The organism is Cytobacillus pseudoceanisediminis (genome assembly GCF_023516215.1).
GTDB lineage: Bacteria > Bacillota > Bacilli > Bacillales > Cytobacillaceae > Cytobacillus > Cytobacillus pseudoceanisediminis.
The window spans coordinates 519,044-576,714 of sequence record NZ_CP097349.1; the positions used below are offsets into that span (position 1 = coordinate 519,044).

The window sequence follows — 57,671 nt, forward strand, 5'->3', positions numbered from 1 at the left end:
TATCTTTGTTTATGAACTTTCTCAATGAAATTGAGGAGCTTGAATTGAGCAAAGAGGCATTGGGGACATTTGCAGCTTTAATGGCTGATCACATGTACCGTGAAGAATGCTATTACCTGTCAAAGCTTGCTGAGTCCACTCAGTCTGAAAAACCGAAATGTGATCCGGCAAAGCCGAGGCTTAAAGAATAAATTCAATGCTGCCAATTTGGCAGTTTTTTTGCATTAAGAACATGCGTCAGTGTTTTCTGGGTAAAAAGAGTATAAAAAGGCTGATATCATGAAACTGGTAAGATGGAGTTACATGCGGAGAAATCAGGTAAAGGGATTGTTTGACTGTTATCCTGAAGCGGTCATCATTTTTAAAAGAATAAAGAATTATTATTTTATCCACAGTGCTGAATGGACAGGCAGTCCGCAGTTAATTGCTAAGCAGCAGATGGAGGAAATGGAGTATTTGCTTAATAAAGAAATGGGTTTTCTTCGTGGATATCTACAAAGGAAATCTGCAGGCGATAAAGATAGTGAAACTTGAAAAAATAGGAAAGAAGAATCAATTTTCCTAAAATAGAACACATGTTCGACCTAATGGACAAGGTTGTGTTATAATAAAGAAGCAATGGGAGTTTCTCAAGGGTGGTCGGCTAGCCCCGTATGAAAGGGGTGATGCCTTTTGACAGTTTTCGAATCGATCATGATGATGATTTCCTTTTCTAGTCTGATCATTGCTGTCATGACTTTTAACCATAAAAAATAGACCTCCCTTGATCTGACAATTGAGGGAGAGGTCTATGTCTTTGACAGGCCGATCCCCTAAGGGAACGACTATTGCGAATGACCGTGGGTGCGGCAACACCTGCGGTCGTTTTTTTTATTCATATTCTTAATTCAAGAATATCATATACGGTTCAGAAAGTCACGGAAATAAGCATAATCGCATGATTACTTATAGTATATGCAGATTCCAGCTGAAAATCCATAATGATTCGAATCCTAATGTGCCATACTATAATGGCAGTACTTTAAAGGAGGATTAACATGACAAAACGCAATATTAAGACTAAATCTGGATTGCAGAGCACAAACAAGAGCATAAACGATATGGAGTTCTCAAAAGAGCTTGATCAGCAAAGCAAAAAAGCTAAGAAGACAAGACCTAACTGATGTTGGAAATAAAGAATTGACCGAGATGGGGCAGACTAAAACTGTCCCATTTTTATATGGAACAGGAGGCTTTTGAGCCATCTATGTTTTGTGAATGGAAAGGACGATTCTTGTGCCAGCATGTATTTATGAGGATACAAAGATATTTTATGAAACGATGGGAAAAGGGGTACCGATAATCTTTATACATCCGCCTGCCATGGGGAGAAAGGTATTTTATTATCAAGGCCTGCTGGCTGAGCATTTTCAGGTTGTTTTTCCTGATTTAAGCGGGAATGGAGATACCATCGGTCCCGAGAAAACAGTAACCATTCAGGGCTATGCAGAAGAGGTTAAAGCTGTATTAGACCACTTGGAAATTGAAAAAGCCGTTATCCTGGGTTATTCCTCTGGAGGCATAATTGCTCAGGAATTTGCTCTTTCTTTTCCTGAAAGGACACTTGGAGTCATACTGTCTGGCGGATTTCCAGAGGTTTTATCAGAAACTTTCAAATATGAGCATATAATGGGAATGTATTTCGTGAAACATTTTCCGGGTTTTCTGCGGTATGTAATAGCAGCAAGTCACACAAATGATCCAAAAGTCAGAAAAGATATTCTGGAACACATGAAAAAGGCGAATCATACTATGTGGTTTCAATTTTACGATAGGTCGCTCCACTACTCATGCACGGATCGCCTGAGGAACTTGAGTGTCCCCCTTCTCCTGATATATGGATCAAGAGATTTTGTTAATCAGCATATTAGGAGCTATAGGAGATATGTCAGCTTTCAGGCGGCAATAATCAAAGGTGTTTCCCACCAGGCGCCAACCAAAAAGTGGCAGCTTTTCAACCAGGTTGTAACTGGTTTTGTACAGCAGCATTTTAAATAAAAAAATCCGTATCGTCATTGCACGATACGGATTTTTTTAGCCCTCATTTGCGTCAGGTTTGATTGCTATAATGGCTGCTAGGGCAGCAAGAATGGTTATCCCGCTTAATATATAAAAAAGCCCTTGATCAGAATGCTTCATCAGAATGGCAATGGCCGGCGGCCTCCGGCAACGCCTATAAACCTCATTGAACTGTATAAAGAAGTAATGGTTCCACGTTCTTCTTTTGCAATTCCTTCGGTAATCAGTGCATCCAACGAAGGCAATGCAACGCCTATGCCAATTCCGGCAAACAGGAACATGCTGATCATAAACCACATGTTGTTTGAAAAGCTTAAGATTGCAGTGGCAGCTGCCACAAGCACTGAGCCTAAAAATATGATCCACTTCATCAGTATTTTATTTTCTTTTATTTTTTTCCTGTCAGATAGGAGGAAAGGCATAGTGCGCCAAGCGGGACAGCTAGGAGAAGCCCTTTTTTAACATCTTTAATATCGTATGTCTTTTCAAGCACATCAGATAAATAAAAAAGTATCCCAAAAAGCACAAACATAAGAATGGCACCTATTAAGAAAATAGCATATAGCCATTTTCCGTTGTTTTTAAAGGTATCCTTGATATTGCTCCAAAATTTCTTTAGAGGAAGCGGCTCTTCTCTTTTATTTGGCGTTTTTACAAGAAAGAAAACCAGCAGGATTGAAATCGTACAAAAAACCGGAAACGAAAAAAACGGTAAAAACCATATAAACCCTGCAAGAAATGCTCCAAGTATAGGCGATAGAACTTTTCCAAAAGTATTGGAAGTTTCAATAAGTCCAAGGGAACTGCTGACATCATCATCATTTTTAAACATATCCCCTACTAAAGGCATAACAATTGGTGCCGCACCAGCTGCCCCAACACCCTGCAATGCCCTCCCAGCTAATATGATCCAATAAGCATCCGCCATTTTCCATGCCGCCCATCCGGAGATCAGCCCGCCAATTCCTGCAATGAACAGACTTGGTATAATGACTTTTTTACGGCCGATATGATCCGATAAAAAGCCTGCGATTGGAATCAAAATAATGGCTACAATACTATAAACGGTAATAATCATGCTGGATTGGAATGCAGAAATATTTAGTTTATTTTCCATCGCCGGCAGTACAGGAATCAGCATGGAATTCCCAAGTGTCATAACGAGAGGAATTGAAGAAAGTGAAAGAATGGCCCATTTTTGGTTATGAACATCATCACCTGACTTCTTTTTAGCTTTGGAATTTACAGATTGTAAATTTTCAACATGCTCCATATTTCTGACCTTCCTTTTCGTTAATCAAACTAGTCTTAATATGAGCTAATTGCAGGAAAACTAACTAGAAAAACCTCTGTCTTTTTATGGGAAAATTCAAATTCTGGAAAAATATGTTTCGATTTACTAAAAGGAAAGCGTTAAAATATATAGAAAAGCGAATCTGGCGAGGGGATAAATGTGAAAGAAATTATTAGTTTAAGCATAGGGAAACCGAAAAAGCACAGCTGGAAAAACCGTGAGGAAATATCGGGAATAGGCAAAGAAAAAATTGAAAGTGCGTTCTTAACGAAGGATGGTTTCCTGGGGGATGGAGTGGCAAACACTGATTTTCATGGCGGCCCCGACCGGGCAGTTTGCCTATACCCGTTCGAACATTACGGGATGTGGGAAAAAGAATTTAAAAAGACATTCTGTCCCCCGGCATTTGGTGAAAATATTTGTGCGGGTAATATGCTGGAAAAGGATGTTTTTATAGGTGATACCTTTTCGCTTGGTGAATCTGTTATCCAAATAACACAGGGCCGCATTCCATGTTCAACCATATCAAAGCATAACGAAGAAGATCGGCTTTTAAGCAGAATTGTTGAAACATGCTTTACAGGCTACTTTTTCAGAGTGCTGAAGGAAGGAACTGTAACAGCAGGCAGCGTTCTTAAGCTCGAAGAAAGAAAGCAGGAAAAGGTATCGGTTCTGCAAGGAAATTTTATCATGTTCCATGACCGCAAAAATCGTAAAGCAATTGAAGAACTCCTGCAGATTGAGTCACTTGCAGCTGTCTGGAGAGAAAAGCTGGAAAAAGCTCTATTATAAAAAAATGAAAAATATCCTTGACATTTTTCATTTATCGGAATAGTATAATAAGCAATATATCGATCGGCAATGACAAAGAGTAGTAGCTGCAGTGGAAGCTAAAGAGAGCTGATGGTTGGTGCAAATCAGTGTGGAAACAGCAGTGAATGGACTTTCGAGCCTCCAAACCGAACCTTTTTAAGCAGTAGGCTTTGGCGAACGGTCTCATCGTTACAAGGGACAGATATTCAAACGGTTTTTCGTTTTGATATCTGTTAAGTGAGCTGATGTATCAGCTAATGAAGGTGGCACCACGGGTCTCTCGTCCTTTTTAGACGGGAGGCCCTTTTTTATTTAGTTCAGAAAAAATATAGAATTTTTGAACTTAAATAACTGTCTAGCGCAAGCAGCCTACCCCCTCGAGTTCACAAGCCAATCCCCTAAAAAGGCAAAGAACGCCTTTCCGGGAGGCTCGTCTTGTGCTTGTCGGGGGTGGCAAGGCGCTTCCGCTTTTCTTTAACTTTATTACTTTAAATCGCTGAGCAAGAGGAGTAGATTGATGGAGTCCGTTCAAGAGAGCCGGGGTAAGGTGAGAGCCCGGTACGGTAAGTCATTCGAATGGACTTGCGAGAGGCTTCCTGAAAGATAGTAGGGAAGCACGGATTTCCACCGTTAAAAGGATAGGGTATCGATATGTTTCCGTACCCGAAAAAGGGAGCAGCATGCTGCTCTAAAAAGAGGTGGCACCACGTTCACAAGACACGTCCTCTATACCCGCAGATTCTGTCTGTGTGTATAGGGGACTTTTTTATTTATAGTTAAGTAAAAATTCTGAAGTCAGATACCTGTCTGGCTCCATCGCCTGCTCCCTCAAAGTGTCAGGGGTGATCAGGGCGCTTGCGCTTATCTGAATCCGAAAGAACTGGAGGAGAAATATATTGAAAACGATTTTGGATGGTCCTTATATCATCGAAGAGCTTGAGGGGGACACATTAACACCTATTTTGATCTACCAGAGAATGAGCGGGAGAAAAAATTTCTGCTTGAAAGCTCGCTAAAGCATGAAAAGTCGGGAAGGTATTCCTTTATTGGGGCGGACCCGGTGATGGAACTAAAAGGGGAAGCATCTCGGACGGCTGTTACTGCGGAGGGGAAAATAGAAGTTTTTAATGAAAAGCCGCTTGATGTATTAAGAAGGCTGATGCCCGAGGAAAAGGCTCACCCCATTGAACAGTTCCCATTTTGTGGAGGAGCTGTTGGATATGCAGGCTATGATGTCATCAGGCAATACGAAGATATCGGGGTGATCCCTCATGATGAGCTGAATGTACCAGATGTTCACCTTATGTTTTTTGAGGAAGTGGCCGTTTTTGATCATCTGGAGCAAAAGGTATTTCTGGTAGCCATGTCTTTATTGGCAGCAACCGATGAATCTCAGCTACGTGAAAGATTGCAGAAAAGAAAGGCCGAAATCCAAAAGGGGCTGCGGCATCCCAATCGGAAGAAGCATCGCTGTCGGCTTTCAAAGCTTCCATATCTAAAGAAGACTTCGTTGAAAAAGTAAAAAGGGCCAAGGCCTATATTGAAGAGGGAGACATTTTTCAGGTAGTGCTTTCTCAGCGGTTAAAAGCAGAATTGACTGGAGATCCTTTCGCATTTTACCGGAAGTTAAGAGTGCAAAATCCCTCCCCATACATGTACTATCTTGATTTTGAAGAATATGCGGTTGCAGGGGCATCGCCTGAAAGTCTTATAAAAGCAACTGGAAACAAAGTAATTACTAACCCTATTGCAGGAACAAGGCCAAGAGGCAAGACAGAAGAGGAAGACTTACAGCTTGAAAGGGACCTGATAGAAGATGAAAAGGAGCTTGCCGAACACAGGATGCTGCTCGATCTAGGCAGAAATGATCTCGGCCGTGTATGCGAATTTGGATCGGTAACTATAGAAAAAAACATGGTCATTGAGAGATATAAGCATGTCATGCACCTTGTATCCGAAGTGGGCGGCAAGCTGAAAAGTCCTCACAAAGCGATTGATGCCTTAATAGCGTGTCTCCCTGCCGGAACGGTTTCAGGTGCACCCAAAATTAGAGCAATGGAAATCATCAATGAACTGGAAGCAGTGAAAAGAGGAATTTACTCAGGGGCAGTCGGCTATTTTTCCGGAAACGGCAATATGGATTTCGCCCTGGCAATCAGAACCATGGTAATAAAAGATGGATTCGCTTATATACAAGCTGGGGCAGGCATCGTGCATGATTCGATTCCAGAAAAAGAGTACGACGAAACACTTCATAAATTAAAAGCATTTTTGGAGGACAAAAAATGATTCTGCTGATTGATAATTATGATTCATTTACATTTAACCTTTATCAGTATCTGGGTGAACTGGGACAAGAAATTAAAGTTGTAAGGAATGATCAAATAACAATCGAAGATATTGAAAAATTAAATCCTGAAGCCATTGTTCTATCACCTGGACCGGGACGGCCTGAACAAGCTGGAGTTATTGTTGATGTTATTCAGCAATTTTACAGGAAGCTCCCTATCCTGGGCATTTGCCTTGGCCATCAGGCAATCGGCTATGCCTTTGGGGCAAAGATTGAAAAAGCCAAGAGAATTATGCATGGCAAGGTGTCTAATCTGAAGCATAACGGATCACAGCTTTTTCAATACATGCCGCAGCCGATCCATATCATGCGTTATCATTCCTTAATAATTAAGTCGGGAACTTTGCCTGGCAGTTTTAAGGTTTTGGCAAGATCAATGGATGATAATGAAATAATGGCAATCAAGCATGAAGATTATCCTTTATACGGTTTGCAATTCCATCCGGAGTCTGTAGGAACAGGCCTTGGAAAAAAGATTTTGGAAAACTTTTTACAAACTATCGGGAGGGAGAAAAACGATGAAAACTATACTGCAGAGGTTATCTGATCGCGAGTCATTAACAGAGGCAGAAATGAAGGAAGCGATGGACAATTTATTTGCCAATGATGTGACGGACAGTGAGATTGCGGCATTTATGGTGAGCCTTAAAACAAAAGGGGAAACAGTTGAAGAAATTGCAGGCATCGTAAAAGCAATGCGGGATAAATCCCTTACATTTAGCAAGAAAATTCCTAATGTTTTGGATAATTGCGGTACAGGAGGAGATGGTTCAAGCAGCTTTAATATCAGTTCTACTTCGGCCTTTGTGATTGCAGGAGCAGGAATTTCTGTTGCCAAGCATGGCAATAGAAGTGTATCCAGCAAAACAGGCAGTGCCGATGTACTGGAACATTTGGGAATAAACTTGGATCACTCGCCTGAGCGCACGGAGGAAATTCTGGAGGAAATTGGGATAGCCTTTCTATTCGCACCTCATGTCCATCCGAATATTAAAAGAATCATGAAAGTACGCAGGGACCTGAGAATACCTACAACTTTCAATTTAATAGGACCTTTAACCAATCCGGTTGAACTTGATCATCAGCTTCTCGGGATCTACCGGAGAGATTATATTGAAATGTTTGCAGAGGTGTTAAAAGCTTTGGGAAGAAAACGGGCAGTTGTTTTAAATGGTGCAGGGTTTATGGATGAAGCATCCTTACAGGGGGAAAATCACCTGGCCATTCTTAATAACGGCAAGGTAACGAAAAAGGTTCTTCATCCAGAGGAAGTTGGCCTATCGGTTAGCAGCAATGATGCGATCAGAGGCGGAGATTCCAGGGAAAATGCTGAAATACTCCTAAGTGTCCTAAAGGGGGAGAAGGGAGCAAGAAGAGACACGGTCCTTCTTAACGCCGGGATTGGCATCTTTACAGGAGGCAAGGCAGAAACAATTCATGGCGGGATAAATTTAGCCAAAGAAAGCATAGATTCAGGTGCTGCATTAGAAAAACTGCATAGGTTAATTGAAGCAAGTAAAAGCGTCCATAAAGAGGTGATATAAGATGGGAACAATTCTAGATCAAATACTGGCTGAAAAAAGAAAAGAAGTCATCGTACTGCAGAAGGAAAAGGAATATTTTCAAATAGGAGAAACCATGTATAAACGCTCCTTTATTAACAAGCTTGCATCAGGCAGTGAACTGGCTGTGATTGCGGAATTCAAAAGAGCCTCACCTTCAAAAGGTGATATAAATACCGGACAAAATCCGAAAGATCAGGCATTATTTTATAAAAAGTATGGTGCCGATGCCATTTCCGTTTTAACAGACAATAGGTTTTTTAAAGGCAGCTTCGCTGATCTGTCAGCTGTCAGAGAGACAGTCGACCTGCCTATCCTTTGCAAAGACTTCATTATAGACGAGGTGCAAGTATTAAAAGCAAAAGCATCAGGGGCAAACCTAATTTTACTCATTGCTGCTGCGATGGAAGCTGAACGGCTTCAAGAGCTTTTCGATTTTGCTGAAAGTGAAGGCCTTGAGGTATTAATGGAGGTTCATAATGAAGAAGAACTGGAAATAGCTCTAAGAACCGGTGCACAGCTGATCGGAGTCAACAACCGAAATTTAAAAACTTTCGAAGTAGACCTTGGTGTAACAGAAAAACTTGCCCCGCTAATAAAGAATGCGGGAAAATTCCTGATCAGTGAAAGCGGGATTAAGTCGGAAGACGATGTGCGGCGTGTAATTGCAGCAGGAGCAAACGCCATTCTTGTCGGAGAAGCATTCATGAAAGCAGATAATCTGGAAGGGCTTTTGAAGGCCATGAAGATTCCTTTGCAGGGGGCTGTCAGACAATGAAGGTGAAGATTTGCGGAATCAGGGATATCAGCACGGCACTTTTTGCTATTGAAAACGGGGCTGATGCCCTGGGATTTGTTTTTGCAGAAAGCAAAAGAAAAATTAATCCTGAGGCAGCAGGGGAGATAATCAGAGAGCTTCCCGGAGAAGTTTTAAAAGTCGGAGTGTTTGTAAATGAAACGAAAGCGACCATTGAAGAAATAGCAAATGTTTCAGGGATCAATGTCATTCAGCTGCACGGAGATGAAACGCCGGAATTTTGCAGCTCATTTTCTCTTCCGGTTATAAAAGCTTTGAGTGTAGGTTCACCAGATGATTTATCTCAATTAGACGAATTTTCATGCGAATACATTCTTCTTGATAGTCCGAAAGGAAAATATCGGGGGGCAACGGGGTATCTTTTGATTGGTCGATTTTAAATAAACCATTGCAGGACAAAAAAATGATCCTTGCTGGGGGGCTCAATCCTGAAAATGTGGGGGAAGGAATTAAAGCAGCCAATCCTTATATGGTTGATGTAAGCAGCGGGGTTGAGACTGAAGGGAAGAAAGATCCGGAGAAAATAAAAAGATTCATAGAAAACGCTAAATGTGTGGAGAGGGAGGAAGTAAAATGAACACAGCTTATACATTGCCTGATGAACGAGGTCATTTCGGGGATTTTGGAGGAAGGTATGTGCCGGAGACACTTATGCAGGCCATTCTTGAATTGGAAGAGGAGTATAAGAAAGCTCAAGCCGATGAAAGTTTTCAGAAAGAACTGAAGGCTTTGCTGAAAGACTATGTCGGACGGGAAACTCCTCTTTATTTTGCTGAGAACCTCACAAATTATGCCGGCGGTGCGAAGGTCTATCTTAAGAGAGAAGATTTGAATCATACAGGTGCCCATAAAATAAACAACTCACTGGGCCAGGCTCTATTGGCGCTGCGAATGGGAAAAAGAAAAATAGTAGCTGAAACGGGTGCAGGGCAGCATGGAGTCGCAACAGCAACTGCATGTGCGCTTTTAAATCTTGAATGCATTATTTTTATGGGTGAAGAGGACATCAGGAGACAGCAGCTGAACGTATTCAGAATGGAACTGCTTGGAGCGAAGGTTGTAGGGGTACAATCGGGAAGTGCCACCTTAAAAGATGCAGTCAACGAAGCACTCCGCTACTGGGTGACAAATGTCGAGGATACACATTACATCCTTGGTTCTGTGATGGGACCACATCCTTTTCCTATGATTGTACGGGATTTTCAGAGTGTTATCGGAAATGAGACGAAGAAGCAATACCTTGAAAAAGAAGGTAAACTCCCTGATGCAGTTGTGGCTTGCATTGGAGGCGGAAGCAATTCAATGGGCATGTTTTATCCTTTCATTAAAGATGATACGGTCCGCATGGTTGGGGTTGAAGCAGCTGGTTTGGGTACAGATACAGATAAGCACGCTGCTTCTTTAACAAAAGGAACTCCTGGAGTTCTTCATGGAGCATTAATGTATTTGCTGCAGGATGAACACGGTCAAATTCAGGAGGCTCATTCCATCTCAGCTGGCCTTGATTATCCAGGAGTTGGGCCGGAACACAGCTATCTGAAAGACAGCGGAAGAGCCGAGTATGAATCCATTACAGACGATGAGGCGCTTGATGCATTAAAGCTTTTATGCAAACTGGAAGGCATTATCCCTGCGCTGGAAAGCTCCCATGCCGTAGCCTATGCATTAAAGCTTGCACCGCAAATGAAAAAAGACGAAGGCCTTGTCATCTGTTTATCTGGCAGAGGCGATAAAGATGTAGAAACTGTAAGAGCAAGATTAGGAGGGAAAGGACAATGAACCGGGTTGAAAAAGTTTTTCAGAGCCTTAAGCAAAACAAAGAAAAAGCATTTGTGCCATATATAATGGCTGGGGACGGAGGCTTAGAGACACTGGCCGAGAAAATCACATTCCTTGAAAAAGCGGGAGCAACAGCCATTGAAATTGGGATTCCGTTTTCGGATCCGGTTGCAGATGGCCCAGTCATCCAGCAGGCTGGCATTCGAGCATTAGAAGCCGGAACAACCCTTAGAGGGGTCTTAGCTAAAATTGCGGAAATCCGGCCTATTGTTCACATCCCGCTGATCTTTATGACATACATGAATCCGATCATGGCCTATGGCATTGGCAACTTTATTTCTGATGCCTCCAGGTCAGGGGTAGACGGCTTAATATTACCTGATCTTCCTGCAGAGGAAGAGGAGATCATTGCACCAATTGCAGAAAGATCTGGAATCGAAATTATCCGCCTTGTGACCTTAACCAGTCCATTGGAGCGCATAGAGGCGATTGCAGCTAAAGGGAAAGGCTTCCTATACGCTGTAACGGTTAATGGCATCACTGGGGCAAGAAAAGAATTTAAAGATGAGCTTGGAAAGCATTTGGAGAAGGTTAGAGATGTAAGTCCGATACCAGTATTGGCCGGCTTCGGAATTTCTGAACCAGAGCATGTAAAAGAAATGAATCAGCATTGTGACGGGGTAATCGTTGGAAGCAAGATCATAGAGCTTTTTCAAAGCGGTGAGTTAGCAAAGGTTGAAGAGCTGATCGCTTCATCTAAAATAGAAGAAATTAAATTGTGAAACAATAGCTTTCTCCTTGATGGAGGAGGCTTTTTATTTGATTAAGCCCAATTTTAAAAATATTTATTGTAATGGTTGACATGCAAGGTGAATACTTTATAATTACAAGTAATCCGAGTAAATTAATGAGATTTATAGGAATAGGTGATTTTTAAAATGTTCATTGAGATAAGCGATGTGAATAAACAATATAGCGATAAAGAAAATCGTCCTGTTGACGTCTTGAAAGATATTAATTTATCCATTGAGAAAGGCCAGTTTGTTTCAATTTTAGGCCCTTCAGGATGCGGAAAGTCAACACTTCTTTCAATCGTCGCAGGGCTGACTAAAACAACTTCAGGCCACATTCAAATCGATGGCAAAGCCATAACAAAGCCCGGAAAAGACAGGGGAATGGTGTTCCAGCAGGCAGCCTTATTCCCTTGGCTGACAGTCATGGAAAATGTCACGTTTCCGCTGAAAAAAGAAATGAAGAAGAAAGATGCAGAGGAAACAGCACTTAAGTATCTGCAAATGGTTCAGCTGGGAAAATATATATCCCATTATCCTCATGAACTTTCTGGAGGCATGCAGCAGAGGGTGGCAATCGCGAGAGCACTTGCGATGAACCCGGAAACACTCTTAATGGATGAACCATTCGGAGCTCTTGATGAACAGACCCGTTCGCGTCTGCACGGACAGCTGGAAAACATTTGGACTGAGACGAAGAAAACCATTCTTTTTGTTACTCATAGCATCTCAGAATCTATTAAACTGTCAGATCGAATCATTGTTATGGGAACAAAGCCGGGAATCATTTTACAGGATATAACGGTTGATATACCCAGACCCCGTGAAGAACACAAAAAAGAAATGCTCGAGATTGAAGACCACATTATGAAATACCTGAAGAAGGAAATTGATAAAGTTGTAAGTGAGGAACTCCAATATGCAAACAGCCATTAAAAGGATTATATTTTTTGCAGCCATCATTGCATTTTGGGAGATTGGGTCACGGCTTGAACTTTGGCATCCTCTGATTTTCCCTTCCCTTTCCAGTGTATTCAGTGCTCTTGTTGAAGGGTTTCGGGATAAAACTCTCATTTATGATTTAATCGCCAGTTTTAAGAGGCTCGCAGTCGGTCTGGCTATCAGCCTTGTCATTGGCACATTGATTGGCATTCTCCTTGGAAAATCCAAAACAGCTGATGAAACACTGGGTGCAGTCATCCTTGCCTTGCAAAGTGTTCCCAGTATCGTATGGCTGCCGATCGCGATTATGTGGTTTGGATTAAATGAAAAGGCTGTTATTTTTGTAACCATACTTGGCGGTACATTTGTAATGGCTCTGAACATGCGAACAGGCATAAAAAATGTTTCACCATTATATATCAAGGCAGCTCAGACTATGGGAGCGAATGGAATTGACTTATTCACAAGAGTCATCTTTCCGGCATCCATTCCATACGTTGTCACTGGTTCACGACTTGCCTGGGCATTTGCCTGGCGTGCATTGATGGCGGGTGAGCTTTTAAGCACAGGACCAGGATTGGGCTACACACTTCGATATGCTTCAGACTTTGGAAGAATGGACATCGTAATCGGTGTCATGATTATTATTGGAGCTATCGGAATGATTGTTGACCAATTTATATTCCAGCGCATTGAAAAATCAGTCATAAAAAAATGGGGACTTGAGTCTTAATTTTGGAGGGGTATAAATGAAAAAGGCTATTTTATGGGTTGCTATATTATTTACTTTCACCGGGCTGCTTGCCGGATGCGGATCATCTGAGAAGAGCAGCGGAGGAGAAGACAAGATTGTCATCGGCTATTTCCCGAATATCAATCATGTGCCAGCAATGGTTGCGAAAGATCACGGCTATTTTGAGAAACAGCTTGGCGATGGTACTAAGGTAGAATATAAGACGTTTGCTGAAGGCGGTTCATTCATGACTGCCCTGAAAACAGGCGATATTGATGCAGGACTAGTAGGACCCGGACCAGCAATGAACAACTTCTCAACCGGAGCTGATGTTAAAATTATCGCCGGTGCCTCAACTGGCGGAACAGTTGTCCTTGCCAGAGAAGGAGTAAAAATTAACTCACTTGAAGACTTCCAGGGAAAAACGTTTATTACACCTGGCGTGGGCTGTACACATGATGTCCAGTATGAGACATATCTTGAAGATGCCGGCATCACTTCAGCTCGCATTGGCGGTACCATGAAGCATTTGACAGGCAACCCTGCACAATATGCAAGTATGCTGAAAACAGGTAAAGTCGATATTGCAGTTGCTCCCGAACCATGGGCAGCAGTCATTGAACAGGAAACAAACGCTGAAGTCGTAATTGGCTGGGATGAAGTATCCTTCGGTGAAACACTTCCGGCATCAGTATTGGTTGCTACTGGTGATGCTGTGAAGAACAGCCCGGAAAAAGTACAGAAAATCGTTGATGCACATAAAGATGCAGTTAAATTTATCGAAGAAAATCCTGAAGAAGCAAAAGCAATTACTATCAAAGACATTAAAGAAGTGACTGGCCAGGAACTGGAAAAAGAAGTCGTAGACCGCGCCTGGGAAAGAATCGGGTTCACTTACGATGTTGATGCAGACACCATCCAGGAATTTGCAGATTCATCCTACACTTTAAAATTCCTGAAAGATAAACCTGAATTCAGCGAACTGATTGCGAACAATTTTATTAAATAATCATACTTGAACCGGGGCCCGGATGGGTTCCGGGTTTTTGTTGTATTATAAGGATTGTTTGGCGCAACTGTGATAAGGAGGCAGCGCGAAAAAGAGACACGGAGGCTCGAATAACCTGCTGGATGACGCGATTATGGGAAGTTAGACGCATTAACGTTGTGATAGCGCAAAAAATTAAAAGATCAGTGCAATAACCTGTCCTGTAGACGCAATATAAGTCAGACATGAAGCAATAATGATAGATAATTACGCGATTACTCTTGATATTGTAAAAAGTCATATGCACGAAACCTACAAGAATTCGCGCTTTAAAGTAGTATATCCGCCCGAACCTGAAGCCTGCCACGATTAAAACGTGCCCCCGCGCAGAAAGAGCCTGGCCGCGCGTAAATCATCCAAATCCGCGCACAAAAGTAATAATCCCGCGCAAAACAGAAGCCAGCCCGCGCAAAAAAACGTGCCCCCGCGCAGAAAAGGAGCCCGCCCGCGCGTAAATCATCCAAATCCGCGCACAAAAGTAATAATCCCGCGCAAAACAGAAGCCAGCCCGCGCAAAAAAACGTGCCCCCCGGGCAGAAGGAGCCCGGTCGCGCGTAAATCATCCAAATCCGCGCACAAAAGTAATAATCCCGCGCCAAACAAAAGGAAGCCCGCGCAAAAAAACGTGCCCCCCGGGCAGAAGGAGCCCGGCCGCGCGTAAATCATTCAAATCCGCGCACAAAAGTAATAATCCCGCGCAAAACAAAAGGAAGCCCGCGCAAAAAAACGTGCCCCCGCGCAGAAAGAGCCCTGCCGCGCGTAAATCATCCAAATCCGCGCACAAAAGTAATAATTCCGCGCAAAACAGAAGGAAGCTCGCGCAAAAAAACGTGCCCCACGCAGAAGGAGCCCGCCCGCGCGTAAATCATCCAAATCCGCGCGAGCTTAACAACATCAGCAAACCAATCTCCAGGTTTAACTTTCACCCCAAAAAGGAAAAATACCATGCAAGTGACAAAACAACTTAGAAACAGGAGTGACGCAAATGAAAAAAGGTATGGGAGTTTTAATTGCCGTTATTGCGGCAGTAGTCATAGCAGGCATGATGCTGATGTCCAGTTATAACAGGTTTGTAAGTGCTGAGGAAAATGTGGATCAGGCTTATTCTCAAATTGAGAACCAGCTGCAGAGAAGGCTGGATTTGATTCCTAATCTGGTAAATACAGTAAAGGGATATGCTGCTCACGAGAAGGAGACAATTCAGGCTATATCAGATGCTCGTGCGAGATTGGCGGGAGCGGGGTCCCCTGAAGAGGAAGCAGCTGCAAACGCCGAGCTGTCAAGCGCTTTGAGCCGTCTGCTTGTAGTGGTGGAGAACTATCCAAATTTAAAAGCGGATAAGCAGTTTACCCAATTAATGGACGAGCTTGCGGGCACAGAAAATCGGATTTCGGTTGCCCGAAAGGATTATAACGACCAGGTTGCCGTATATAACAAACAAGTAAAAAGGTTCCCGGGTGCAATTGTTGCAGGGATAACCGGCTTTGATGAAAAAGAGTATTTTAGGGCGGATCCGCTGGCGAACGAAGCACCTGATGTTGACTTTGGAGGCAATGGGGAATGATCATCCGCTGGGTCTCTTTGGCCCTTCTTTTCGCAAATTTAATAATGGGGGCAATCCCAGTCCATGCAGATGAATCCATACCGCAGCCTGCTGGAGATATTTATGTCCAGGATTTTGCGGAGGTTCTGAATGACCAGGAAAAAACTGAATTGAATAACCTGGGGAGGCAATTGGAAGATCAGACATCTGCACAGGTTGCAGTGTTAACTGTTGGAACTACTGGAGACAGACCGATTGAAGAATATGCTAATGAAGCTTTCCGGTCTTATGGCATAGGCAGTGCCGCAGAGAATAATGGTGTCCTCTTGGTTGTGGCCATGGAGGATCGGAAGGTGCGGATTGAGGTTGGTTATGGGCTTGAAGGCCAAATTCCCGATGGAAAAGCAGGCAGGATTCTGGATGACGTCACCCTTCCATATCTCCAGGATGGCCAGCCTAACAGAGCTGTAATTGAAACCTATAAGGTGCTTGTACAGGAAGCTGCCGGGGAAGAAGTGAATTTAGGCGGCGATTATGCTGATGCCGGAACACAGGATAGAGGCATTGGCATACCGTCCTGGCTGATAATTTTAATTGTTGTTGGATTATTATTTCTGGACATTAAATTTTTTGGAGGAGCCTTTTCTTACGCCATCCTTTCCATTCTCTCAAGAGGTGGAAGTGGCGGTGGCGGTCCCCGGGGAGGGGGAGGCGGTTCTTCCGGCGGAGGAGGAGCCAGCCGAGGCTGGTGATAAATTGAAAAAGAGCGGGAGCTGCAATCTCCCGCTCTTTTTTATTATTATTTAATTGCAGTTACACAAACGGTTAATACGGGGCGGGCTTCTTTATAAGAAATGGAAATAGAATGGAAACCTGCCGCTTCCATATCAGTTTTGATCACCTGTCCGAGATTTTTGGCAATGGTGTCATCTGCTCCTTCTTCTCTTGGCTGGACGGTGATGGCAATTATTCCGTCTTCCTCAAGCATCCCATAGAGATACTGAAGAGACTCTCTTGGTTTTGTCCATAAAGGATAATTGTTTACTGAAAATATCTTATTATACGTTTTATCAGGGAAGTAATCGTGTATATCTTTTACGAACAATCTGACCTTTCCCTGACGGATATACTCATCATTCCGTTTGGCTGCTGAAGCCTTCATATCTTCGGATACATCAACTCCATCCGTTTCTGCATGGCGGAAGTGATCCATTATATGCCTGATGCTGTAGCCAGGGCCAAAGCCTACTTCTAAAATAGAGTCCCTGCGATTAATCTTTAATTGCTGTATTGTCCATTTGTTAATCTTGCGGTTCTCAAAATACATGATTTTTCCAGCAAGCTTCCCAAGTAATCCTGCGGGTTTCTGAAATTGTTTTGCTAATATATCGAACATGTCCCTCACCTCGTTGCTTAATACTTATATTTAGTCCCTTTAAAGCGGTCCTAAACCTATTCCGTAAAATGGATAAATAATTTTTAACTGGAAAAGGTACTAATATGAATTAAGATTGGAGGAAGTCCGGTGATTTATGGCGAAGATCAATACCGAAAAGATTTAAACCGGTATATTGACAATATCGACAGTCAGATTCATTCTATTTCCAAAACGCTAGAGGACTTCAGCTGCTGTATTTTATCTGATTTCGAGAACTTGCAGAGGGCGGTAACGGAGGCTCACACAATTGCTTCGACATATTATCTTCAGTCATATTTATCGCCGTATACCAAGGAATATTCGAGCTTATCATTGGCCGCCCAGCATTTATCGGAAAAAAGGCATGGCGGGCTTATTGTTGTGGAGAGAAGGCTGCCTATAGGCGATTACCTTCATAATGGGACTCCTATTGGAGCAAAAGTAAGCAGCACTTTGCTCGAAACCATTTTTTATCCTGGAAACCCATTGCATGACGGGGGTATTCTAATAAAAGAAGATACCATTATTTCTGCAGGCAACATCCTGCCTCTTGCCAATAAAACCATTGAGGGGAAAAAATTTGGGACAAGGCATAGAGCGGCAATGGGACTTACGGAAAAATCAGATGCTGTTGCTATTGTAGTTTCAGAGGAAACAGGCCGTATTTCTTTTGCAGTGGAAGGACAGCTGTATACAATCAGGACATGAAAATCCCCCTAAAATGGGGGATTTGTCATTATGACTTCTTATTAATTTGCTTTCCGCTTTTTTTCTGGCTTTGAGATTTATCATTTCCTGCCTGAAACTCGCTTCCCAGTTCAACATCGTTTCGTTTATCCTGTTTTTCAATTTGGGCTCTCGTTTGATTTGCATTTTGTCTGCCTTGTTTTGTCATATTTCATTCCTCCCTGTAAAAATAGCTGACAGTTTTAATATGCGCTATATCCGGGAATAGATGAACATTATATTGCTATTGACTTAAAAGAGGTGATTATATTGTGCGGCCGGTTTACACTAACAGAAACCATCGAAAAACTTCAGCTGCTGTTTGAATTTGAATATGCAGAGGGAGAGGTTTTACCCAGATATAATATCGCGCCAAGCCAGAATATCTTAACCATCATTGGAGATGGTAAACAGCGGATCGGCAGACAGATGAAATGGGGACTGGTCCCCTACAGGGCTAAAGACGAAAAAATTGCTTACAAAATGATAAACGCAAGAGCGGAAGGCATCGACTCGAAACCCAGCTTTAAAGCTCCTTTTAAAAGCAAAAGGTGCTTAATCCTTGCAGATGGCTTTTATGAATGGAAGAAAACCGAAGAAGGTAAACAGCCGTACCGGTTCATTATGAAAGATGATAAGCCGTTTGCCTTTGCAGGCATTTGGGATTCATGGCATAAAGGAGAAAATCCTCTAACGAGCTGTACAATTATTACAACGGGGCCAAATGAAGTAACCGAAGATGTTCATGACCGAATGCCGGTGATATTAAAGGAAAGCGATTTTGAGGACTGGCTTAATCCTCGTTTTAATGACACTGAATACCTGAAGTCATTGCTTGAACCTTATCCGGCTGAAAAAATGGATAAGTATCCGGTATCAAATAAAGTGAATTCACCAAAAAATGAGCTGGCAGAATTAATTTCTCCCCTTAATAGTTTTTAAAACGGACGCGGCGACGCGTCCGTTTTTTCAAAATGATAAGAAATTATAACTTTTAACTTTGAGTACTGTCTAGCTCCAGCGCCTACCTTCTCGAGGAGTCGGGGGTGAGCGCCAAGGGAAAGCTTCCTTGGATGTTCTTCGCAGTAACAAGCGCTTTGGCTTGTTTCGAAGGCGCTTCCGCTTTTCTTATCATCTGCTCACAAACATCGGAAGCTCCGTATGGCCCATTTCACGTACGTAGACAAACAAATTTCCTTTATGATGAATTTCATGATCCATTGCAAGCTGCAGCAGCTGGATGCCGGTAAATTCCATTCCAAATATCCGTGACATATCAATCGTTCTTTCTAACTCATCATTTGTTAATGATGAAATGATCTCAATGGTTTTTTCTGTGTAGTTTTCAGCGGCTTCAGAAAGGTTTGGGGCAATTTCTTCGAATTTCTCGCCAAACACTGCAGGGCTGCCTTCTTTTACTGTTTTGGAAAACATATAAAAAGAAGTAAGCATATGTGTTACAAGCTTGCCGGCCGCCATGCTTGTTTCAGTTGGTTTGTAGTCATAGTTATTTTCATCAATCTTCTTGATTAACTCATTAGTCACCTTTCTGTGAGATAAAAAATAGTTCAGAAATTTTTGTGCTCTTTCCATATTAAAGACCTCCTAAAAAAATTATCAGATTAACATTTCCACTTAACCTCTTTAAATACCTTTATATTTCAAAATATGTTTTGGACTGGCAGGGATTTTACAAAAACCGTGGAATTATTTAACAGGGGAAGATTTGGAAGAATCTCTATTATACAGACATAATGTTCATAAGGGGGAGATTCGTACATGGGGAAAAAGAAGAAAAAGAAAAGCCATGTGCCTTTTAGGGTTAATTTATTGTTTTTTGCTGTTTTTGTTTTGTTTTCAGTACTAATCTTAAGACTTGGCGTTGTCCAGATTGTAAATGGTGAGACATACAAAAAAGAAGTGGACAGGACGGAAGATGTCATCGTAGCTAATCCGGTTCCAAGGGGAAGGATGCTTGACAGGAACCATCAGGTTATTGTGGATAATATTCCAAAGAGTGCGATTACGTATACAAATCGGAATGCCAAACAGAAAGAAATGCTTCAGGTGGCAGAGCGGCTGGCCATTCTGATTGATAAAAAGACGGATAAAGTGACGGAACGAGATAAGAAGGATCATTGGATTCTAAAAAATCCTGATGCTGTCCGGGATAAAATAACTGATAAGGAATGGAAGCTGTTTAAAGAGAACAAATTGGATGATAAGCAAATTTATGAGATGCAGCTTAAGAGAATTACAGACGAAGATCTGAAACAGCTGAGCAAGCAGGATCTGGAAGTGCGGGCAATCTTCCGGGAATTTACGAGCGGTTATGCCATGACGCCGCAAATAGTCAAAAATGAGGATGTATCAAGTAAAGAATATGCTGCGGTAAGCGAGAACCTTCAATATCTTCCAGGGGTCAATACAACTACTGACTGGGATCGAACTTATGCTTTTGACAGTACGCTCCAGACAGTCCTGGGGAAGGTTACAGATACAAACGAAGGGCTGCCGCAGGAAAGGCTGGATTATTTTCTGGCCAGGGACTACAGCAGAAATGAACGCGTAGGTAAGAGCTATCTCGAAATGCAATATGAGGATGTTCTGCATGGCCAAAAATCAAAGGAAAAGCTTATTACTAAAAAAGGAGAAATTCTCGGAAGTGAACTGGTTTCTCAGGGCCAAAGAGGCAAGGATCTTGTTCTGACGATTGATATGGATCTGCAGAAGGCTGTGGAAAAAATATTGGAAGAGGAAATTTGGGCTGCAAAAAGGACTCGGGGAACATATTTAATGGATCGTGCGTTTGTCGTCCTAATGAATCCGCATACTGGTGAAGTTCTGACGATGGCAGGGAAAATGATAGACAAAGATGATGATGGCAAAACGGTTCTGCAGGATTATGCGCTGGGTACGATTGCCTCTTCTTATAATGTGGGATCCTCTGTAAAAGGGGCAACCGTTTTAACAGGATATAAAACCGGTGCAATTTCACCCGGGACTGCATTTTTAGATGCACCAATGAAAATTGCAGGTACACCACAGGTGAAAAAATCGTGGTTTAACTTTCAGGCAATCATGAACGAAACAAGGGCTTTGCGTATATCCTCAAACGTATATATGTTCAAAACAGCAATTGAAATTGCGGATGCGCGGTATGCATATGATCAGCCTCTGGGATTTAAAAACCCTAATGCATTTGAAGACATGAGAGAGTCATTCGGCCAATTTGGCCTCGGAGTCAGAACTGGCATCGATTTGCCGAATGAGGCGATAGGCTATGAAGGACCGCTTCGCTTGCCGGGATTTCTATTAGACCTTGCAATCGGACAGTATGATACCTACACTCCGATGCAAATGGCGCAATATATATCAACGATTGCAAATGGCGGCTATCGTATCCAGCCGCGCCTTGTAAAAGAAATCCGTGAGCCCGCCACAGAGCAGGAGGAGCTTGGCCGGATCTGGAAGGATATCCAGCCAACTGTCTTAAATACGATAGATGTAAGTGATAGAGAACTAAACACTGTCAAAGAAGGATTAAGACAGGTGATGCAGCATCCTGAAGGGACTGCATATCGAAGGTTCGCAGATGCGCCATATTCTCCAGCAGGAAAAACAGGTACAGCGGAAGCATTTTATGATGGCCCTCTCAAAAAAAGGGAGATGCATTAATAGATGTTATGAACTTGAGCCTTGTTGCCTATGCACCCCATAATAATCCAGAAATCGCCATGTCTGTCATTGTTCCATGGGCATACCAGGGAAGAAGCGGACATACAGCCAATTATGAAATTGGCAGAAAAGTATTAGATGCCTATTTTGAGCTGAAAAAGAAGCGGATGTCCGGACAGGAACAGTCGGCAGAAGAAGATTCTGAAACAGAAGAATCTAATTAAATATGAGTTTTAGCGGCCAATACTTGCTGGACAAAAAAGCCTTTCCTTATTGGGAATGGCTTTTTTTATACTTGAATTTATTTTTTAAGTGATGCAGTTTTTGTTTAATTAAAACCGGTTTGCCGCTTTTTCCGAAGACCTTACGATTCACCGCAAATTGAATCGTTTCTTCCAAAATAGCGAGGATAATAATAGGGATGAAGATTACCAGAATCCAGAACCACATGCCTCTGCTCCTTTCGTCTGATCGGCATACAATTTATTTATATTCAGGATTGAAACGATAATGATATTTATGGGAAAATCAGCCATGTATTTTTTGGACCGAACAATGTCCTGGTTATTTTCTTAAATAACCTATTATTTCTGAAATAAACTTCTGCTTTTTTAAAGGTTCTGTGTAGTTTAATGAAAAGGCATTCGGGAAAATAGCTTAAAAAGGAGGTCCTGACATGAAAACAATAAATGTAGAGCTTCAGTATGATGATCAGGAAATGAATAATACTCAGACAAAGGTATTTGATCAATTGAAGAACCAGCTCGAAGGAACAGGATTTAAAGTGGTAACGATTATGGAAAATGATCAATATCTAAAGGAGCACTCAGGTCTACCCAATCAAAAGAAAAACAAAGTGCTGCCATCTCAGCCTGAAGGAGCAGAACCTGATATCAATTCCAGCGGTGCCGGCGGTATGGTCTCCCCTGATTCCAGTGAAAGCAAATACTCTGAGTAAGTTACATGAGCCTTAGTCACATTCCGGACTAAGGTTTTTTTATTTTTAAAAAGGAATTAATACGCGTTTGGATAGAATTTACAAAAATAGAGAATTTGTTTGGAGGAGGGGCATTTATGAGTCAAAAGCTCTTAAGAGTGGGAATAGTCACATACCTGTCAGAAATGTAATGGATTCTTTAAACTGGTACACAGAGAATCTTGGAGCAGCAAAAAGTTTTAGGGATGAAAAGGGAAAAATGGCCATAATCAATATGGCAAGCCAAAGCTTTTTCCTTTTGGAAACACCTCAAAGAGGAAAGTCTTAATTTTAAGGGTTCTGACGGAAGATTGCGATTTTGTTTAACCTTTGAACTCAATGGAATAACAGAGCTCGAAAACTTGCATCGGGAACTTTTTGAGAAGGAAGTAAATACAGGAGCTATCGAAAATCGCGGGCATCCTGGCAGGAATTTTGTATCTTCTGACCCGGACGGCATCTTGTTTGATGTATGGAGTGAACTGAGCCCAAGTTTTAAGAAATAACCTTTAGGAAAGAGAGCAGACAATGGACTCTGCTCTCTTTTTACATATGGACATCTCTCCAGCAAATCCTTAGCAATTATCCGATTTGTGAAGATGTAGCGGCGGAGGAATAAGCCAGCCTTTTTCTTTATTCATTCGAAGAACCTTAACACCTAAAGCTGCTTTCTGAGTATGAAATTGGCCAAACATGCCTGCGATATCTTCACGGATACATTGGCCCATGATTGTACTGCAGCCAACCAATCCTGCTGCCAGGTCTCCTGCTAACTTTGCAGCTACTTCAGGATCCATGAATCGGGCACCTGGAGGGATATCATTTACACAAGCATCAGGTCTATCAGGTGGTGCGGGGGAAGACCGATCCCGTTTTCCTTTAACATCGCCTCAATTTGTTCCTCTTCCTGCTTGCAGAGGCGGATGGCTTCTTCAAGCATTTTCTTCAAGTCCCCATCCCCAGAGTGGCTAAGCATCGTTTGGTAGGCAGAGGTCATTCCCTTTCCTGCCAGCAAGTAGGACCATGTGCTATAAACCTCGCCATAATGCAAAGGCTCGTCCTTTGGATTTCCGCTTAAAATACCCATTGTATACCTCCTGAAAAGATTCATTTTTTGTGCCACCTTCCTTATAATGCACAGCTATATCATGCCCAACTAGCGTCTTAAAATGTCATTGAATATTAAATGGTTAAACTTCCTCAGTATGTGGTAAATATCGTATAAAAGATAGAGGAGATGAAAAACATGGACCAAACAAAAAAAACATATTATATAGATATTGAAAATGCGCAGATTTACACAGAACCAGTTGAAGCAGCCGAATGGCAGTTTAAAATTTTTGCAACAGATGAAGAATTAGCTCAGTTAAATGATTATATTAATGAGAATTATGATGCAGATCTTAAAACATTTGCCCGTGCACATGTCCCTTTCCTGGAATACCACAAAGAATCAAAAAATGATGAATATGATGCATCCATGGAAGGCATATATAAAATGATTTATGATCTGGGTGATGACAAAGCGCGGAGACATATAGAAGGGATGGGAATATTATAATCTAAAAAATGCAGCTGGTCTTTAATCGGACTGGCTGCTTTTGAAAAGATAATACATAAAAAAAGAACCGTCTCTTCTGTTTTCATCAGAATAACGGTTCTTATATTTGCTCCTGTATAATTGTTCTTTTTTGGTTTTTGTTTTTCTTGTGCGCATGTCCGCATTTGCAAATGGGCTTCGATTGCATTCAGGGTTTCTTTTTCCCTCACGTACTGCTTTTTCCCTTAACTTTTTCGCAGCTGATTTAGCCATATGACCAACTCCTTTTCAAGATTGTACCATAATGCCTAAATTGGAGGAATAATATTTGTTAACAGTAAGATAAAGAAAACAAGACCAATAAGTAAAAAGATAACCGAACCGAGAACAGCATAATTCGGTCTGAAGCTGAATTCCTCCCTTTTAGATATGAATCCAGTCATGGCACTTGCGGTGCTGTCCATAAACCTCGTAACCATACCGCCGCTGCTCGAAAACCATACAGTTAAAGCTGTAAAAACCACACCTGAAAAAAACATGATTTCGATGAATCGGATTGAAAAGGCACGTGAAGCGAGCAGGGTAATTAAAGTTTCTGCTGCTAGTGTAATGAACATTATAAATATATTTTTTTCATTATTCCGCCTCCTATATAGAAATACGCATGAATTTGGAAAAAGTTTCAATATTTTCGCAAGACCTTTGAAAAGGTCTTTTTTTTGTGCATTGTCTTCAGCAACATGCTCATTTAATATCCTTTCTTAAAGATAGGGGAATTTCCCCCTCTAATGGGGAAGTTCCCCGATATTGAAAAAGTCCTCCCGCTTTTACAATAAGGTTAAGGTAATTGTTTGTGAATGAGGAGGAGTTAATATGCAGGCAAAAGCTGCAGTCAATCAAAAAACAGGAAACACATTAAACAATGCGTTTGCATCTCATTTTGCCAAGTCGATGTTTTTATCTGTTACAGCATTAGCAATTCTTTCTTTTATTGGCACTAGAATGTTTACACATGTGGATTTAAACCTGTACGGATATATGGTCGGAACGATTGTGTTTATTGGAGGGTTTTTCTATAGGTTTATTGCCTGGGGCGAAAGGCCGCCAACAAAGCTTATCCTGAAAAAAGGATTGAAGCTGCTATTTAGAAAGTCAACGCCAAAAACGTCTGTTGAGCATCTTGCAACCTACAATTTTATCTGGAATAGGGGAATTTACCGATGGACTCAGCACGTGCTTATCGGCTGGGGCTGCATTTTATCCTGCTTCGTTACATTCCCTCTAGTTTTCGGATGGATGTATTTTACGATGGATGACAATGGCCATTACAACATTATTGCAATGGGCATGAAGGTAATGACTGTCCCTGCAGATGGCATCATTGCCACCCTTTCTTATAACGCGCTGAATATTACAGCAGTAATGGTAATCGCTGGAGTTTGCATGGCGCTGTATCGCCGTCTGAAAAATATGCAGGCAAGAGCAGAGCAGAAATTCCTATATGATTTCATGCCTCTTTATATGCTGCTTCTAGTCAGCATCACAGGGTTGGCTTTAACCTTTATGAATCTCTTTTTACACGGTGCAGGACAGCCGGCAATGTCATTGATCCATCAGTGGTCAGTCATCATTACACTGATTTACCTGCCATTTGGAAAGCTTGCACATATTCCTTTCCGCCCAATGAGTGTTTTGGCAAGAAACTACAGAGAACATTATGCCGAACAGGGCATGAAGGAATGCAAGGTGTGCGGAGATCAGTTTGTTTCATCAGAACAATCAAAAGATGTCGTCGATGTACTCGGCGTGAACGATATTGAATTTAAAGCAAAGGAAGGACATCATCTTGCAGAAATGTGCCTCCCTTGCAGAAGGAAATACCGGATTGCACAATTTTCCGGATTCCCCACTCATGAAGTGAAGGTCAAGGAGGCAAACCAGAATGCAAAGGGATAAGTTTTTTAAAGAAATTGAGAATCTAAACCATCCGAATGAAAAATTGATCAAAACACATTGCAGCTATTGCGGCATGCAATGCGGAATGAACTTGAGGGTTAATACACAGACAAATAATATCATTGGGGTCGAGCCCCGGTATGACTGGCCGGTTACGGTCGGGAAAATGTGCCCTAAAGGGGTTACCGCCTACCAGCAGACCAACCACAAGGACCGCCTGCTGAAACCGCTGATCCGGGATGATGCTTCGTTGAAAGGAACCACAGAAGGGTTCCGTGAAGCAAGCTGGGATGAAGCATACGATTTAATTGCAAAAAAATTTAAAGAGCTTCAAACAGAATTCGGAAAAGATTCACTCTCCGTCTTCAGCGGGGTATCAATGACAAATGAAAAATGTTATTTGACAGGTAAATTTGCCCGTGTTGCTCTTGCAACGCGATATATTGACTATAACGGACGTTTCTGTATGTCAAGCGCTGCCGGCGGTTTCCTCCGTTCTTTCGGAGTTGATAGAGGGTCAACATTGCCTTGGACAGATATTCATGAAACAGATTGCCTGTTTATCGCTGGAAGCAATACGGCTGAATGCCATCCAACTTCCATGTTCCGCATTTGGAACGTTCAGGAAAGAGGCGGTTATATCATTGTAGTCGATCCACGGGAAACGCCAATTGCCAGAAGAGCTGACCTTCATCTCGACCTGCAGCCCGGAACAGACCTTGCACTTGCAAACGGAATTGTTAATCAATTGATTGAAATGGGCTATATAGATGAAGAGTTTATTAATAAACATACCAACGGATTTGAAGAAACAAAGGAACTTGTAAAGGATTTCACACCTGAATATACAAGTATGCTGACTGGTGTGGCGGAGGAAAAAATCATTCGTGCTGCAGAAATATACGGAAAAGCTCCAAATGCAGTTGTCATGTTTGCACGAGGTGTTGAACAGCAGCATAAGGGTGTTGATAATGTTTCCGCCTACACCAATATGGCGCTTGTTACTGGAAAGATTGGCCGTCCGAAAGCCGGCGTAGCCACATTCACCGGTCAGGGCAATGGACAGGGCGGAAGAGAGCATGGACAGAAATCGGATTTGCTTCCAGGCTACCGAAAAATTACTAACCCGAAACATGTTGAAGAAGTATGCAGTGTTTGGGGAATTACACCTGAAGAAATGCCGCAGCCTGGTGTATCTGCTTATGAAATGATTGAGCTGATGGAGCAAAAAACGATTCGCGGTTTATACCTTCTATGTTCCAATCCTGCTGTATCTGCACCAAATCAACATTTTGTCAGGAAAGCATTTAAGGCTCTGGATTTCATGGTATGCTCCGATTTCTACCTTTCTGAATCGGCAGAATTTGCAGATGTTGTTCTTCCTGCAGTCACATGGTCAGAAGATGAAGGAACAGTAACGAATATTGAAGGCCGCATTATTAAAATCAATAAAGCCCAGGAACCTGTTGGGGAATCGAAGCCGGACTGGCAAATACAAGTGGAGCTGGCTGAACGTTTAGGAAAAGGAAAATACTTTTCTCACCTAAAAACGGCACGAGATGTTGCAGATGAGTTCAGACTGGCTACCAAGGGCGGCTATGCTGATTACTATGGAGCTACCTGGGATAAAATCGACAAGCAGGATGGAGTTTTCTGGCCATGCAAAAATGAAAAGGATGAAGGGACACCACATATGTTCCTTGATAAGAAATTTTATCATCCGGACGGCAAAGCAAAAATATGCGCACTTCCATACCGTCCGCCAGCGGAAGAACCATGTGAAAAATATCCGCTCCGTTTAACAACTGGCCGGGTGGTTTACCATTACCTATCCGGTAATCAGACTAGAAGAATTCCATTCCTTCATGATATGTGCCCTGAACCATTTGTGGAGATCCATCCGGAAACAGCATCAAAATATAATATGGAACATGAAGAAAGGGTCCGTTTATTTACCAGAAGAGGCGAGGCCATCTATAAAGTCAAAATTACGGAAGCCATCCGCAAGGATACCGTCTTTGTTCCATACCATTTTGGACATGAGGATTCTATTAATCTATTAACAATTGCAGCATTAGATCCTATTTCCCGAATGCCTGAGTTCAAGGCATGTGCTGCACAGCTGGAAAAAGTCGAATTAAAGAAGGTGCAATAAATGAAGAAGAGGCTGTATTTAGAACTTGAAAACTGTATAGGATGCCGTTCTTGTCTGGCAGCATGTACACAATGCGGGGGGCATGAGGAGCGCAACAGGAATTATGTGTATGATGTAAATCCTCTTGTGAACCGGCAGACGATGCCTCTCATGTGCCTTCACTGTGAAAATCCGGCATGTGCCCGAAGCTGTCCGGCCCAGGCTATTCAAATTCATGAGACAGGCGCTGTGTTATCTGCACTGGTGGAAAAGTGTATTGGCTGCCAGAACTGCACAATTGCCTGCCCATATGGCATACCAAAATTTGATCAAGAGCAGAACTTAATGTACAAATGCGACCTATGTATTGACCGTACTAAAGATGGAATTCCTCCTATGTGTGCGAGTGTATGTCCATCCAACACGCTGCAATGGCTGACAGATGAAGAAATTGAAAACAAGAAGAAGCAATTTAACCTTGATAACGGCAAATGGGTAACAAGCATGCCATACCTAGAAGGCGAAACAAACGTTAAGGTAAATCTGCCGGGAATCCTGCAGGGGATTACAAAGCTGTTTTAGGAGGGATTAGGGATGTCTGATAAGAATAACAAGATTCCCTTTAATGAAGATAATTATACGCATAATATCGAACGGAATAACGAAAGAAAACTGGATAGACGCGGGTTCATGAAAACTTTGGTTGGTGCCGCCGGTGTATTTGCGGTTTCCTCCCTTCCCTGGGGGCAGTTGCTGCCAAAGAATTAATGGGGCTTGGCGAAAAAGAATATCCTCATAAGAAAATAACTGAAGTAAGCAAGCTGCCAATCGGTGATGCAGTGGAGTTCAAGTTTCCTGGGGATCATGATGACGCCATTTTAATCCGCTTATCAGAGAACAAATATGTCGCCTATCAGAATGCGTGCACACATTTGCGCTGTCCGGTATTTTGGGTGAAGGAGCAAGGTGAAATGATCTGCCCTTGCCACCACGGCAAGTTCGATGTGGAGACTGGTTCGCCAACTGCGGGACCGCCAAGAAGGCCGCTTCCGGAAATCCAGGTTAAGGTGGAGAATGGAGCAATCTTTGCAGTGAGGGTGAAACGTTATGAAGCGTAGCTACCTGGGTGTCATCATTTTGGCCGCGATATTAATGATGAATATTGTCTTTACCCAATATATGGTCCACCAATACTATTACGAAAACTATGTAAATGTACTGATTTTCGGCGGACTGAATATTGTTCTTTTTCCCTTGGCTGTATTCGCTTATAAAAAGACGATTAACAAGAGGGCGTGATTTTTATGAACAGTGAGACATATCTTGATTTTTGTTTTGTAAGAGAACAATCCGGGGATTTTGCTCCAGAAGTGGATCAGCTCCTTTCCGAACTATTCAAGGGAGTCCGCCTGAACTGGTATTTGGATGAGAAATCTCATGACGGCATGAACATTGTTGTAGCAGAGATAAAAGGGATGAGCAAATGGCAATCAGAAGAAGAAACCATTGAATTCATAGAAGAACATGCAAGTGAAACATTCTGGAAATATCTGCAGGGTTATCAAATGTATATTTACCCTGCAAAAGAGGTGCGGCAGCTGTGGAACTCATTAAAAAAGAAGATTTGGACCGCTTTGTCCGGCAAAATGTGCAGGTGGCAATTTTAGATGAAAAGGGAAATGACAAAGCCCCTTTTGTTCACAAAGAAATAATAAAAACCGGGCTCTGTCCGGATGGAACACATTTGCGTATTTATTTTGACCGCATGAATTTTTTTGCAGTCCCGCTGACTTCCTCTGTGGAAGCATCTGATAGCAGGTGGGCTGCTTTTGATCAGGAAGCCGGATTAAAATATGTAATAAAGAAGAGAGTGTGAACACAATGATCAGAAAAATACAGCTGCCTTTGCAGACGTTAAACTTAGTAGCCGGGTTTATGGTTTGGGTGCTGATATCCTCCCTTATGCCGTTTATTAAGGAAGATATCAGTATTCCAGCCGACAAGCTAGCCCTTGTAACAGCAGTTCCGGTAATCCTTGGATCGCTGCTGCGCATTCCTCTGGGGTATTATGCTAATCAGTTTGGCGCAAGAATAATCTTTATGCTGAGCTTTATTCTATTATTATTTCCAGTCTATTATATCAGTATAGCTGATTCCATTACTGATTTACTGATCGGGGGATTATTCCTCGGTCTTGGAGGAGCGGTGTTTTCTGTCGGTGTTACATCTCTTCCAAAGTATTATCCAAAGGAGCGCCATGGGTTTGTAAATGGAATATACGGGGCAGGCAATCTTGGAACAGCCATAACCGCATTTGCGGCTCCGGTTGTTGCCACAAAGTTTGGATGGTCCCTAACCGTACAAATCTATCTTGTCCTGCTCGGAATCTTCATTGCAGCAAACTTCTTGCTTGGTGATAAAAAAGAAGTTAAAGTGCAGACTCCGCTTCTGGAACAGATTAAAGGCGTATATAAAAATGAAAAGCTGTGGCTCTTGAGCTTATTCTATTTCATTACTTTCGGATCATTTGTTGCGTTTACCATTTATCTTCCAAATTTCTTAGTTGCTCATTTTGAACTCGATAAAGTGGATGCGGGATTAAGGACAGCCGGATTCATCGTCCTTGCAACTGCCATGAGACCGATTGGCGGATGGCTTGCAGACCGTTTCCATTCTTTAATTCTTCTAATGTTTGTCTTTGGAGTATATACCATCTCTGCAGTAATTCTATCATTATCTCCGTCAATTACATGGTATACATTTGGATGCTTAAGCATTGCTCTATCAGCGGGAATTGGGAATGGTGTTATCTTTAAGCTGGTGCCTATGTACTTCCAGCAGCAGGCGGGTATCGTAAACGGAATTGTTTCCGCAATGGGCGGCCTGGGAGGGTTTTTCCGCCGCTGATCCTGACCCTGTTATTTAATATCACCGGCCATTATGCGATTGGCTTTATGGCATTGTCAGAAGTGGCGCTTGCCAGCCTGATTCTGGTTGTCTGGATGTACTTCCAAGGTAAAATGGAAATTGCGAGCCAGGTGATTGATCATACAATTGAAGGAATTCTGGTAACGGATAAGGGCGGTAAAATAATCTCTGTAAACCCTGCTTTCACAGAAATAACCGGTTACAAGGAAGAAGAAGTAGTCGGCAAAAATCCGAATATCCTTAAATCAGGGAAGCAGACTAAGGGCTTTTACCAGGACTTATGGACTTCAATCGAAAAAAATGGATTCTGGCAAGGGGAAATATGGAATTGCCGCAAAGACGGAGAAGAATATCTCCAATGGCTTACCATTAGTGCTATTAAAAATGATGCTGGAGATGTAGTCCAATATGCGGGCATGTTTAGTGACATTTCCAGCCATCGGGTAAAAAAAGCAAAGTAAAAGCAAAAATAAAGTCGTAAGGAGGAGGGGTGAAATGGAGATCCAGCCAGCAAAGAAAAATATCAGTTCCTATATTATTCAATCTCAGGAAGATGAGATCAAGCGCATCGCCCTGGAGCTTCATGAAGGGGTCGGGCAGACGCTCTACAGCTTATATACAGGCATGCAGTTCATTCAAACTGCGGTCGATCAGCCCGAGATGAGAGGCTATATTGGAGATATGGCGCAAATGATGGAAAAAACGATTCAGGAAATCAGGCTACTGGCTGTGGAATTGCATCCCCCTGCTCTGGGAACCCTCGGCCTGCTGCCGGCGCTGAAAAGTTATCTGAAATTATACACTTCCACATATGGAATAACAGTGGATCTTCAAAATGAGGGGATGGAAGTCCAAATCAATGAAAGAGAAAGCATTACTTTGTTCCGAGTTTGCCAGGAAGCTCTGGCAAACATAGCCAGGTATGCTGACACAATGAGTGCAGCCATCTTCCTGCAATGGAAACCGGGACAGCTTTCTATAAACATTGAAGACAAGGGGAAGGGCTTTGATGTTAATGCTGGAATGCAAAAATCGTCTGGTCTTGCTGCCATGATTGAAAGAATGTGTTTAATCAGCGGCAAGTGCGTCATCAGCTCCAAAATCGGTGAAGGGACTACAATAGATATCAGCCTTCCGTTATACTAAGATTATACTTAACAAGGGGCCTCGCAAAGCGGCTCCCTTGTTGCCTATAAAAGATTTTTAGCACTGGAATTGTTGCTTTGTACTTCGAGAACTGTCCGGCGCAAGCAGCCTGCCCCCTCGGGCAGGCAAGGCGCTTGTGCTTTTCTCGTGCGGACAAATGGTAAAGGGGGAGCAAGGTTGATCAATATTTTACTTTGCGACGACCACGCGGTAGTCAGAATGGGTTTGAAAATGCTTTTAAATAACCATGAAGATATGCAGGTGGTCGGTGAAGCTTCGGAAGGCAACGAGGGGATTCAGCAGGCTCTTGAATTAAAGCCTGATGTGGTAGTAATGGATTTGAGCATGCCCCATGGAAAAGATGGCATGTCGGCAACGTCAGAATTGAAAAAATTAAAACCGGAAATACAGATCCTGATTTTGACCATGCATGATGATGAAGAGTACTTATTCAGAGCGATCCAAGCGGGTGCGTCCGGATGTATTTTAAAAAGTGCTCCTCATGATGAACTGCTCGCAGCAATCCGGTCTGTTGCAAGCGGGAATGCCTATTTGCATCCGTCTGCAACTAAAAGGCTGATGGAAGAATATATCGGAAGTGTAAAGCAGGGGAACACCGATACATTCAACCTGTTGTCTGACAGGGAGAAAGAGGTTCTTACTTTAATAGCCAAAGGGTTTTCCAATAAGGATATTGCTGAACAGCTTGTGATTAGTGTAAAGACAGTTGAAACCCATAAAGGTAATTTAATGGAAAAACTTCAGATGAAAACCAGGCCGGAACTAGTAGCGTATGCTTTAAAGAAAGGGCTGCTTGGTTATGGAATATAAGGGTTGCAGCCCGGGGGAAGTGCACTTATTGATCAGGCTTGTGAAAAGGTGCTGACAGAGCTGGACTGTGATTTTGTCGGATTGGCACTGCAAAATACAGATGGCCCGGATGTAAGATGGCATTATGCAGCAGGAAATAGCAACGAAAAATATAAGCGGATTACAGTAAGGTACGGCAAAGGCATTGCAGGAAAGGTAATTTCAACCGGCAGGCCGATGTACGTAGAAAACTTCCCGGAATATGTTGCTGGAAAGGCATTGGAATACCCGATTATGCTTGCTGAAGCCCTGAAGTATGCATATGCTGTTCCCATTCATTTTAAAGGAATCCCTAAAGGGGTCTTCTTGATCGGGAACCGGTCAGGTCAGCCTATAAATGAAAACAAGCAAAACACTGCAAGGAATGCAGCGAGGACACTTGAACTCTAGCTGAATGGTTAAAAAATGCAACTGGAGGAACGTAAATGGACAGGAATAATCAGTTGCCGAAAAAGAGAGAGATTGCTCCTGATTCCAGTGATGCAACGATTCTTGTTAATAGATTTGGGGTCATCTCCTATGCGAATGAGCAGGCGCAAGAGCAATTTGGATATAGGGTAAATGAACTGCAGGGGAAGAGCCTGAAGGAACTGCTCCCTGAGATCACTCTGCATGAAACGGAAGAGGGCAAAGTGGTACACCAATATGGCCGGCATCGTAATGGTCAGGTATTTTCAATCTTTTATAGAATTAATTCTTTCATGCAAGGAGAAGAAACCTATTATTTAATCGTCTTTCATTCAGTCAAAGACCGTTCCCGATTAAAAAAGCAGCAATCATATTCATTAAAGGAATTGGTTGATCTGCAATTTGCCCTGGATGAATCAACAATTGTGGCCTTTACAGACAAAAAAGGAAAAATTACGTATGTGAATGAAAAGTTCTGTGAGGTGTCGAAATATTCTGCGTATGAGCTGGTTGGTAAAGATCATAGAATTATCAACTCATCCTACCATTCCAAAGACTTTATGCAGAACCTTTGGGAAACCATTTCGAGCGGTGAAGTCTGGCGCGGGGAAATTAAAAACAAAGCTAAAGACGGAACTTATTATTGGGTGGATACCACCATCGTTCCCTTCATTGATGACAAAGGAAAGCCATATAAATACCTGGCGATCCGGAATGAAATAACTGAATATAAGCGTGTTGTGGAGGAACTGAAAAATTCCGTAAACGAGCTGATTGATTTAAAATTTGCCCTGGATGCTTCATCCATTGTGGCAATTACAGATCAGAAAGGCACCATTACTTATGTAAATGATCAATTCTGCAGCATCTCAAAATATTCACGGGAAGAATTGCTTGGACAGGATCATAAAATTATCAACTCAGGTTACCATTCTAAAGAATATTTCAGAGATTTGTGGAAGACAATTTCTTCCGGACAGGTATGGAAAGGAGAGATCAAGAACAGAGCCAAGGATGGCACACATTATTGGGTGGATACCACCATCGTCCCATTCCTTAATGAAAAAGGGAAACCTTATCAGCATCTTGCCATTCGCCATGAAGTCACGCAAAGAAAAAATGCAGAAGAAGAGCTGCAAAAAATGATGACCAGGATCATAGAGGTTCAAGAGGATGAACGGAAAAGATTGTCTCGTGAGCTTCATGACGGAATAGGACAGAATTTGTACAGCCATCTTATTACCATTAATAGGCTTCAGGCGGAAATAAGCCACCCGCTGCTTGATCAGATGCAGGATGAGGCTGCTGAAGTCATTGAGGAGCTGAGAGACCTTTCATGGGAACTGCGTCCTTCTGTGCTTGATGATCTTGGTCTGATACCAGCGATTCGATCCTACCTGGTCCGATTTTCAGAACATCACAATATCAACGTCCATTTTGATTGCTACTTGGCTACCCGTCTTAGTTCTAATAAAGAAATCACCATCTACAGGATCATTCAGGAAGCCCTGACTAACATAAGGAAATATGCTGAAACAGATGAGGCAGCAGTCACAATCAGGCAGATGGAAGAAGAAATCCGTATAGTCATTGAAGATAAAGGCATAGGGTTCAATGTTAATGAAGTCTCCAGAGGAGTTGGTCTTTTTAGCATGGAAGAACGAGCAAAAGCTGCAGGCGGTTCCATAAATGTTTATTCAGCAGAAGCTAAAGGGACAAGAATTGTACTTGAAATACCCCTATAGAAAAAAGCTGCCTAATCCAGGCAGCTTTTCTCATTAGATGCGTTTCTAAAATATTGATCCTAATATCGTTCCGCCGATGGCACCTGTCACAACAATAATCCATGGCGGCAGCTTCCAATAAACAAGCATGCTGAATAGTACTGCTGCAAAGGCAAAATCAGCCGGCTCCAGGATGCTGCTGGTCCAAATTGGATGATAAAAGGCAGCGATTAAAATGCCGACAACTGCAGCATTTACACCCATTAATGCACCCTTTATGTTAGGATTGCGGCGAAGTGTGTCCCAAAATGGGAGGGTGCCTAATATCAGCAGAAAGGCAGGCAGGAAGATCGCGGCCGTTGCAAGCAAACCGCCTTGCCAGCCATTCATCACTGCCCCAAGATAGGCAGCAAAAGTAAATAACGGCCCTGGCACTGCTTGGGCTGCACCGTAGCCAGCCAGAAAAGCTTCTTCACTTAGCCAGCCTGTTGGGACAAATTCACGTTCCAGCAAAGGAAGGACAACATGGCCGCCCCCGAAAACCAGAGATCCGGAGCGATAAAAGCTGTCAAAAAGAGCAACCCAATCCAATGCGGTTAACTCCCTTAAAATTGGAAGAATTATTAAAAGGGCGAAAAACAACACTAAACAGCCAATCGCAAACCCTTTTGAAATGGGGAATTCCATACGGGCTTCGCTGTTATCTGCATGCTTCTTGTAGAGTAAAAATCCAATAAATCCAGAAATAAGGATGACCGCTATCTGAGTGATGGCTGTCTGCCATAAAAGTGTGACGATAATCGCGAACAGTGCCAGCGTTTTTCGCGGCAGGTCAGGTACAAGTTTTTGTGCCATTCCCAAAACCGCATGAGCCACTACAGCCACCGCGACAATTTTGAGTCCATGGATCCAGCCGGCTTCCGCAGGATTAATGCCTTGAAGAAGAATGGCAAAAATAATCAGAGCAATAACAGATGGCAATGTGAAACCAAGGAAAGCCATAATGCCGCCGGCTACTCCGGCCCTCATGACACCAACGCCAATGCCAACCTGGCTGCTTGCCGGTCCGGGCAGGAACTGACAAAGTGCAACTAAGTCTGCGTAGCTTTTCTCATCCATCCATTTTCTTCTGCGGACATACTCATCGTGAAAATAGCCGAGATGAGCCACAGGTCCCCCGAAAGAGGTAAGTCCAAGCCTTGTTGAAACCATTAATATTTCCAGTAAAGATTTTAAGCCAGTTCTGTTTTTGTTCATATGCATCTCCTTTAGTCTTTAATCTCTTTAAAAAGCTCATAAGCTTTTTTCTGGCTTCCTCCAGCACCGAAATTCCTTTTTCTGTTGCAGTATAATATTTTCGGATTCGGCCATCTACATTTTTCTTCTCCTGATGAAGCAGCCCGTCTGATTCCATCGAATGCAGGATAGGATACAATGTTCCGGAACTGATGCTATATCCATGCTCTTTCAGCTCTTCCACCATCCAAGCGCCGAAAACAGGATGTTCCTTTGCATGGTGAAGTATATGGATTTGAATAAACCCCAGGAACAGCTTACGCAATATTTTATCTTCCAAGCAAATGCCTCCTTATTAATTTCGAAAACCGATATCGGAATTCGATAATAGGATGATACCAAAATAATGAGGACAAAAAAGGGGGAATTATATATTTACAAAACTTTAACATAGACATAAAAAAGAACGCTTTTCCAAGCGTTCCAGTATTAACTATTTTGTTCATTTCTTAAAATTTCATAAGCATAATCACCGGCTGCTGCCGTTAAACTTTCCCATAGCTGATCACGCAGTAAATCGAGTTCAATAATTCTTCTCGCCAAATCTATTGTATTTTTAGTTTCCATACGGGCCCCCTGATTAATAACGGTTTCGATTGCTGTGTTTTTTAAATATTACCTCAAGTTCTGTTAAGGTCAGCTTTTGCAGAGCCGGTTCAGAATGCTGATATTCGCTTCCAGATTTGACCAGCAGGCCGATTAGATATTGCCGTTTTTTCTCAATCGCCTTCCGTAAATATTGCATTCATTATCTCCCCTTTCCTTTAATGTTTTTTTTATTCTAAAAGAAATTTAGCTCATATTCATGTATTATGTTAAGTTTTCTTACATTGTTTTTGCTGTATTGTTAGATTTTCTGACAGGATTGATGAAAATGTTTGAAAGATTAGTATAATGAAAGAAAATGGTTAGATTGAGGTGACATGATTGGAAAGTGAATCATCCTACAAAACCAGAAAAGTCATTTCGATTGGGACGGTCAGCGAACTGACAGGACTTAGTGAACGGCAGATACGGTATTACGAAGAGAGGAAATTGATTTTCCCTGAAAGATCAGAACGCGGGAGCAGGAAGTATTCTTTTAGCGATGTAGAGACGCTCATCGACATAGCCAACAAAAGGGAGGAGGGAGTCCGAACGGAAGAAATCCGCTCGGAATTAAAGAGAAAAAAGAAAAAAGACGATCAGGCATCACGTTCAAAAATGATTCAGGGTCAGCTTAATGCGCAGTTTGGAATCCGGAAGAAATAATGGGAAAGTGATTATTCTGCAAGGGATAATCGCTTTTTTTATTCAGCTTTAATTCTGCCTTTTAGAATATGCTGCCGGAGTTTACGAAACATTTTTATATAAATTTTAGACAAAAGGTCTTTCTTTCGTTTACCATTTCCGTTAAGATGTAACCCTATATATGAAGGTTTTAAATTTTGATCTGTAAAGCAGGTGAAAGAATGGGGAAAGAATTTCCTCCAACAATAGAAGTAATAGAGATCTGCTTGCTTGCCGGGAAAATCATGCTTCAGGGCGGTGCAGAAACCTATCGGGTAGAGGACACAATGACCAGGATTGCAGCCTCCCTGGGTATACCGCACTCCCATAGCTATGTGACTCCAACCGGAATCATATTTTCAACGGATGGAACTGAACCGGCAAAGCTGATTCGGATTTCAGAACGGTCAACGGATTTGTATAAAGTAACATTAGTGAACGGAGTTTCACGCAGGATCAGCAGCGGTGAACTGGATGGAAAGGGAGCCTTGGCAAGGCTGAAGGAAATTGAAAGTGCCGACTATACTTTCCCTGTCTATCAGCAGATTCTTGCAGCCTCCATTGCAAGCGGGTGCTTTTTAATTATGTTCCTTGGAAGCTGGACAGATTTTATTCCAGCCATGATTGCAGGCGGTCTTGGTTTTGTTTCTTTTATATACGTACATAGAGTGGTCCAGATTAAATTTTTCTCTGAATTTATTGCTTCATTACTAATTGGCCTTATCGCCTATTTCTTTGTGTACACAGGAGCGGGAACAGAACTTGATAAGATCATCATCGGTTCAGTCATGCCGCTCGTTCCGGGGCTGCTGATAACAAATGCAGTCAGGGACTTAATGGCCGGGCACCTTGTTTCTGGTCTGTCAAAAGGGGCTGAGGCCTTTTTGACGGCATTTGCCATTGGAGCTGGGATTGCTCTTGTATTCACTTTCTAAATGAAATGCATTAGCGGAGGAATATGCGTATGTTTATGTTGACACATATGATTACAAGCTTTATTGCTTCAGCAGGGTTCGGAGTGCTTTTCAACGCTCCGAAAAAATCACTGTTGAAATGCGGGTTTGTCGGGATGGTCGGCTGGTTTGTTTATATTTGGCTTGTCAATTGGCAGTATGATGCTGTCATTTCATCATTAATCGCTGCTTTTACCATTGCAGTGATCAGCCAGATTTTTGCCAAAATGTATAAAACACCTATTATTATATTCAGTGTTGCCGGCATCATTCCATTGGTCCCAGGGGGATTGCTTATAATGCAATGCGGAATTTTGTTGAAAATGATTATAATACGGCAATTCAGCTGGCTGCGAAAGCATTCATGATATCAGGGGCAATCGCAGTAGGACTTGTCATTTCAGAGGTAATCAATCAAATGATCCGTAAAGTTCAGTTTAAATCAAGAATCTAAAATAACTGCGAAGTACGATTACATCGGCCTTTCTTAGGAATTAAGCCGTAATATAACCTCTAACTATCAGACTCGTTTCAGGAAATAAATAGGGACGGGTTTTTCTTGTAATATATTCCTGGTGAATTTATAATCCTATTATGTTTGATTTTTTCAGAAAAAGGAGATTATGATGATCCGACGGTTTTTTAGCTACTATAGGCCACATAAGCGCCTATTCATTCTTGATTTTAGTTCGGCGGTATTCGTGGCAATTCTTGAATTGGGCTTTCCGCTTGCGGTTCAGTGGTTTATCGACAGCCTGCTTCCAAGCGGGAATTGGTCCATGATTGTTTCTGTAAGTGCCGGCCTGCTTGCTCTTTATTTGACCAGCACACTTCTGCAGTTTGTTGTTAACTATTGGGGCCACAAGCTGGGCATCAATATCGAAACAGATATGCGGCAGCAGCTTTTTCAGCACGTTCAAAGGCAGTCTTTCCGCTTCTTTGATAATACCAAAACAGGGCATATCATGAGCCGGGTGACAAATGATCTTATGGATATCGGAGAGCTCGCTCATCATGGCCCCGAGGATTTATTCATTGCGGTCATGACGTTTGCGGGTGCCTTCTGGATTATGCTGACGATCAATGTGAAGCTCGCTCTTATAACGATATTTGTTCTTCCCTTTCTTGTATGGCTGATTACATTTTGCAATATTAAAATGAACAAAGCATGGAAAAGGATGTACGGTGAAATTGCTGATGTGAACGCCCAGGTTGAGGATAGTGTATCTGGAGTGCGTGTGGTTCAGTCTTTTACAAATGAAAGCTATGAAATTAAAAGATTTAGAGAAAACAATGGCAAATTCCGTCTTGCCAAGCTTGCAGCATATAAAATTATGAGCTTTAGTGCTTCCGGAGTTTATATGCTGACCAGATTAGTTACGCTGATTGTTCTAGTGTACGGTTCCTGGCTGAGCTTCAACGGGCAGCTATCATATGGAGAATTGGTCGGATTTGTGCTTTATGTGAATGTACTTTTAAAACCGATTGATAAAATTAGCGCCCTGATGGAACTGTATCCAAAAGGAATGGCTGGTTTCAAACGCTTTTTGGAAATTATTGATACTGAGCCAGAGATTGAGGATGCAAAAGATGCCATTGAGGTTGAATCCTTAAGGGGTGATATCCGCTTTCAAGATGTAGCATTTAGTTATGACAAGCATAAATCGGTGCTTCAGGGGATTGACCTTCAAATAAAAGCAGGTGAAACAGTTGCTTTTGTTGGACCTTCAGGTGCCGGAAAGACAACGATTTGTTCTTTGATTCCACGCTTTTATGATGTAAATAGCGGAAGCATTAAGATCGATGGCATGGATATCAGGGACATGACGAAAAAATCACTGAGATCGCAAATCGGCATTGTTCAGCAGGATGTCTTCCTGTTTACCGGTACACTGAAAGAAAATATAGCTTACGGAATGCTTGGGGCAACAGACGAGCAGATTGCGGACGCAGCTCAAAAAGCCCACCTGCAGGACTTCATTGCATCTCTTCCGGATGGCTATGAAACTCAAATTGGGGAACGGGGATTAAAGCTGTCTGGCGGACAAAAACAAAGAATTGCCATTGCAAGAATGTTCCTGAAAAATCCGCCGATTTTGATTTTGGATGAAGCAACTTCGGCATTGGATACAGAAACCGAACAGATTATTCAAACTGCGTTGAATGAGCTTGCCGTAAACCGCACTACACTTGTGATTGCCCACAGGCTTGCAACCATTCGAAATGCAGACAGAGTGGTGGTTGTCACAGAAGACGGCATAGCCGAAGAAGGTACACATGATGAGTTAATAGAACAGGGCGGGATCTTCGCAGGCCTCCATAATGTGCAATTCCAAAGATAAAGCAGAATCCGTAATGGATTCTGCTTTTTTGTCTAAATGGAGACCTCTGCAAAAATACTGTTTCATCAAACAAACCTGGAAAAAATTAAAGAATAGTAGAAAACTAGCAAACAAGCATTCATTTTTACAAATGAAATTTGGGAAATCTGCAAACAAATCATGGAGTCAATCAATGAAATGCATAATTTTCAGAATAGTCAAAAAGAACTATCGTTTTAATTAAATATATGGAAGTTTTTAACTAGAACAGGACTTATGTGGTATAGACAACTATACTCTAACTCTATTAATCTTACAGTATGTAAACCCTTTCAAACATAAAGGAGGTTATTGGCTGATGAAAGTTCATAAAATTAAAGGAGGCAGTATGAAACATAAAACCAAGCTTATTGCGCTATCAGCAGCACTTAGCACATCACTCTTTATTCCGGCAGCATATCCGGCATCTGCGCAAAGCGCGGAAGGAGTTAAGCCAACAATGGAAAGGAAGGATCATAAAGAGGTGAAATACAAAAGTCATCCGATTTTTTCATGGGATCGCCCTGGGCCGATTTCTCCTATTCTTCATCCAGGTTCAGCGGCGGGAGCTGGAATGGTTCAGCAGCCGCTCAATGAAATCGATCCGCTGATGGAAGGTATGATTTCAGAAGGAGTCATGCCTGGTGCTGTCACTTTTGTCGCAAGGCGGGGCCATATTGTCAAACAAGACGCATACGGATATTCCTACCGTTATACGGATGATAAATTTACTGAAGCGCAGAATCCGATTGAAATGACGGAAGATACAATCTTTGATCTGGCTTCAATCAGTAAAATTTTCACAACTACTGCTGCGATGATATTGTATGATGATGGCCGCTTTCAACTGGATGATCCGGTTGCGAAATATATCCCCGAGTTTGCTGAAAACGGCAAGGAAAATGTAACGATTCGCCAGCTGATGACACATACTTCAGGATTTACTGCATGGATTCCTTTATATTCACAAGGGAGCAGCAGAGACGATCGGATGCAAATCGTTTTTAAACATCCATTGGCCAATGAACCGGGTGAAGCGTATACATACAGCGATTTGAATATGATTACCCTCGGCGCAATAATCGAACGCCTGTCAGGACAAAGCCTGGATGAGTTTGTGAAAAAACGCATAACCAAACCCCTCGGTATGAAGGATACGATGTATAATCCTCCTGAATCTTTGAAACACCGGATTGCGGCAACGGAATACCAGCCTGCTATCGGCAGGGGCCTTGTCTGGGGGAGGTTCATGATGAAAATGCCTGGTCCCTTAATGGCGTTGCCGGACATGCAGGTGTCTTTTCCACTGCATCCGATCTTGCTAAACTTGCCCATATGTATGTGAATGACGGGCGTTATGGCGGCAAGCGGATTTTAAAGGAAGAGACAGTGAAAATGCTGATTCAAAACCAGATTCCTCAATTTCCTGGAAATGATCATGGCCTTGGCTGGGAGCTTGGTCAGGGATGGTTCATGGATGCCTTATCAGAGGGAACTTCGCTTGGGCATACAGGGTACACTGGTACATCTATTGTAATAAACCGGAATAATGGCACGATTGCTATTCTCTTAACAAATCGCGTCCATCCATCAAGAAATACGGTTACAACGAATATTGCAAGGCGAGCATTTGCAAGACAGGTAGCAGATTCCATTCCTGTTGCAATCCCTGGAAAAGGAGATGCCTGGTTCTCAGGATATGGAGATAAAATTCAGCACAATTTAACGGCTAAAGTGGATCTCAATGAAGAGGCGGTCCTGTCGTTTGATACCTGGTACAGAACTGAAACCAATGCGGATATGGCCTTTGTAGAGGTATCAGAGGATGGCGTCAATTGGACACAGGCGGCACAGCCATTAACAGGCAGCAGCATCGATTGGAAAAACGAAAAACTAACGATTCCTGAAGGAACCTCCCACATTCGATTCCGATACCAGACAGACAGTACAGTAAATGGCAGAGGCTGGTATGTTGATAATGTAAAACTCAGACTTTCAGATGGCAAAAAAGTGACGCCTGCCTTCTCAGGAAACGGGTGGAAAAAAGAAATTACTAGCATTCGATTTTTTAGTGAAAAGTAAGCTTAAGAGCATATGAAATAAATGCAGTAAGGACGGTGGAAGAAATGGTTAAAGCCCGTAAAATAATGTTCATTTCCCTTCTCGCAATTACACTTGCCGTTTCGCAGTTATGGATCGGAGGAACCTTGAAACAAGCCTCTGCAGAAAGTGCAGCAAAGGATTTAATCATCCTTCAGAATGTGCCTGATGTCAGTACGGAAATTAGTGGAGAAGCATTTCAATTAAAGGCGCTTCATGTCTATAAAGAAGGACATTTCATGGGAATTTCAGATGGTGTGAAATGGAAATCTTCAAATAAAAATGTTGCAGCAGTTGATCAGGCGGGGAATATCACCTTAATGGGGAAGCCAGGAAAAACCTTCATCAGTGTAACGGACGGAGTATATAAGGACCGTATTGCACTTCAAATAAAACCTGACGGCAAAAAGCACAGCAAGGGCAAGCCAGCTTTTAAAGTGAAAATCATTAAGGAGCATGGGAAACGGTATGATCTCATTAGCCGAGCAGTGAAAAACATGTCTATTGAAGAAAAGGTCGGCCAGATGCTGATGCCTGATTTCCGCACCTGGAAGGGGAAAAATGTCACTGAAATGCTGCCGGAAATTGAGAAGCTGGTAAAAGATTATCATCTTGGCGGGGTCATATTATTCCGTGAAAATGTGGTGACAACAGAACAGACAGCCACACTGGTTTCCGACTATCAGAAAGCTGCAGATAAATTCGGCTTATTAATGACGATTGACCAGGAAGGCGGAATTGTAACACGTCTTCAATCAGGAACAGACATGCCTGGCAATATGGCGTTAGGAGCTGCCCGTTCTGAAGAAATTTCCCGAAAGGTCGGCAAGGCGATTGGAAAGGAACTGGCATCACTTGGCATAAATATGAACTTTGCACCTGTTATGGATGTAAATAATAATCCCGACAATCCGGTAATTGGCGTTCGTTCATTTGGTGAGGACCCGCAGCTTGTCGCTGACATGGGTGTTGCTTATACCGAAGGATTGCAATCAGCAGGTGTTGCCGCTACAGCAAAGCACTTTCCCGGACATGGAGATACAGCAGTAGACTCCCATCTTGGATTGCCTGAAGTACCACATGACAAAGAACGTCTAAAAGAAGTTGAATTGTATCCTTTCCAAAAGGGAATGGAAGCAGGGATTGATGCGATCATGACAGCACATGTTACCTTCCCTAAGATTGATGATACAAAAGCAATCTCGAAAAAAACTGGTGAGGAAATTGCAGTTCCGGCCACTCTTTCCCATAAAGTGCTGACAGAACTTATGAGGGAAGAAATGGGCTATGATGGTGTTATTACAACAGACGCGATGAATATGAATGCCATTGCCGAACATTTTGGACCAGTTGACGCGGCCATTCGAGCAGTAAAAGCTGGAACAGATATTGTGCTAATGCCTGTTGGGCTTCAAGAAGTTGCAGAAGGGCTAGTGAATGCTGTGGAGAATGGAGAAATATCAGAAAAACGCATTGAATCATCAGTTGAACGAATTTTAACTTTGAAAATAAAGCGAGGAATTATTAAAGAAGAGACACCACAGCCGATCGATGAAAAAATTGCAAACGCACTTCAGATTGTTGGATCAGAAGAACATAAACAAATAGAAAAAGAAGCAGCTGAACGTTCAGTCACATTGGTTAAAAATGAAAGAGATGCACTGCCGCTGCAATTATCTCCTGAAGATAATATAGTCGTTGTCGGCAATACGTATATTGCAGACTTAAAGAACGCAATCAGCAAGTTTCATGCAAACACAACGGTCATCCAAACCTCAAGCTATGCATTAACGGAAGAGCAGAAGGAGCTAATCAGGAATGCCAGTGCTGTTATTGTGGGCTCCTATACGTTTAATGTATCAGGCCGCTCACCGGACAGCGCTCAGATGAAAATGGTTAATTCCATCATTGCTGAGTCAGAAGCTCCAGTCATTTCGGTTGGCATCCGTAACCCATATGACATCATGGCTTATCCGGAAGTTGATGCCTACATTGCGCAATACGGATTCAGGACGGCAAGCTTTGATGCATCTGCAGGTGTTGTTTTTGGCCAGGTTAATCCTTCAGGTAAATTGCCTGTAACAATTCCGGGTCCAGATGGCAGTGTTTTATTTGAATTTGGCCATGGATTGAGCTATTAGGCACACTGCTATTTTTAAATAGGAAGGGGTACAGGCAGCCTAGGGTTTTGCCTGTGCCTTCATTCTTAATATTAGTAGAATTTTTATCGTTGGAATTTTAGAAACTTTCTAGCTCCACCCCTTCCCCACCAAGATGTAGGGGATGGGCAAGGAGCTTCCGCTTTTCTGATCAAGGAGGGAAAAATATATGAAGAAATGGTTTATGGGGTTTTTGACAATGATTCTCGTACTCTCTTCTTTAACTGTTGTGCTTGCAGATAACGGCAATGGCAAAGGAAAAGGCAAGAAAAAGAAATTCGAGCTTGGAGTTGAAGTTCTTTTAAATGATAAGAAGGATCTCATAGAGGGGAAAAGAGTGGGCTTAATCACAAACCCGACTGGGGTAGACCAGAATTTAAACAGCATTGTCGATATTCTGCACAATGATCCCGATGTGGAGTTAACAGCTTTATATGGCCCGGAACATGGAGTCCGCGGAAGTGCACAGGCGGGAGAATATGTTGAGTATTATATCGATGAAAAGACAGGGCTTCCTGTTTACAGCTTATACGGAAAAACCAAGAAGCCTACACCTGAAATGCTGGAAAATATCGATGTGCTCCTGTTTGATATCCAGGATGTAGGAACACGTTTCTACACGTATATTTATACAATGGCATATGCAATGGAAGCAGCAAAAGAAAACAATATTCCTTTAATCGTGCTGGACAGGCCAAATCCCCAAGGTGGAACAAAGGTTGAAGGACCTGTGCTTGATATGAAGTATTCCTCATTTGTGGGGAATTATTCGATCCCGCTCCGGCATGGGATGACAGTAGGTGAACTGGCCGAATTATTCAATGAAGAGTTCGAAATTGGTGCAGAGTTAACTGTTGTCAAAATGAATGGCTGGAAGCGGGAAATGTATTATGATGACACCAGCCTTCCGTTTGTCATGCCGTCCCCTAATATGCCCACTTTAGAAACTGCTTTAGTATATCCGGGAGCTGCATTGATTGAAGGGACGAATGTTTCTGAGGGACGCGGAACAACGAAGCCGTTTGAATTAATTGGTGCTCCATTTATCAACGCTGATGATTTGGCTGGACATTTGAACAGTCTTAATCTTCCGGGGTAACCTTCAGAGCTGCTTCGTTTACACCAAGCTTCTCTAAGCATGCAGGAAAGCTTTCACATGGGATTCAAATTCATGTTACACATCGCGATGCATTCAAGCCTGTCGAGACCGGACTTCATATCGTGAAGGCGATCCATGATATGTATCCGGAAGACTTCGAATTCCGTGCCGAAAACAGTGCAGGAATTTCATTCTTTGACAATCTGATGGGCAATGGCTGGGTCCGTGAAGACATTGAGGAAGGGAAGCCAGTTGAAGAAATCTCCTCCAAATGGCAGAAAGAATTAAAACAATTCAATAAGACACGTGAAGAATATTTACTCTATTAAACTCGCAGGAAAGAACTTGGCGGCAAAATGCCCCAGGTTCTTTTTTTATTATATGGCGGGTCGGCATAATACTGATGGTGTCTGGTACTGAATTATAAAGCCTGTTCATATTATGTAATAATCCATGCAGAAAGAGGTGTGTAAAAATGTTGGGGTTTTTACAAAAGATTGGCAAGTCTTTAATGCTGCCGATTGCAGTCATGCCTGCTGCTGCACTTTTGCTTAGGCTGGGACAGGATGACCTTTTAGGCATTCCGTTTATATCTGCAGCCGGGAATGCTGTGTTTGGACATTTGGCTCTATTGTTTGCCATCGGGATTGCCATCGGTTTTTCTAAGGATGGCAGCGGGGCCGCTGCCCTAGCCGGTGCAGTGGGTTATTTTGTGCTGACTGAAGGTGCCGCGGCGATAAACGAAACGGTCAATATGGGTGTTTTTGGGGGAATCATTTCCGGTATTATTGCAGGGCTATTATACAATAAATATCATGATATTAGGCTGCCGGAATGGCTTGGTTTCTTTGGAGGAAAACGGTTCGTGCCCATTATCACATCACTTGTTATGATTGTCATTGCATTTTTGTTCGGGTATGTGTGGCCGCCGGTCCAGGCAGGCATTAACAGTGTGGGCGATTGGATTATTGGTGCAGGTGCCGCGGGTGTTGGAGTCTTCGGATTCCTCAACCGATTATTAATTCCGGTTGGGCTCCATCATATATTGAACACGCTTGTCTGGTTTGAGTTTGGTGAGTTTACTAATGCAGCCGGGGATGTCATTAAAGGAGACTTATGGCGATTCATTGCAAAAGATCCATCTGCAGGGATTTTCATGACTGGATTCTTCCCGATCATGATGTTTGGTCTGCCGGGCGCTGCTTTTGCCATGGTTGCAGCTGCTAAAAAGGAAAGAAGGAAAGCGGTGGCAGGGGCGATGGCAGGCCTCGCATTTACTTCCTTCCTGACCGGTATTACAGAGCCGATAGAATTCTTATTTATGTTCTTATCACCGGTACTATATTTTATTCATGCTATTTTAACAGGTTTGGCTATGTCCATCTCCTATTTGTTGGATATTCATCATGGGTTCGGGTTTTCAGCAGGTGCCCTGGATTATTTTCTAAACTTCGGCATTGCCCAGAAGCCAGTGCTGCTTGCGGGAATAGGTCTCCTTTATGGCCTTCTGTATTTTGTGGTTTTCTATTTCCTCATTAAGAAACTGGATTTAAAAACGCCGGGAAGGGAAGATGAAATTGCAGGTGAATTTGAAGGGAATTCCGCTCTAAAAGGCAACTATGCTGAAGCTGCAGATGCTTATCTGGAGGCTCTGGGCGGCAGAGAAAATCTTGAAGAAATCGATAATTGTGTAACCCGCCTTCGTTTAAAGGTGAAAGATATAGCTATGGTTGATGAAGGGCGTTTAAAACAGCTGGGGGCAAAAGGGGTAATAAAGCTCAGCAAAACCAGTCTGCAGGTTATTGTTGGAACGGATGTTGAATTTCTGGCAAATGAATTGAAAAAGAAGTAAATGAAAAGCTGGCTCGCTGTCACGGGGGCCAGCTTTTGTTACATATAGTTTTACAAGGGTGCCTCAATTCCCTTAGATACTGATGAAATATATGCTTTCTCATATAGTAATTAAGTTTTAATGATCTCTGCAAATCATAATTTTAATAGCTTTACAGTAAAAAATTAAATTTATAGGATGGACATTTTTTCAAATTTAAGTGTTATCCCCCATGGACAAGCGCCCTTTTTTCTCAGTATAGGATAGTAGTTTAAGCATGTCCAAATTTTAAACATAACATGTCTACGTAAGGGTTCCCTTGCTAAATGACTTTAAAGGGGGATATCATCATGGTAGAACCATTAACGGTGTTAATTGTCATTCTTTTAGCCGTTGTATTACTTTTGGCAAGCATTCTTGTACCTTCAGCAGAAGGTGCCATCGTGGAGGCAATTTGCAGCCTTTTGGGATGCTCTGCAAATGACGCTTAAAGAAAAATTACAGAAACCCTGGTATATTTCCAGGGTTTTTCGTATGAAAAAATAAAATCTTTTAATCCTGTATGTTTGTCCATTCCAAATATACTGCAGTTTCATAGAATAGTGAGTGAAAACGAAGAAGGACGGGATAAAAATGGAGGAAAATAAACCAGAACAGCAGAATTCATCTGAAAAAACGGCAAGCAATAAGAATCGGTATAATTCCGAGGCTGTAGAAAAACTGGCAGCAAATTTACTGAAGGATGAAAATAATATCAATTTCGGATCTTTATTTAAAATGGCCAATAAGATATTGAAGGATGATTCCCTAATGGGACTGGTCGGGGAAATCTCTCAAAAGCCGCCTGAAGATAAAGATGGAGCAGCTATCGAAGAGATTCCAGACATCGAAAATAGAGAACTTGTTTCCTTGCAAAAAGAAATGGAGGCAATAAGATCCGAATTAAAAACAACTCGAAAAGAGGTAGCTGAATTAAAGAAACAAAACGCTTCCCTTTTAAGCCTATATTTAAAAGTACTTAATGCAGCAAACAATGATTTTAAAAAAGGTATTGGGCTTATATCAGGATTAAGCAAATTATTAAAATAGAGACTTAAGGCATTACTTTTACGGGTAATGCTTTTTTTATGGCACAAAACTAGACCGGCATGCTATAAAACCTTAGGATAGAAAGAAAAACGATGGAAAGATGGTGTCCCAATTGGAAGAAAAAACAGGAAGGATTGCTCAGCAGCAGCTTGATGCTTATAACCGGCAGAACATTGATGAATTTTTAGCAGTATATAGTGATGATGTAACAGTTATGACATTCCCTGGGGACGAGGTTATGTATAAAGGAAAAGAAAAGATGAGGGAGAGGTACAGCCAGCTTTTTAAAAACAATCCAAATCAGCATGCTGAGCTGATTTCCAGAATGGCAAAAGGAAATATAGTTATTGATTATGAATATGTTACTGGAAGGGCAAACGGTCAGTCTATTTATGCAATAGCAATGTATGAAATTGAAGAAGATAAAATTCAAAAAGTCTGGTTTGTAAAATAAAATAGTGTTAATTAAAAAATTTCGTATTCCGATTAAAAAAGTATTGTGCTATGCAGGAAAATCATTGATAATTTTTAAAAGATAGAGTGATACTCATCTATACATTTTCTGATGAGGGGGATTACATTGAAAATTCGTGTATCTGCTGTGCAGTATCATCTGCACACCATTCGTTCGTTTGAAGAGTTTGCCGGGCAATGTGAGCATTACATTAAAACTGCACAGGAGTTCGGATCGGAGTTTGTCTTATTTCCTGAATTTTTTACCACACAGCTTTTGTCCATTGGAAGCGAGCAGGGAACAAGTCTGACGATAAATGAATTGCCTGGTTTTACAGAACAGTATAAAATGCTATTTTCCAATTTTGCTAAAGATACAAAAATGCATATTATTGGCGGTACACACGTTATTAACAGAGATGGCCGCCTTTATAATGTGGCTCATTTATTTTATCCGGATGGGCGGATTGAAGAGCAGGCTAAACTGCATATCACTCCTACTGAAGTCCATGAGTGGAATATGTCACCTGGCGAAGGCCTCCGTGTATTTGATACAGATAAAGGCAGAATAGCCATCCTGACATGCTATGATATTGAGTTTCCGGAAATCGTCCGTATGGCAAAAGCAAAAGGAGCAGATGTTATTTTCTGTCCTTCCTGTACGGACGACCGGCATGGTTTCCACCGTGTCCGCTATACAAGCCATGCAAGAGCTATTGAGAATCAGGTATATGTTGTGGTCACAGGAACAATTGGTTCCCTGCCTACTGTCGACTTTATGCGTGCCAATTTCGGCCAGGCAGCTGTCATTACACCGAATGATATTCCATTTCCGCCAAAAGGGATTATGGTGGAAGGCGAGTTGAATGACGATATGATTGTGACTGCCGACCTTGACCTTAGCCTTTTATATGAAGTCCGAGAACGCGGCTCTGTTACGACTTGGCGCGACCGCAGAACGGATTTGTATGTCGACTGGGAAAAAGAAAATATCGAAGGATGAAAAATGGCATATAGAAGCGAATTTTATGTGTTTGATGGGGATAAGCCGGTGCCTGCTGTAATCAGGAATTATACTAAAGCGGATTTTGATCAATTAATTGACATTCAGGCTGAATGCTTTCCGCCCCCTTTTCCTTCGGATTTATGGTGGAATAAGGAGCAATTAACTAACCATGTGGAGCTCTTTCAGGATGGTGCACTTTGCATCGAGATTGAAGGAATATTAGCAGGGTCTTTAACTGGGCTGATTGTTGATTTTGATCCTTCCCACCCGGAGCATACATGGGAAGAAATAACCGACAGCGGCTATATTCGCAATCATAATCCTCAAGGCAAAACATTATATATTGTTGATATAAGTGTCCGACCCAAGTTCCGAAAACTTGGGCTGGGCAAATTAATGATGCAGGCTATGTATCAGGTTGTCATTAGATTAGGTCTCGATCGCTTGCTTGGAGGGGGCGGATGCCTGGCTACCATAAATTCGCCCATGAATTGACTGCCCAGGAATATCTTCAGCAATTGATCGATGGGAAGAAGAAAGATCCGGTTATCACATTTTTGCTGAGGTGCGGCCGAACTCCGCTTACTGTTGCAGAAAATTATTTAGAAGATGAGGAGTCACTTAATTACGGTGCCTTAATGGAGTGGAACAATCCATTTAAGGTATAAGCGGCAAAGGAGATAGTACATTGGAATATATCAGAATTACGAGTATTCATGATCCTCTTTTTGTTAAAATGCATGAGTTGATGAAAGAAGTCTTTCCTCCTGAAGAAGTACTTGAGTTTGAATTGTGGAAGGAACCTCTTGAAGATTCTGGAATTCGTGTGTTTGCGGCTGTTCATGAAGGTGATGTGGTCGGTGCTACCGAATATCGCTACTATCCGCAATGGAATATTGCCATGACTGATTTTACCATCATTGGCCGTCAGGGCCTAAGCCTTGGCCGTTTCCTTGCACGAAATCGATCCAAGGATCTTGACGAGCTTGCCGGCCAAAACGGTAAAGAGCTATTTGGCATGTTTGCAGAAATTTATGATCCTTATGGAATTGAAGACCATGAATTTGGCGGTGCCAAGCCAATGAACCCATTCGTCCGCCGGGAGGTTTTGTCTCATATGGGCTATAAGAAGCTTGATTTCCCATATCTTCATCCTTCTTGGAAAAATGATGGGGAAGCAGTTAAGGGACTTGATTTTTGCTTCATGCCAGCAGATGAAGAAATCACAGAGATTCCTTCTGGCTTGGTTATTAATTTCCTTTCAGAATATTACGCTGTTCTATCGGCTAAACCGCAGGAGTGGTATGGAATGATTGAACAGCTGAAAGAAAAAGAGAAAATATCCCTGCTTCCTTTATAATCAGCAGAAAGCCCTTGCCTCAAGGGCTTTTTTGCATTCAATGTTTAACGGACATACTAAAAAGGTAAAGAATATAAAGTAATGTTCAAACCGAAAAGAGGGATCCTTTCATGGCATTGAAAAGATTAATAAAAGCATTCATTGTAAAAAACGGTGCTTCATTAGTGAAAAAATATGTTGTTCCGGCTGTAAAAAGAAAGCTGAAAAGCAGGAGATAAATTTATTCAGGCATCTTCCATTGGAAGGTGTTTTCTTTTTTGGGGGGGCAAAAGAAATACGCAAAGACTGGTCAAATTAGTGTAAATATCATATTCCATTATGTTCACTAGTTATATAGGATGGAAGAGAATCAGTCATATATTGTAGAAAATATAGGAAAATTTTCTGATATTAAAAATTCTGAATTTTCTTTAATATAAAAAATGCAGTATTTCGGGACACTTAAACTTAGCGTACCGACTACATAGCTAAATTATATTAGGGGGAATAAATTTGAAGAAGAAAATCTTAATTAAAACTGCTTTAGCCGGAGCTCTTGTCCTATCCGCTGGTGGCCCAACAGCATTTGCACATGATGAATTCAGCGGAGGTATTGAAAAAGGTGATAGTCTGGCAGGTGTTGAATTAGCTGTTCCATTGCTTGATGGCAGCAAAAATACAGGTAATCTTCAAGAAGTAGCGTCTGTTCCACTAAAAGAAGTAAAAGAGGGAGTACAAAATTCATCGGGTGATGTTTATGCGCATAAAGGCTTTGCCTATGTAGGCACACATACCAAAAATGGGGGTGAAGGCGGAGTGCGTGTATTTGATATGAAAAAGCCTTCAAATCCAGTAGAAGTGTCGTCATTTGCTCATATCCCAGGGACATGGCAGGAAAAAGTAATTGTAAAAACTGTTAATACGAAGCACTTTAAAGGTGATTTGGCTGCAGTCAGCGTTCAAAAGGTAGATCGAACCAACCCAAATGCAAAAGGAGGATTTGTATTATACGATGTAACAAACCCTCGGGAACCAAAGGAATTGGGATTTTGGGAAGATACATCGGGGGCACGGGGAACACATGAACTTTACCTAACCGTTCAAGGAAATAATGTTTATGTGCTGACTGCAAATTGCTATGCAGATCTGTATTCTCATGGTGATAAAATGGATGTTAATATTGTAGACGTTACTAATCCCTCAACGCCTGAAACAATTTATGAATTTAATCCGCGCAATTATATATCTGAAGTGAACGATGATAATTATGATGGATATAATTGGACTGATGAAGACGGAATTCAAAGGGCAGCGTTTGCTCATAGCGTCAAAACAGATGGAACTGGGAAAACAGCTTTCCTTTCGTACTGGGATTTAGGAACAATCATACTTGATATTAGCGATGCCAAAAATCCAGTTTATCTGGGCAGGACGGATTTCGCCAATGATGTTCAGGGAGCCGCCCATTCGATGGATTTAGCTAAAGGAGGAAATGTCCTTATAGAGACAAGGGAGGTATTTGGTCCAACCAGAGAGGGCTTTGAGAGTGCCTATGGCTACACAATGATTTATGATATCAAAGATAAGACAGATCCAAAGCTTCTAAGCACTTTTAGAACCGACTTCACTGAGAAGATTCCTGGAGGAGCGACGGTCCATGATCCAAAGGTTCAGGGGAACACATTGTATCTCTCACATTATGCAGGGGGTGTAAGGACAGTTGATATTACAGACCCGTCGAATCCGGAAGAAATTGGTGTCTATATTCCAAGCAAATCTAACATTTGGGGTGTATTCGTAGATCGCAATTATGTACTTGCATCCGATATGGGATCTGGATTGAAAGTCCTGCAGAAAAACGGCAGCCAATAATAATTAAAAAACAGGAGTCCCCGAAGAAGGCTCCTGTTTTTTGATATCTCCTAAAAAAGGACGGTTATAATGATAAACTTTTGACCTGACAAGAAGCAGGTTTTGTGAAACTACAGAGTTATTTTTGAGTTTTCAGCTTTCATTTTTCTCGGCCAAACAGTATAGCTGAAGCTGATGGCAAAATCGATTGCAAGAACCAATGTCCATATTCCTGCTAATCCTTTGAGACTCTCCGTTTGCTGGGGATTGTCAATAAAAAGGATCATAGCCATTAATAAAACCAAACCAATTATCCATGCGAGAAGATGCCTATACCATCCGTTTCTCTCTCTCCTTGCATGTTCTTTGCCGTATTTTGCTGGCTTTTCAGGTTTTGGTCCATTTCCGAACTTAAAGGCAAATCTTTCGTCTGCCCATTGAATCATAGGTTTTCCATAGGCTACCGTTACGCCAATATAAATTGCTGCAAAGCCATGGAAAATGGTTGCCTCTGTTCCACTGTGCAAATCAATGGTCGTTGCTGCAATTAGAATTAAATCAATTAGCGGGGTACAAAGCAGAAGGAAACCACCTAATGATTTTTTCTTTACTATATATCTTGCTGTTAAACCTGCAGCAACAAAAATCCAAAAACCAATTTCACATGCGATAATTAGCCAGCCAATCAGATTTTCCACATCCTTTTTAACACAGTTGTACTATAAAAATATTGTAATACAACTGTGTTAAAAAAGCAATAGGTGGTATAATATAATTATGCCAAAAAAGTTAACCATGAAGAGCAAAAGCATATTTTAGGAAAAGCAGCATGGCGGGTGATTAAAAAAGAGGGCATTGAAGGTGCTTCTGTTCGTAAAGTTGCGGAGGAAGCAGGTCTATCTGCTGGGTCTTTGCGCCATTATTTTTCAAATCAAAATGAACTGTTGGCGTATTCAATGAACTTAGTATCAGAAAGGGTGAAAACACGAATTCAGAATGCGGCTTTTACAGATGATCATTTCGAAAATATGATTCTCGTGCTGGGGGAATTACTTCCTCTAGATGAAGAACGGCGATTGGAAATGGAAGTCTGGATAGCATTTAATATAAAGGCTTTAGTAGACCCGCATCTTTCTGAACTTAGCAGCCGTGTATACGAAGAAATGAAGACAGGCATCAGAAACATCATTGAGGGACTAGTTAAATTAGGACTGTCCGGAACTGAAATGAAAGTTGAGGAAGAAGCAGGTCGTCTGCATGCCCTTATTGATGGCCTCGCCCTCCATGCAGTAATGAAACCAGATCAATTTAATGAAGAAAAAATGAAAGCGATTCTTAGAAATCATTTGTTGTCATTGCTGGAAAAATAAATGTGTTAAAGGCGGCTGAATTTACAGCCGTTTTTTTTGTGTCCATTAAAATCTATTTTTGTTAGAATGCCTGGAGTTATCTGCCAATATCATTAACTAAACGTTTAACTTTTTCTTGCAAGGGTAGTGAAAACCTAAGAAACCGATTCATTGAAAGGATGATTGAGTTGCCAGCATCTCTCAATATAAAGATAAATGGTATAGAAATGAAGGCAAAGCAGGATCAAACCGTTTTGCAATTATTAAACGATAGTTCGATTGAAATTCCTCAGGTTTGCTTCCATCCGAGCCTTGGAGCAATAGAGACCTGTGATACCTGCATTGTTTCTGTCAATGGAGAACTTGTACGTTCGTGCTCCACAAAAATTAAAGATGGAGACGTAATTGATACTGTGGATCCTGATGTAAAACAGGCGCAGACCATTGCCATGGATAAGATTCTCTTTAATCATGAATTGTATTGTACGGTTTGTGATTATAACAACGGGGGATGTGAAATACATAATACGGTTAAGGCGATGAAAATCAATCACCAAAGCATCCCGTTTGATCAAAAACCTTATGAAAAGGATGAATCTCATCCATTTTACAGATACGATCCCGATCAGTGCATTCTTTGCGGAAGATGTGTGGAAGCCTGTCAGGACGTCCAGGTTACTGAAACCCTTACCATTGATTGGGAGCGGGAGAGACCAAGGGTTATCTGGGATAACGATGTGCCCATTAACGAGTCCTCCTGCGTATCCTGTGGACACTGTTCTACGGTTTGTCCATGTAATGCCATGATGGAAAAAGGAATGGAGGGGGAAGCCGGATTTCTGACTGGAATTGCCAAAGACACTCTTCGTCCAATGATTGAAATCACTAAAAATGTTGAAACAGGATATGGGTCCATTCTGGCTATATCTGATATGGAAGCAGCTATGCGGGAAGAGAAAATTAAAAAGACCAAAACAGTCTGTACATATTGCGGTGTCGGCTGCAGCTTTGATGTATGGACAAAGGGCCGTGAAATACTGAAGGTGGAGCCTCAGGCAGAAGCACCTGCCAATGGAATTTCTACATGTGTAAAAGGGAAATTTGGCTGGGACTTTGTGAATAGTGAGGAACGATTAACGAAGCCGCTAATCAGGGAAGGCGATTCATTCCGTGAAGCAGAATGGGACGAAGCATTGGAACTGATTACACGAAAATTCTCGGAAATTAAAGAACAGCATGGCCCAGATGCATTGAGCTTTATTACATCATCTAAATGTACCAATGAGGAATCGTATTTAATGCAGAAACTTGGCAGGGCAGTCATAGGGACAAATAATATCGATAACTGTTCAAGATATTGCCAGACCCCTGCAACTGTAGGGTTATTTCGAACTGTGGGATATGGAGGGGATGCTGGTTCAATCGAAGATATTAAAAACTCTGAATTAGTGCTGATTATTGGTTCCAATACGTCTGAATCCCATCCGGTTCTTTCTACCAGGGTGAAACGATCCCAGAAGCTTAACGGCCAAAAAGTAATTGTGGCTGACTTAAGGGAACATGAAATGGCAGAGCGGTCTGATCTGTTTGTGCGTCCTCGTGCAGGTACGGATATGGTCTGGCTTTCTGCCATTACCAAATACATTATCGACCAGGGATGGGCGGATGAGAAGTTTCTGCAGGAAAAAGTAAATGGACTTGAAGAATTTGTATCAAACCTGGAGAAATATACGCTGGAATTTGCAGAAGAAACGACCGGGATTTCCAAAGACAATTTAATCAAAATGGCGAAAATGATTCATGAAGCCAATAGTGTTTCCGCTTTATGGGCAATGGGTGTCACACAGCATCTTGGAGGCAGTGATACAAGTACAGCCATATCAAATCTGCTTCTTGTAACAGGAAATTACGCTAAACCTGGTGCAGGTGCGTATCCTTTAAGGGGCCACAACAATGTGCAGGGGGCAGGTGATTTTGGAAGCAGCCCCGATAATTTGCCTGGGTATCAGAAGGTTTCAGACCCTGATGTGAGAAAGAAGTTTGAAGATGCATGGGGAGTAAAGCTTCCGGAAAAGGCCGGACTGAATAATCACGAAATGGTAGAAGGGATTCATGAAGGCCAGCTGAAAGCGATGTATCTGAAGGGTGAAGATATGGGACTTGTGGATTCAAATATTAATTATGTGCAGGCTGCTTTTGAGAAGCTTGATTTCTTTGTGGTACAGGACATTTTCCTTTCCCGTACAGCTGAGTTTGCGGATGTGGTGCTTCCTGCAAGTCCAAG

General features: G+C 42.0%; 52 protein-coding genes, 13 pseudogenes and 2 other annotated features (2 of these 67 running past the window's edge). Of the genes and pseudogenes, 52 read left to right on the top strand and 13 right to left on the bottom strand.

Translation table 11 applies throughout. The annotated features are described in order from the left end of the window. The 5 genes and pseudogenes from M5V91_RS02850 to M5V91_RS02865 form a co-directional block, all read left to right on the top strand. A pseudogene (locus M5V91_RS02850) lies at positions 1-191 on the top strand (DUF2935 domain-containing protein); it begins 623 nt to the left of the window's first position. Positions 192-303: 112 nt separating this feature from the next. Next, positions 304-534 (top strand): protein YuzH, encoded by a 231-nt coding sequence (locus tag M5V91_RS02855; protein WP_157380208.1) that lies wholly within the window; start codon positions 304-306, stop codon positions 532-534. Positions 535-699: 165 nt separating this feature from the next. After that, complete coding sequence (locus tag M5V91_RS30255) at positions 700-756, top strand: hypothetical protein (RefSeq protein WP_369425971.1); 57 nt, start codon at positions 700-702, stop codon at positions 754-756. A gap of 281 nt (positions 757-1,037) precedes the next feature. Further along, entirely contained in the window at positions 1,038-1,163 is a 126-nt protein-coding gene (locus M5V91_RS02860; RefSeq protein WP_256815309.1) for a hypothetical protein, read from the top strand. Between the two features lie 112 nt (positions 1,164-1,275). Next, positions 1,276-2,037, top strand: coding sequence for an alpha/beta fold hydrolase (locus tag M5V91_RS02865; protein WP_026041652.1), 762 nt, complete (start codon positions 1,276-1,278; stop codon positions 2,035-2,037). Positions 2,038-2,073: 36 nt separating this feature from the next. On the opposite strand, the pseudogene bcbE reads toward M5V91_RS02865, so the two are convergent. Beyond that, positions 2,074-3,331 (bottom strand): annotated as a pseudogene (gene bcbE / locus M5V91_RS02870) (bacillibactin exporter BcbE). A 174-nt stretch (positions 3,332-3,505) separates the two neighbouring features. On the opposite strand from bcbE, the gene M5V91_RS02875 reads away from it, so the two are divergent. The 13 genes and pseudogenes from M5V91_RS02875 to M5V91_RS02935 all read left to right on the top strand — a co-directional run bounded on the left by M5V91_RS02875 (position 3,506) and on the right by M5V91_RS02935 (position 16,482). Further along, positions 3,506-4,144: an MOSC domain-containing protein gene (locus M5V91_RS02875; RefSeq protein ID WP_251175015.1), complete on the top strand. Its 639-nt coding sequence runs from the start codon at positions 3,506-3,508 to the stop codon at positions 4,142-4,144. Between the two features lie 60 nt (positions 4,145-4,204). Beyond that, positions 4,205-4,456: a binding site (T-box leader), on the top strand. Positions 4,457-4,652: 196 nt separating this feature from the next. Further along, positions 4,653-4,895 (top strand) — a binding site (T-box leader). A gap of 166 nt (positions 4,896-5,061) precedes the next feature. Continuing rightward, positions 5,062-6,454: pseudogene (gene trpE / locus M5V91_RS02880) on the top strand (anthranilate synthase component I). Continuing rightward, positions 6,451-7,062: an anthranilate synthase component II gene (locus tag M5V91_RS02885; protein WP_019381161.1), complete on the top strand. Its 612-nt coding sequence runs from the start codon at positions 6,451-6,453 to the stop codon at positions 7,060-7,062. Before trpE ends, M5V91_RS02885 begins: the two are co-directional and overlap by 4 nt. Beyond that, positions 7,034-8,059, top strand: coding sequence for an anthranilate phosphoribosyltransferase (gene trpD, locus M5V91_RS02890; protein ID WP_217027660.1), 1,026 nt, complete (start codon positions 7,034-7,036; stop codon positions 8,057-8,059). Before M5V91_RS02885 ends, trpD begins: the two co-directional genes overlap by 29 nt. A gap of 1 nt (position 8,060) precedes the next feature. Next, positions 8,061-8,855 carry an indole-3-glycerol phosphate synthase TrpC gene (gene trpC, locus M5V91_RS02895; protein ID WP_009333468.1) on the top strand — a complete coding sequence of 265 codons (795 nt, stop codon included), beginning with the start codon at positions 8,061-8,063 and terminating at the stop codon, positions 8,853-8,855. Next, positions 8,852-9,471 (top strand): annotated as a pseudogene (locus tag M5V91_RS02900) (phosphoribosylanthranilate isomerase). Before trpC ends, M5V91_RS02900 begins: the two are co-directional and overlap by 4 nt. After that, on the top strand, positions 9,468-10,673 hold the full coding sequence (gene trpB / locus M5V91_RS02905) for a tryptophan synthase subunit beta (RefSeq protein ID WP_009333470.1): 1,206 nt from the start codon (positions 9,468-9,470) through the stop codon (positions 10,671-10,673). Before M5V91_RS02900 ends, trpB begins: the two are co-directional and overlap by 4 nt. Beyond that, entirely contained in the window at positions 10,670-11,455 is a 786-nt protein-coding gene (gene trpA, locus M5V91_RS02910) for a tryptophan synthase subunit alpha (protein WP_009333471.1), read from the top strand. Before trpB ends, trpA begins: the two co-directional genes overlap by 4 nt. Positions 11,456-11,611: 156 nt before the next feature. Then, positions 11,612-12,400 carry an ABC transporter ATP-binding protein gene (locus tag M5V91_RS02915; RefSeq protein WP_251175006.1) on the top strand — a complete coding sequence of 263 codons (789 nt, stop codon included), beginning with the start codon at positions 11,612-11,614 and terminating at the stop codon, positions 12,398-12,400. Beyond that, entirely contained in the window at positions 12,384-13,139 is a 756-nt protein-coding gene (locus M5V91_RS02920; protein ID WP_251175005.1) for an ABC transporter permease, read from the top strand. The genes M5V91_RS02915 and M5V91_RS02920 overlap by 17 nt, the downstream gene beginning before the upstream one ends. A gap of 16 nt (positions 13,140-13,155) precedes the next feature. Further along, positions 13,156-14,148: an aliphatic sulfonate ABC transporter substrate-binding protein gene (locus tag M5V91_RS02925; RefSeq protein ID WP_284521709.1), complete on the top strand. Its 993-nt coding sequence runs from the start codon at positions 13,156-13,158 to the stop codon at positions 14,146-14,148. A 1,024-nt stretch (positions 14,149-15,172) separates the two neighbouring features. Then, positions 15,173-15,751: a LemA family protein gene (locus M5V91_RS02930; RefSeq protein WP_019381167.1), complete on the top strand. Its 579-nt coding sequence runs from the start codon at positions 15,173-15,175 to the stop codon at positions 15,749-15,751. Continuing rightward, positions 15,748-16,482 (top strand): TPM domain-containing protein, encoded by a 735-nt coding sequence (locus tag M5V91_RS02935; protein WP_217032352.1) that lies wholly within the window; start codon positions 15,748-15,750, stop codon positions 16,480-16,482. Before M5V91_RS02930 ends, M5V91_RS02935 begins: the two co-directional genes overlap by 4 nt. Before the next feature lie 47 nt (positions 16,483-16,529). Here M5V91_RS02935 and M5V91_RS02940 read toward each other — a convergent pair whose 3' ends face one another. Next, positions 16,530-17,126 carry a class I SAM-dependent methyltransferase gene (locus tag M5V91_RS02940; RefSeq protein WP_251175003.1) on the bottom strand — a complete coding sequence of 199 codons (597 nt, stop codon included), beginning with the start codon at positions 17,124-17,126 and terminating at the stop codon, positions 16,530-16,532. Positions 17,127-17,255: 129 nt separating this feature from the next. Here M5V91_RS02940 and cdaS point away from each other — a divergent pair, with 129 nt between their 5' ends. Beyond that, entirely contained in the window at positions 17,256-17,855 is a 600-nt protein-coding gene (gene cdaS, locus M5V91_RS02945; protein ID WP_071155159.1) for a sporulation-specific diadenylate cyclase CdaS, read from the top strand. Between the two features lie 28 nt (positions 17,856-17,883). Here the strand turns inward: cdaS and M5V91_RS02950 are convergent, their stop codons facing one another. Continuing rightward, on the bottom strand, positions 17,884-18,042 hold the full coding sequence (locus M5V91_RS02950; protein WP_009333479.1) for a hypothetical protein: 159 nt from the start codon (positions 18,040-18,042) through the stop codon (positions 17,884-17,886). Between the two features lie 101 nt (positions 18,043-18,143). Here M5V91_RS02950 and M5V91_RS02955 point away from each other — a divergent pair, with 101 nt between their 5' ends. After that, a complete protein-coding gene (locus tag M5V91_RS02955) occupies positions 18,144-18,815 on the top strand; it encodes an SOS response-associated peptidase (RefSeq protein WP_251175002.1) in 672 nt (223 codons plus the stop codon). Between the two features lie 189 nt (positions 18,816-19,004). On the opposite strand, the gene M5V91_RS02960 is transcribed toward M5V91_RS02955, so the two are convergent. Continuing rightward, positions 19,005-19,466 (bottom strand): DinB family protein, encoded by a 462-nt coding sequence (locus M5V91_RS02960; protein WP_009333481.1) that lies wholly within the window; start codon positions 19,464-19,466, stop codon positions 19,005-19,007. A 186-nt stretch (positions 19,467-19,652) separates the two neighbouring features. On the opposite strand from M5V91_RS02960, the pseudogene M5V91_RS02965 reads away from it, so the two are divergent. Then, positions 19,653-21,775: pseudogene (locus M5V91_RS02965) on the top strand (peptidoglycan D,D-transpeptidase FtsI family protein). A gap of 46 nt (positions 21,776-21,821) precedes the next feature. Here M5V91_RS02965 and M5V91_RS02970 read toward each other — a convergent pair. Continuing rightward, positions 21,822-22,001, bottom strand: coding sequence for a hypothetical protein (locus tag M5V91_RS02970; RefSeq protein WP_009333483.1), 180 nt, complete (start codon positions 21,999-22,001; stop codon positions 21,822-21,824). 226 nt (positions 22,002-22,227) lie between these two features. On the opposite strand from M5V91_RS02970, the gene M5V91_RS02975 reads away from it, so the two are divergent. Next, positions 22,228-22,509 carry a hypothetical protein gene (locus tag M5V91_RS02975; RefSeq protein ID WP_019381172.1) on the top strand — a complete coding sequence of 94 codons (282 nt, stop codon included), beginning with the start codon at positions 22,228-22,230 and terminating at the stop codon, positions 22,507-22,509. Positions 22,510-22,576: 67 nt separating this feature from the next. Further along, positions 22,577-22,816 (top strand): hypothetical protein, encoded by a 240-nt coding sequence (locus M5V91_RS30875; protein ID WP_034296749.1) that lies wholly within the window; start codon positions 22,577-22,579, stop codon positions 22,814-22,816. Positions 22,817-23,102: 286 nt separating this feature from the next. Here the strand turns inward: M5V91_RS30875 and M5V91_RS02985 are convergent. After that, positions 23,103-23,614: pseudogene (locus M5V91_RS02985) on the bottom strand (DUF3231 family protein). A gap of 159 nt (positions 23,615-23,773) precedes the next feature. Between M5V91_RS02985 and M5V91_RS02990 the strand changes: the two are divergent. Then, positions 23,774-24,088 carry a hypothetical protein gene (locus M5V91_RS02990; RefSeq protein WP_019381175.1) on the top strand — a complete coding sequence of 105 codons (315 nt, stop codon included), beginning with the start codon at positions 23,774-23,776 and terminating at the stop codon, positions 24,086-24,088. A gap of 21 nt (positions 24,089-24,109) precedes the next feature. On the opposite strand, the gene brfA is transcribed toward M5V91_RS02990, so the two are convergent. Then, positions 24,110-24,340, bottom strand: coding sequence for a ribosome rescue factor BrfA (gene brfA / locus M5V91_RS02995; RefSeq protein WP_251175001.1), 231 nt, complete (start codon positions 24,338-24,340; stop codon positions 24,110-24,112). Positions 24,341-24,375: 35 nt separating this feature from the next. Next, the gene (locus tag M5V91_RS03000; protein WP_157380221.1) at positions 24,376-24,684 is read right to left on the bottom strand and encodes a hypothetical protein; all 309 of its coding nucleotides are present in this window, start codon (positions 24,682-24,684) and stop codon (positions 24,376-24,378) included. Positions 24,685-24,940: 256 nt separating this feature from the next. Between M5V91_RS03000 and M5V91_RS03005 the strand changes: the two genes are divergently transcribed. The 11 genes and pseudogenes from M5V91_RS03005 to M5V91_RS03055 all read left to right on the top strand — a co-directional run bounded on the left by M5V91_RS03005 (position 24,941) and on the right by M5V91_RS03055 (position 35,254). After that, positions 24,941-26,023: a hypothetical protein gene (locus M5V91_RS03005; protein ID WP_019381177.1), complete on the top strand. Its 1,083-nt coding sequence runs from the start codon at positions 24,941-24,943 to the stop codon at positions 26,021-26,023. After that, a complete protein-coding gene (locus M5V91_RS03010; RefSeq protein ID WP_019381178.1) occupies positions 26,010-28,178 on the top strand; it encodes a molybdopterin oxidoreductase family protein in 2,169 nt (722 codons plus the stop codon). Before M5V91_RS03005 ends, M5V91_RS03010 begins: the two co-directional genes overlap by 14 nt. Next, the gene (locus M5V91_RS03015; RefSeq protein WP_009333499.1) at positions 28,179-28,739 is read left to right on the top strand and encodes a 4Fe-4S dicluster domain-containing protein; all 561 of its coding nucleotides are present in this window, start codon (positions 28,179-28,181) and stop codon (positions 28,737-28,739) included. A 12-nt stretch (positions 28,740-28,751) separates the two neighbouring features. Then, positions 28,752-29,275: pseudogene (locus M5V91_RS03020) on the top strand (Rieske (2Fe-2S) protein). After that, the gene (locus tag M5V91_RS03025) at positions 29,265-29,456 is read left to right on the top strand and encodes a hypothetical protein (RefSeq protein WP_251174999.1); all 192 of its coding nucleotides are present in this window, start codon (positions 29,265-29,267) and stop codon (positions 29,454-29,456) included. The pseudogene M5V91_RS03020 and the gene M5V91_RS03025 overlap by 11 nt, the downstream one beginning before the upstream one ends. 5 nt (positions 29,457-29,461) lie before the next feature. Beyond that, on the top strand, positions 29,462-29,824 hold the full coding sequence (locus M5V91_RS03030) for a hypothetical protein (RefSeq protein ID WP_284521710.1): 363 nt from the start codon (positions 29,462-29,464) through the stop codon (positions 29,822-29,824). Positions 29,825-30,038: 214 nt separating this feature from the next. After that, positions 30,039-31,546, top strand: a pseudogene (locus M5V91_RS03035) (nitrate/nitrite transporter). A 34-nt stretch (positions 31,547-31,580) separates the two neighbouring features. Then, on the top strand, positions 31,581-32,231 hold the full coding sequence (locus M5V91_RS03040) for a sensor histidine kinase (protein WP_019381180.1): 651 nt from the start codon (positions 31,581-31,583) through the stop codon (positions 32,229-32,231). 177 nt (positions 32,232-32,408) lie between these two features. Then, complete coding sequence (locus M5V91_RS03045) at positions 32,409-33,062, top strand: response regulator (RefSeq protein ID WP_009333508.1); 654 nt, start codon at positions 32,409-32,411, stop codon at positions 33,060-33,062. A gap of 3 nt (positions 33,063-33,065) precedes the next feature. Beyond that, positions 33,066-33,491: a GAF domain-containing protein gene (locus M5V91_RS03050; protein ID WP_284521711.1), complete on the top strand. Its 426-nt coding sequence runs from the start codon at positions 33,066-33,068 to the stop codon at positions 33,489-33,491. Between the two features lie 35 nt (positions 33,492-33,526). Further along, complete coding sequence (locus M5V91_RS03055; RefSeq protein ID WP_019381181.1) at positions 33,527-35,254, top strand: PAS domain-containing sensor histidine kinase; 1,728 nt, start codon at positions 33,527-33,529, stop codon at positions 35,252-35,254. 45 nt (positions 35,255-35,299) lie between these two features. On the opposite strand, the gene M5V91_RS03060 is transcribed toward M5V91_RS03055, so the two are convergent. The 4 genes and pseudogenes from M5V91_RS03060 to fbpA form a co-directional block, all read right to left on the bottom strand. After that, entirely contained in the window at positions 35,300-36,490 is a 1,191-nt protein-coding gene (locus M5V91_RS03060) for a chromate transporter (protein WP_157380209.1), read from the bottom strand. Between the two features lie 11 nt (positions 36,491-36,501). Then, positions 36,502-36,809: pseudogene (locus tag M5V91_RS03065) on the bottom strand (PadR family transcriptional regulator). A gap of 149 nt (positions 36,810-36,958) precedes the next feature. Continuing rightward, positions 36,959-37,096 carry a protein YkzB gene (gene ykzB, locus M5V91_RS03070; protein WP_019381184.1) on the bottom strand — a complete coding sequence of 46 codons (138 nt, stop codon included), beginning with the start codon at positions 37,094-37,096 and terminating at the stop codon, positions 36,959-36,961. 13 nt (positions 37,097-37,109) lie between these two features. Further along, entirely contained in the window at positions 37,110-37,274 is a 165-nt protein-coding gene (gene fbpA / locus M5V91_RS03075; RefSeq protein ID WP_009333513.1) for a Fur-regulated basic protein FbpA, read from the bottom strand. Positions 37,275-37,456: 182 nt separating this feature from the next. Between fbpA and M5V91_RS03080 the strand changes: the two genes are divergently transcribed. The 15 genes and pseudogenes from M5V91_RS03080 to M5V91_RS03150 all read left to right on the top strand — a co-directional run bounded on the left by M5V91_RS03080 (position 37,457) and on the right by M5V91_RS03150 (position 54,059). Continuing rightward, a complete protein-coding gene (locus M5V91_RS03080; protein WP_009333514.1) occupies positions 37,457-37,780 on the top strand; it encodes a MerR family transcriptional regulator in 324 nt (107 codons plus the stop codon). 200 nt (positions 37,781-37,980) lie between these two features. Next, on the top strand, positions 37,981-38,733 hold the full coding sequence (locus M5V91_RS03085; RefSeq protein ID WP_009333515.1) for a threonine/serine exporter family protein: 753 nt from the start codon (positions 37,981-37,983) through the stop codon (positions 38,731-38,733). A 29-nt stretch (positions 38,734-38,762) separates the two neighbouring features. Beyond that, positions 38,763-39,205 (top strand): annotated as a pseudogene (locus M5V91_RS03090) (threonine/serine exporter family protein). 172 nt (positions 39,206-39,377) lie between these two features. Beyond that, on the top strand, positions 39,378-41,093 hold the full coding sequence (locus M5V91_RS03095; RefSeq protein WP_192908906.1) for an ABC transporter ATP-binding protein: 1,716 nt from the start codon (positions 39,378-39,380) through the stop codon (positions 41,091-41,093). Positions 41,094-41,430: 337 nt separating this feature from the next. After that, positions 41,431-43,193, top strand: a pseudogene (locus M5V91_RS03100) (serine hydrolase domain-containing protein). 44 nt (positions 43,194-43,237) lie between these two features. After that, positions 43,238-45,352 (top strand): glycoside hydrolase family 3 protein, encoded by a 2,115-nt coding sequence (locus M5V91_RS03105; RefSeq protein WP_251174995.1) that lies wholly within the window; start codon positions 43,238-43,240, stop codon positions 45,350-45,352. A 187-nt stretch (positions 45,353-45,539) separates the two neighbouring features. Beyond that, a pseudogene (locus M5V91_RS03110) lies at positions 45,540-46,798 on the top strand (exo-beta-N-acetylmuramidase NamZ family protein). 146 nt (positions 46,799-46,944) lie between these two features. Further along, positions 46,945-48,321: an N-acetylglucosamine-specific PTS transporter subunit IIBC gene (gene nagE, locus M5V91_RS03115; RefSeq protein WP_251174993.1), complete on the top strand. Its 1,377-nt coding sequence runs from the start codon at positions 46,945-46,947 to the stop codon at positions 48,319-48,321. 329 nt (positions 48,322-48,650) lie between these two features. Then, complete coding sequence (locus M5V91_RS03120; RefSeq protein ID WP_019381191.1) at positions 48,651-48,791, top strand: hypothetical protein; 141 nt, start codon at positions 48,651-48,653, stop codon at positions 48,789-48,791. A 142-nt stretch (positions 48,792-48,933) separates the two neighbouring features. Further along, complete coding sequence (locus M5V91_RS03125; protein WP_251174992.1) at positions 48,934-49,389, top strand: hypothetical protein; 456 nt, start codon at positions 48,934-48,936, stop codon at positions 49,387-49,389. Positions 49,390-49,492: 103 nt separating this feature from the next. Then, positions 49,493-49,843, top strand: coding sequence for a nuclear transport factor 2 family protein (locus M5V91_RS03130; protein ID WP_226280783.1), 351 nt, complete (start codon positions 49,493-49,495; stop codon positions 49,841-49,843). Between the two features lie 126 nt (positions 49,844-49,969). After that, positions 49,970-50,845, top strand: a complete 876-nt coding sequence (locus tag M5V91_RS03135) for a carbon-nitrogen hydrolase family protein (RefSeq protein WP_009333526.1) — start codon at positions 49,970-49,972, stop codon at positions 50,843-50,845. A 3-nt stretch (positions 50,846-50,848) separates the two neighbouring features. Continuing rightward, positions 50,849-51,516, top strand: a pseudogene (locus M5V91_RS03140) (GNAT family N-acetyltransferase). A 20-nt stretch (positions 51,517-51,536) separates the two neighbouring features. Continuing rightward, positions 51,537-52,208 (top strand): hypothetical protein, encoded by a 672-nt coding sequence (locus tag M5V91_RS03145; protein WP_009333528.1) that lies wholly within the window; start codon positions 51,537-51,539, stop codon positions 52,206-52,208. Between the two features lie 492 nt (positions 52,209-52,700). Next, positions 52,701-54,059 (top strand): LVIVD repeat-containing protein, encoded by a 1,359-nt coding sequence (locus tag M5V91_RS03150; protein WP_019381195.1) that lies wholly within the window; start codon positions 52,701-52,703, stop codon positions 54,057-54,059. Between the two features lie 110 nt (positions 54,060-54,169). Here the strand turns inward: M5V91_RS03150 and M5V91_RS03155 are convergent, their stop codons facing one another. Next, positions 54,170-54,727, bottom strand: a complete 558-nt coding sequence (locus tag M5V91_RS03155; protein ID WP_026041657.1) for a membrane protein — start codon at positions 54,725-54,727, stop codon at positions 54,170-54,172. A gap of 147 nt (positions 54,728-54,874) precedes the next feature. Between M5V91_RS03155 and M5V91_RS03160 the strand changes: the two genes are divergently transcribed. Together M5V91_RS03160 and fdhF are read left to right on the top strand one after the other, a co-directional pair. Further along, entirely contained in the window at positions 54,875-55,408 is a 534-nt protein-coding gene (locus tag M5V91_RS03160) for a TetR/AcrR family transcriptional regulator (RefSeq protein ID WP_284521712.1), read from the top strand. A 158-nt stretch (positions 55,409-55,566) separates the two neighbouring features. Next, positions 55,567-57,671, top strand: the 5' portion of a protein-coding gene (gene fdhF / locus M5V91_RS03165) for a formate dehydrogenase subunit alpha (RefSeq protein WP_217025492.1). It continues 862 nt past the right edge of the window; only the first 2,105 of its 2,967 coding nucleotides appear in the window; it begins with the start codon at positions 55,567-55,569; the stop codon falls past the right edge of the window.

What these genes read in the sequence shown, in the direction of transcription:
- M5V91_RS03040 (WP_019381180.1), top strand. Translation starts at nt 31,581, where the DNA reads ATGGAGATCCAGCCAGCAAAGAAAAATATCAGTTCCTATATTATTCAA.
- M5V91_RS02990 (WP_019381175.1), top strand. Translation starts at nt 23,774, where the DNA reads ATGGACCAAACAAAAAAAACATATTATATAGATATTGAAAATGCGCAG.
- M5V91_RS03060 (WP_157380209.1), bottom strand. Translation starts at nt 36,490, where the DNA reads ATGAACAAAAACAGAACTGGCTTAAAATCTTTACTGGAAATATTAATG.
- M5V91_RS03010 (WP_019381178.1), top strand. Translation starts at nt 26,010, where the DNA reads ATGCAAAGGGATAAGTTTTTTAAAGAAATTGAGAATCTAAACCATCCG.
- M5V91_RS02915 (WP_251175006.1), top strand. Translation starts at nt 11,612, where the DNA reads ATGTTCATTGAGATAAGCGATGTGAATAAACAATATAGCGATAAAGAA.
- M5V91_RS02925 (WP_284521709.1), top strand. Translation starts at nt 13,156, where the DNA reads ATGAAAAAGGCTATTTTATGGGTTGCTATATTATTTACTTTCACCGGG.
- trpB (WP_009333470.1), top strand. Translation starts at nt 9,468, where the DNA reads ATGAACACAGCTTATACATTGCCTGATGAACGAGGTCATTTCGGGGAT.
- M5V91_RS02935 (WP_217032352.1), top strand. Translation starts at nt 15,748, where the DNA reads ATGATCATCCGCTGGGTCTCTTTGGCCCTTCTTTTCGCAAATTTAATA.
- M5V91_RS02970 (WP_009333483.1), bottom strand. Translation starts at nt 22,001, where the DNA reads ATGTGGTTCTGGATTCTGGTAATCTTCATCCCTATTATTATCCTCGCT.
- M5V91_RS02860 (WP_256815309.1), top strand. Translation starts at nt 1,038, where the DNA reads ATGACAAAACGCAATATTAAGACTAAATCTGGATTGCAGAGCACAAAC.
- trpA (WP_009333471.1), top strand. Translation starts at nt 10,670, where the DNA reads ATGAACCGGGTTGAAAAAGTTTTTCAGAGCCTTAAGCAAAACAAAGAA.
- brfA (WP_251175001.1), bottom strand. Translation starts at nt 24,340, where the DNA reads ATGGCTAAATCAGCTGCGAAAAAGTTAAGGGAAAAAGCAGTACGTGAG.
- M5V91_RS02855 (WP_157380208.1), top strand. Translation starts at nt 304, where the DNA reads ATGCGGAGAAATCAGGTAAAGGGATTGTTTGACTGTTATCCTGAAGCG.
- M5V91_RS03095 (WP_192908906.1), top strand. Translation starts at nt 39,378, where the DNA reads ATGATCCGACGGTTTTTTAGCTACTATAGGCCACATAAGCGCCTATTC.
- M5V91_RS03005 (WP_019381177.1), top strand. Translation starts at nt 24,941, where the DNA reads ATGCAGGCAAAAGCTGCAGTCAATCAAAAAACAGGAAACACATTAAAC.
- M5V91_RS02930 (WP_019381167.1), top strand. Translation starts at nt 15,173, where the DNA reads ATGAAAAAAGGTATGGGAGTTTTAATTGCCGTTATTGCGGCAGTAGTC.
- M5V91_RS02975 (WP_019381172.1), top strand. Translation starts at nt 22,228, where the DNA reads ATGAAAACAATAAATGTAGAGCTTCAGTATGATGATCAGGAAATGAAT.
- M5V91_RS03120 (WP_019381191.1), top strand. Translation starts at nt 48,651, where the DNA reads ATGGTAGAACCATTAACGGTGTTAATTGTCATTCTTTTAGCCGTTGTA.
- M5V91_RS02940 (WP_251175003.1), bottom strand. Translation starts at nt 17,126, where the DNA reads ATGTTCGATATATTAGCAAAACAATTTCAGAAACCCGCAGGATTACTT.
- ykzB (WP_019381184.1), bottom strand. Translation starts at nt 37,096, where the DNA reads ATGGAAACTAAAAATACAATAGATTTGGCGAGAAGAATTATTGAACTC.
- M5V91_RS03085 (WP_009333515.1), top strand. Translation starts at nt 37,981, where the DNA reads ATGGGGAAAGAATTTCCTCCAACAATAGAAGTAATAGAGATCTGCTTG.
- M5V91_RS03000 (WP_157380221.1), bottom strand. Translation starts at nt 24,684, where the DNA reads ATGTTCATTACACTAGCAGCAGAAACTTTAATTACCCTGCTCGCTTCA.
- M5V91_RS03125 (WP_251174992.1), top strand. Translation starts at nt 48,934, where the DNA reads ATGGAGGAAAATAAACCAGAACAGCAGAATTCATCTGAAAAAACGGCA.
- M5V91_RS03015 (WP_009333499.1), top strand. Translation starts at nt 28,179, where the DNA reads ATGAAGAAGAGGCTGTATTTAGAACTTGAAAACTGTATAGGATGCCGT.
- trpD (WP_217027660.1), top strand. Translation starts at nt 7,034, where the DNA reads ATGAAAACTATACTGCAGAGGTTATCTGATCGCGAGTCATTAACAGAG.
- M5V91_RS03025 (WP_251174999.1), top strand. Translation starts at nt 29,265, where the DNA reads ATGAAGCGTAGCTACCTGGGTGTCATCATTTTGGCCGCGATATTAATG.
- M5V91_RS02960 (WP_009333481.1), bottom strand. Translation starts at nt 19,466, where the DNA reads ATGGAAAGAGCACAAAAATTTCTGAACTATTTTTTATCTCACAGAAAG.
- trpC (WP_009333468.1), top strand. Translation starts at nt 8,061, where the DNA reads ATGGGAACAATTCTAGATCAAATACTGGCTGAAAAAAGAAAAGAAGTC.
- M5V91_RS02920 (WP_251175005.1), top strand. Translation starts at nt 12,384, where the DNA reads ATGCAAACAGCCATTAAAAGGATTATATTTTTTGCAGCCATCATTGCA.
- M5V91_RS02885 (WP_019381161.1), top strand. Translation starts at nt 6,451, where the DNA reads ATGATTCTGCTGATTGATAATTATGATTCATTTACATTTAACCTTTAT.
- M5V91_RS02950 (WP_009333479.1), bottom strand. Translation starts at nt 18,042, where the DNA reads ATGACAAAACAAGGCAGACAAAATGCAAATCAAACGAGAGCCCAAATT.
- M5V91_RS03055 (WP_019381181.1), top strand. Translation starts at nt 33,527, where the DNA reads ATGGACAGGAATAATCAGTTGCCGAAAAAGAGAGAGATTGCTCCTGAT.
- M5V91_RS03030 (WP_284521710.1), top strand. Translation starts at nt 29,462, where the DNA reads ATGAACAGTGAGACATATCTTGATTTTTGTTTTGTAAGAGAACAATCC.
- nagE (WP_251174993.1), top strand. Translation starts at nt 46,945, where the DNA reads ATGTTGGGGTTTTTACAAAAGATTGGCAAGTCTTTAATGCTGCCGATT.
- M5V91_RS03105 (WP_251174995.1), top strand. Translation starts at nt 43,238, where the DNA reads ATGGTTAAAGCCCGTAAAATAATGTTCATTTCCCTTCTCGCAATTACA.
- fbpA (WP_009333513.1), bottom strand. Translation starts at nt 37,274, where the DNA reads ATGCAATATTTACGGAAGGCGATTGAGAAAAAACGGCAATATCTAATC.